Annotated in this window: 54 protein-coding genes and 1 riboswitch (2 of these 55 cut by a window edge); of the genes, 31 read left to right on the top strand and 23 right to left on the bottom strand. The window is 72.4% G+C overall.

The genetic code is table 11. From position 1 onward, the window contains the following. From ACYVK7_RS01020 to ACYVK7_RS01005, 4 genes are all read left to right on the top strand, one after another. Positions 1–1,027: the 3' portion of a tripartite tricarboxylate transporter permease gene (locus tag ACYVK7_RS01020; protein ID WP_460885811.1), read on the top strand. Its footprint begins 476 nt before the window's first position; 1,027 of the gene's 1,503 nt are visible here — the last part of the coding sequence; its start codon lies beyond the left edge, outside the window; it ends in the stop codon at positions 1,025–1,027. A 9-nt stretch (positions 1,028–1,036) separates the two neighbouring features. Next, positions 1,037–1,816 carry an SDR family NAD(P)-dependent oxidoreductase gene (locus ACYVK7_RS01015; RefSeq protein WP_460885810.1) on the top strand — a complete coding sequence of 260 codons (780 nt, stop codon included), beginning with the start codon at positions 1,037–1,039 and terminating at the stop codon, positions 1,814–1,816. 54 nt (positions 1,817–1,870) lie between these two features. Further along, complete coding sequence (pyrE, locus tag ACYVK7_RS01010) at positions 1,871–2,446, top strand: orotate phosphoribosyltransferase (RefSeq protein WP_460885809.1); 576 nt, start codon at positions 1,871–1,873, stop codon at positions 2,444–2,446. A 188-nt stretch (positions 2,447–2,634) separates the two neighbouring features. Next, a complete protein-coding gene (locus ACYVK7_RS01005; RefSeq protein ID WP_460885808.1) occupies positions 2,635–3,291 on the top strand; it encodes a hypothetical protein in 657 nt (218 codons plus the stop codon). A gap of 30 nt (positions 3,292–3,321) precedes the next feature. Here ACYVK7_RS01005 and ACYVK7_RS01000 read toward each other — a convergent pair whose 3' ends face one another. After that, on the bottom strand, positions 3,322–4,098 hold the full coding sequence (locus ACYVK7_RS01000) for an HAD-IIA family hydrolase (protein ID WP_460885807.1): 777 nt from the start codon (positions 4,096–4,098) through the stop codon (positions 3,322–3,324). A 102-nt stretch (positions 4,099–4,200) separates the two neighbouring features. Here ACYVK7_RS01000 and ACYVK7_RS00995 point away from each other — a divergent pair, with 102 nt between their 5' ends. The 7 genes from ACYVK7_RS00995 to fbaA all read left to right on the top strand — a co-directional run bounded on the left by ACYVK7_RS00995 (position 4,201) and on the right by fbaA (position 10,094). Then, the gene (locus ACYVK7_RS00995) at positions 4,201–5,187 is read left to right on the top strand and encodes a DUF368 domain-containing protein (RefSeq protein WP_460885806.1); all 987 of its coding nucleotides are present in this window, start codon (positions 4,201–4,203) and stop codon (positions 5,185–5,187) included. Between the two features lie 5 nt (positions 5,188–5,192). After that, positions 5,193–5,843 (top strand): TrmH family RNA methyltransferase, encoded by a 651-nt coding sequence (locus ACYVK7_RS00990; protein WP_460885805.1) that lies wholly within the window; start codon positions 5,193–5,195, stop codon positions 5,841–5,843. Positions 5,844–5,939: 96 nt separating this feature from the next. Further along, the gene (locus tag ACYVK7_RS00985) at positions 5,940–6,485 is read left to right on the top strand and encodes a hypothetical protein (protein WP_460885804.1); all 546 of its coding nucleotides are present in this window, start codon (positions 5,940–5,942) and stop codon (positions 6,483–6,485) included. Positions 6,486–6,488: 3 nt separating this feature from the next. Then, a complete protein-coding gene (locus ACYVK7_RS00980; protein ID WP_460885803.1) occupies positions 6,489–7,592 on the top strand; it encodes an amidoligase family protein in 1,104 nt (367 codons plus the stop codon). Then, the gene (locus ACYVK7_RS00975) at positions 7,589–8,191 is read left to right on the top strand and encodes a SigE family RNA polymerase sigma factor (protein ID WP_460885802.1); all 603 of its coding nucleotides are present in this window, start codon (positions 7,589–7,591) and stop codon (positions 8,189–8,191) included. Before ACYVK7_RS00980 ends, ACYVK7_RS00975 begins: the two co-directional genes overlap by 4 nt. Then, positions 8,188–8,913, top strand: coding sequence for a hypothetical protein (locus ACYVK7_RS00970; RefSeq protein ID WP_460885801.1), 726 nt, complete (start codon positions 8,188–8,190; stop codon positions 8,911–8,913). The genes ACYVK7_RS00975 and ACYVK7_RS00970 overlap by 4 nt, the downstream gene beginning before the upstream one ends. Positions 8,914–9,074: 161 nt before the next feature. After that, positions 9,075–10,094 carry a class II fructose-bisphosphate aldolase gene (fbaA, locus tag ACYVK7_RS00965; RefSeq protein WP_460885800.1) on the top strand — a complete coding sequence of 340 codons (1,020 nt, stop codon included), beginning with the start codon at positions 9,075–9,077 and terminating at the stop codon, positions 10,092–10,094. Between the two features lie 103 nt (positions 10,095–10,197). Here fbaA and ACYVK7_RS00960 read toward each other — a convergent pair whose 3' ends face one another. Continuing rightward, positions 10,198–10,656 carry an STAS domain-containing protein gene (locus tag ACYVK7_RS00960; protein ID WP_460885799.1) on the bottom strand — a complete coding sequence of 153 codons (459 nt, stop codon included), beginning with the start codon at positions 10,654–10,656 and terminating at the stop codon, positions 10,198–10,200. A 339-nt stretch (positions 10,657–10,995) separates the two neighbouring features. Here ACYVK7_RS00960 and ACYVK7_RS00955 point away from each other — a divergent pair, with 339 nt between their 5' ends. After that, entirely contained in the window at positions 10,996–13,287 is a 2,292-nt protein-coding gene (locus ACYVK7_RS00955; protein ID WP_460885798.1) for an ATP-binding SpoIIE family protein phosphatase, read from the top strand. A gap of 97 nt (positions 13,288–13,384) precedes the next feature. On the opposite strand, the gene ACYVK7_RS00950 is transcribed toward ACYVK7_RS00955, so the two are convergent. After that, the gene (locus tag ACYVK7_RS00950; protein WP_460885797.1) at positions 13,385–13,789 is read right to left on the bottom strand and encodes an STAS domain-containing protein; all 405 of its coding nucleotides are present in this window, start codon (positions 13,787–13,789) and stop codon (positions 13,385–13,387) included. A 131-nt stretch (positions 13,790–13,920) separates the two neighbouring features. Here ACYVK7_RS00950 and ACYVK7_RS00945 point away from each other — a divergent pair, with 131 nt between their 5' ends. The 3 genes from ACYVK7_RS00945 to purD all read left to right on the top strand — a co-directional run bounded on the left by ACYVK7_RS00945 (position 13,921) and on the right by purD (position 17,055). Next, positions 13,921–14,364: a DUF3151 domain-containing protein gene (locus ACYVK7_RS00945; RefSeq protein WP_460885796.1), complete on the top strand. Its 444-nt coding sequence runs from the start codon at positions 13,921–13,923 to the stop codon at positions 14,362–14,364. A 75-nt stretch (positions 14,365–14,439) separates the two neighbouring features. Continuing rightward, complete coding sequence (locus ACYVK7_RS00940) at positions 14,440–15,732, top strand: adenylosuccinate synthase (RefSeq protein ID WP_460885795.1); 1,293 nt, start codon at positions 14,440–14,442, stop codon at positions 15,730–15,732. Between the two features lie 33 nt (positions 15,733–15,765). Further along, on the top strand, positions 15,766–17,055 hold the full coding sequence (gene purD, locus ACYVK7_RS00935) for a phosphoribosylamine--glycine ligase (RefSeq protein WP_460885794.1): 1,290 nt from the start codon (positions 15,766–15,768) through the stop codon (positions 17,053–17,055). A 21-nt stretch (positions 17,056–17,076) separates the two neighbouring features. On the opposite strand, the gene ACYVK7_RS00930 is transcribed toward purD, so the two are convergent. After that, positions 17,077–19,329 (bottom strand): substrate-binding domain-containing protein, encoded by a 2,253-nt coding sequence (locus tag ACYVK7_RS00930; RefSeq protein WP_460885793.1) that lies wholly within the window; start codon positions 19,327–19,329, stop codon positions 17,077–17,079. Here ACYVK7_RS00930 and ACYVK7_RS00925 point away from each other — a divergent pair. From ACYVK7_RS00925 to ACYVK7_RS00915, 3 genes are all read left to right on the top strand, one after another. Beyond that, positions 19,216–20,505, top strand: a complete 1,290-nt coding sequence (locus tag ACYVK7_RS00925; protein ID WP_460885792.1) for a LacI family DNA-binding transcriptional regulator — start codon at positions 19,216–19,218, stop codon at positions 20,503–20,505. The genes ACYVK7_RS00930 and ACYVK7_RS00925 overlap by 114 nt on opposite strands. A gap of 140 nt (positions 20,506–20,645) precedes the next feature. Next, positions 20,646–22,049 (top strand): glycoside hydrolase family 6 protein, encoded by a 1,404-nt coding sequence (locus ACYVK7_RS00920; RefSeq protein WP_460885791.1) that lies wholly within the window; start codon positions 20,646–20,648, stop codon positions 22,047–22,049. A gap of 317 nt (positions 22,050–22,366) precedes the next feature. Then, positions 22,367–23,125 (top strand): alpha/beta hydrolase family protein, encoded by a 759-nt coding sequence (locus ACYVK7_RS00915; protein ID WP_460885790.1) that lies wholly within the window; start codon positions 22,367–22,369, stop codon positions 23,123–23,125. A 23-nt stretch (positions 23,126–23,148) separates the two neighbouring features. Here the strand turns inward: ACYVK7_RS00915 and ACYVK7_RS00910 are convergent, their stop codons facing one another. Beyond that, positions 23,149–23,388, bottom strand: a complete 240-nt coding sequence (locus ACYVK7_RS00910; protein ID WP_460885789.1) for a hypothetical protein — start codon at positions 23,386–23,388, stop codon at positions 23,149–23,151. Then, positions 23,385–23,900: a hypothetical protein gene (locus tag ACYVK7_RS00905; RefSeq protein WP_460885788.1), complete on the bottom strand. Its 516-nt coding sequence runs from the start codon at positions 23,898–23,900 to the stop codon at positions 23,385–23,387. The genes ACYVK7_RS00910 and ACYVK7_RS00905 overlap by 4 nt, the downstream gene beginning before the upstream one ends. Before the next feature lie 163 nt (positions 23,901–24,063). Here ACYVK7_RS00905 and purS point away from each other — a divergent pair, with 163 nt between their 5' ends. From purS to ACYVK7_RS00890, 3 genes are read left to right on the top strand one after another with little or no spacing between them, the layout of a single operon-like run. Then, the gene (purS, locus tag ACYVK7_RS00900) at positions 24,064–24,351 is read left to right on the top strand and encodes a phosphoribosylformylglycinamidine synthase subunit PurS (protein WP_460885787.1); all 288 of its coding nucleotides are present in this window, start codon (positions 24,064–24,066) and stop codon (positions 24,349–24,351) included. Then, on the top strand, positions 24,351–25,100 hold the full coding sequence (gene purQ / locus ACYVK7_RS00895; RefSeq protein ID WP_460885786.1) for a phosphoribosylformylglycinamidine synthase subunit PurQ: 750 nt from the start codon (positions 24,351–24,353) through the stop codon (positions 25,098–25,100). The genes purS and purQ overlap by 1 nt, the downstream gene beginning before the upstream one ends. A gap of 27 nt (positions 25,101–25,127) precedes the next feature. Then, on the top strand, positions 25,128–26,300 hold the full coding sequence (locus ACYVK7_RS00890) for a GNAT family N-acetyltransferase (protein ID WP_460885785.1): 1,173 nt from the start codon (positions 25,128–25,130) through the stop codon (positions 26,298–26,300). Positions 26,301–26,307: 7 nt separating this feature from the next. On the opposite strand, the gene ACYVK7_RS00885 is transcribed toward ACYVK7_RS00890, so the two are convergent. Next, positions 26,308–27,096: an MBL fold metallo-hydrolase gene (locus tag ACYVK7_RS00885; protein WP_460885966.1), complete on the bottom strand. Its 789-nt coding sequence runs from the start codon at positions 27,094–27,096 to the stop codon at positions 26,308–26,310. Between the two features lie 124 nt (positions 27,097–27,220). Between ACYVK7_RS00885 and ACYVK7_RS00880 the strand changes: the two genes are divergently transcribed. Further along, entirely contained in the window at positions 27,221–29,722 is a 2,502-nt protein-coding gene (locus ACYVK7_RS00880) for a glycoside hydrolase family 3 protein (RefSeq protein WP_460885784.1), read from the top strand. A 51-nt stretch (positions 29,723–29,773) separates the two neighbouring features. On the opposite strand, the gene ACYVK7_RS00875 is transcribed toward ACYVK7_RS00880, so the two are convergent. Both ACYVK7_RS00875 and ACYVK7_RS00870 read right to left on the bottom strand, forming a co-directional pair. Then, the gene (locus ACYVK7_RS00875; RefSeq protein WP_460885783.1) at positions 29,774–31,042 is read right to left on the bottom strand and encodes an O-succinylhomoserine sulfhydrylase; all 1,269 of its coding nucleotides are present in this window, start codon (positions 31,040–31,042) and stop codon (positions 29,774–29,776) included. Then, the gene (locus ACYVK7_RS00870; protein WP_460885782.1) at positions 31,039–31,488 is read right to left on the bottom strand and encodes a rhodanese-like domain-containing protein; all 450 of its coding nucleotides are present in this window, start codon (positions 31,486–31,488) and stop codon (positions 31,039–31,041) included. The genes ACYVK7_RS00875 and ACYVK7_RS00870 overlap by 4 nt, the downstream gene beginning before the upstream one ends. A 221-nt stretch (positions 31,489–31,709) precedes the next feature. Here ACYVK7_RS00870 and ACYVK7_RS00865 point away from each other — a divergent pair, with 221 nt between their 5' ends. Then, positions 31,710–32,477: a phosphotransferase enzyme family protein gene (locus ACYVK7_RS00865; RefSeq protein ID WP_460885781.1), complete on the top strand. Its 768-nt coding sequence runs from the start codon at positions 31,710–31,712 to the stop codon at positions 32,475–32,477. A gap of 26 nt (positions 32,478–32,503) precedes the next feature. Here the strand turns inward: ACYVK7_RS00865 and ACYVK7_RS00860 are convergent, their stop codons facing one another. Both ACYVK7_RS00860 and ACYVK7_RS00855 read right to left on the bottom strand, forming a co-directional pair. After that, on the bottom strand, positions 32,504–33,718 hold the full coding sequence (locus tag ACYVK7_RS00860; protein ID WP_460885780.1) for a glycosyltransferase: 1,215 nt from the start codon (positions 33,716–33,718) through the stop codon (positions 32,504–32,506). Continuing rightward, a complete protein-coding gene (locus ACYVK7_RS00855; protein ID WP_460885779.1) occupies positions 33,715–34,161 on the bottom strand; it encodes a GbsR/MarR family transcriptional regulator in 447 nt (148 codons plus the stop codon). Before ACYVK7_RS00855 ends, ACYVK7_RS00860 begins: the two co-directional genes overlap by 4 nt. A 130-nt stretch (positions 34,162–34,291) precedes the next feature. Continuing rightward, positions 34,292–34,404: riboswitch (SAM riboswitch) on the top strand. 30 nt (positions 34,405–34,434) lie between these two features. Between ACYVK7_RS00855 and ACYVK7_RS00850 the strand changes: the two genes are divergently transcribed. Beyond that, positions 34,435–35,856 carry an aminotransferase class V-fold PLP-dependent enzyme gene (locus tag ACYVK7_RS00850; RefSeq protein ID WP_460885778.1) on the top strand — a complete coding sequence of 474 codons (1,422 nt, stop codon included), beginning with the start codon at positions 34,435–34,437 and terminating at the stop codon, positions 35,854–35,856. A 9-nt stretch (positions 35,857–35,865) separates the two neighbouring features. Here the strand turns inward: ACYVK7_RS00850 and ACYVK7_RS00845 are convergent, their stop codons facing one another. Then, positions 35,866–37,371 carry an amidase gene (locus tag ACYVK7_RS00845; protein WP_460885777.1) on the bottom strand — a complete coding sequence of 502 codons (1,506 nt, stop codon included), beginning with the start codon at positions 37,369–37,371 and terminating at the stop codon, positions 35,866–35,868. 178 nt (positions 37,372–37,549) lie between these two features. Between ACYVK7_RS00845 and ACYVK7_RS00840 the strand changes: the two genes are divergently transcribed. Next, on the top strand, positions 37,550–38,452 hold the full coding sequence (locus tag ACYVK7_RS00840; RefSeq protein ID WP_460885776.1) for a membrane protein: 903 nt from the start codon (positions 37,550–37,552) through the stop codon (positions 38,450–38,452). A 119-nt stretch (positions 38,453–38,571) separates the two neighbouring features. Here ACYVK7_RS00840 and ACYVK7_RS00835 read toward each other — a convergent pair whose 3' ends face one another. Both ACYVK7_RS00835 and ACYVK7_RS00830 read right to left on the bottom strand, forming a co-directional pair. Continuing rightward, positions 38,572–39,465 (bottom strand): LLM class flavin-dependent oxidoreductase, encoded by an 894-nt coding sequence (locus ACYVK7_RS00835; RefSeq protein ID WP_460885775.1) that lies wholly within the window; start codon positions 39,463–39,465, stop codon positions 38,572–38,574. 28 nt (positions 39,466–39,493) lie between these two features. After that, positions 39,494–40,495 (bottom strand): helix-turn-helix domain-containing protein, encoded by a 1,002-nt coding sequence (locus ACYVK7_RS00830; protein WP_460885774.1) that lies wholly within the window; start codon positions 40,493–40,495, stop codon positions 39,494–39,496. A gap of 66 nt (positions 40,496–40,561) precedes the next feature. Here ACYVK7_RS00830 and ACYVK7_RS00825 point away from each other — a divergent pair, with 66 nt between their 5' ends. Then, entirely contained in the window at positions 40,562–41,449 is an 888-nt protein-coding gene (locus ACYVK7_RS00825) for an alpha/beta hydrolase family protein (RefSeq protein WP_460885773.1), read from the top strand. Positions 41,450–41,503: 54 nt separating this feature from the next. Here ACYVK7_RS00825 and ACYVK7_RS00820 read toward each other — a convergent pair whose 3' ends face one another. From ACYVK7_RS00820 to ACYVK7_RS00810, 3 genes are all read right to left on the bottom strand, one after another. Then, complete coding sequence (locus ACYVK7_RS00820) at positions 41,504–42,463, bottom strand: MaoC/PaaZ C-terminal domain-containing protein (RefSeq protein ID WP_460885772.1); 960 nt, start codon at positions 42,461–42,463, stop codon at positions 41,504–41,506. Continuing rightward, the gene (locus tag ACYVK7_RS00815; protein WP_460885771.1) at positions 42,460–43,809 is read right to left on the bottom strand and encodes a 3-oxoacyl-ACP reductase; all 1,350 of its coding nucleotides are present in this window, start codon (positions 43,807–43,809) and stop codon (positions 42,460–42,462) included. The genes ACYVK7_RS00820 and ACYVK7_RS00815 overlap by 4 nt, the downstream gene beginning before the upstream one ends. Before the next feature lie 123 nt (positions 43,810–43,932). Further along, positions 43,933–45,255: an acetyl-CoA C-acetyltransferase gene (locus ACYVK7_RS00810; RefSeq protein WP_460885770.1), complete on the bottom strand. Its 1,323-nt coding sequence runs from the start codon at positions 45,253–45,255 to the stop codon at positions 43,933–43,935. Positions 45,256–45,437: 182 nt separating this feature from the next. On the opposite strand from ACYVK7_RS00810, the gene ACYVK7_RS00805 reads away from it, so the two are divergent. Together ACYVK7_RS00805 and ACYVK7_RS00800 are read left to right on the top strand one after the other, a co-directional pair. Next, positions 45,438–46,178, top strand: a complete 741-nt coding sequence (locus tag ACYVK7_RS00805; RefSeq protein ID WP_460885769.1) for a TetR/AcrR family transcriptional regulator — start codon at positions 45,438–45,440, stop codon at positions 46,176–46,178. A 60-nt stretch (positions 46,179–46,238) separates the two neighbouring features. Beyond that, on the top strand, positions 46,239–48,356 hold the full coding sequence (locus tag ACYVK7_RS00800; protein ID WP_460885768.1) for an acyl-CoA dehydrogenase family protein: 2,118 nt from the start codon (positions 46,239–46,241) through the stop codon (positions 48,354–48,356). A 116-nt stretch (positions 48,357–48,472) separates the two neighbouring features. On the opposite strand, the gene ACYVK7_RS00795 is transcribed toward ACYVK7_RS00800, so the two are convergent. Both ACYVK7_RS00795 and ACYVK7_RS00790 read right to left on the bottom strand, forming a co-directional pair. Then, positions 48,473–48,772 carry a hypothetical protein gene (locus ACYVK7_RS00795; RefSeq protein WP_460885767.1) on the bottom strand — a complete coding sequence of 100 codons (300 nt, stop codon included), beginning with the start codon at positions 48,770–48,772 and terminating at the stop codon, positions 48,473–48,475. Between the two features lie 282 nt (positions 48,773–49,054). Next, positions 49,055–49,924 (bottom strand): DUF2599 domain-containing protein, encoded by an 870-nt coding sequence (locus tag ACYVK7_RS00790; protein ID WP_460885766.1) that lies wholly within the window; start codon positions 49,922–49,924, stop codon positions 49,055–49,057. 77 nt (positions 49,925–50,001) lie between these two features. On the opposite strand from ACYVK7_RS00790, the gene ACYVK7_RS00785 reads away from it, so the two are divergent. Continuing rightward, entirely contained in the window at positions 50,002–50,658 is a 657-nt protein-coding gene (locus tag ACYVK7_RS00785) for a hypothetical protein (protein ID WP_460885765.1), read from the top strand. Here the strand turns inward: ACYVK7_RS00785 and ACYVK7_RS00780 are convergent. The 3 genes from ACYVK7_RS00780 to ACYVK7_RS00770 form a co-directional block, all read right to left on the bottom strand. Next, positions 50,624–51,829, bottom strand: coding sequence for a hypothetical protein (locus ACYVK7_RS00780; RefSeq protein ID WP_460885764.1), 1,206 nt, complete (start codon positions 51,827–51,829; stop codon positions 50,624–50,626). The genes ACYVK7_RS00785 and ACYVK7_RS00780 overlap by 35 nt on opposite strands. 83 nt (positions 51,830–51,912) lie before the next feature. Then, positions 51,913–52,563 (bottom strand): response regulator transcription factor, encoded by a 651-nt coding sequence (locus ACYVK7_RS00775; RefSeq protein ID WP_460885763.1) that lies wholly within the window; start codon positions 52,561–52,563, stop codon positions 51,913–51,915. Beyond that, positions 52,560–53,666 (bottom strand): sensor histidine kinase, encoded by a 1,107-nt coding sequence (locus ACYVK7_RS00770; protein WP_460885762.1) that lies wholly within the window; start codon positions 53,664–53,666, stop codon positions 52,560–52,562. Before ACYVK7_RS00770 ends, ACYVK7_RS00775 begins: the two co-directional genes overlap by 4 nt. A gap of 214 nt (positions 53,667–53,880) precedes the next feature. Between ACYVK7_RS00770 and ACYVK7_RS00765 the strand changes: the two genes are divergently transcribed. Continuing rightward, entirely contained in the window at positions 53,881–54,420 is a 540-nt protein-coding gene (locus ACYVK7_RS00765; RefSeq protein WP_460885761.1) for a hypothetical protein, read from the top strand. Next, positions 54,417–54,920, top strand: a complete 504-nt coding sequence (locus ACYVK7_RS00760; protein WP_460885760.1) for a GNAT family N-acetyltransferase — start codon at positions 54,417–54,419, stop codon at positions 54,918–54,920. The genes ACYVK7_RS00765 and ACYVK7_RS00760 overlap by 4 nt, the downstream gene beginning before the upstream one ends. On the opposite strand, the gene ACYVK7_RS00755 is transcribed toward ACYVK7_RS00760, so the two are convergent. After that, positions 54,902–54,958 carry the final stretch of an EamA family transporter gene (locus tag ACYVK7_RS00755; protein WP_460885759.1) on the bottom strand. The gene runs 864 nt beyond the window's last position, so the window shows 57 of its 921 coding nt (coding positions 865–921); the start codon falls outside the window, past its right edge — the gene reads right to left on this strand; it ends in the stop codon at positions 54,902–54,904. The genes ACYVK7_RS00760 and ACYVK7_RS00755 overlap by 19 nt on opposite strands.

Raw genomic sequence — 54,958 nt, 5'->3', positions numbered from 1 at the left:
CGCCCTGCTCGGCAGCTCGGTCCCACGGGGCCTTGCCGCGCTCGCCCTCGGTCTGTTCCTCGGCCTCGTCGGCACGGACACGCTGACCGGCCAGCAGCGCTTCACGTTCGGCGTGCCCAACCTGGCGGACGGGATCGACGTCGTGATCGTCGCCGTCGGGCTGTTCGCGGTGGGCGAGGCCCTGTACGTGGGCTCGCGGATGCGGCACGGGCCCATCAAGATCATCCCGGTCGAGAAGGGCTGGCGCAGCTGGATGAAGCGGGACGACTGGCGGCGGTCCTGGAAGCCGTGGCTGCGTGGTGCGGCCATCGGGTTCCCCGTCGGCACCATCCCGGCCGGCGGCGCCGACGTCGCCACGTTCCTGTCGTACGCGTCCGAGCGGCGGCTCGCCGGCAAGGAGCGGCGCAAGGAGTTTGGCAAGGGGGCCATCGAGGGCGTGGCCGGTCCGGAGGCCGCGAACAACGCCGCGTCGGCCGGCGTGCTGGTGCCGCTGCTCACGCTCGGCCTGCCCACGACCGCGACCGCGGCCATCATCATCGTGGCGTTCCAGTCCTACGGCATCCAGCCCGGACCGCTCCTGCTGCAGAACGAGTCCGCGCTGGTGTGGGCGCTGATCGCGAGCCTGTACCTCGGCAACCTCATGCTGGTGGTGCTGAACCTGCCGCTCGTGGGCATGTGGGTGAAGGTGCTGCGCATCCCGCGGCACTACCTGTACGCCGGCATCCTCCTGTTCGGCGCGCTCGGCTCGTACGCGCTGAACTTCTCGCCCGTCGACGTGCTGCTCCTCGTGCTGATCGGCCTGGCCGGGTTCTTCATGCGGCGGTACGGCTACCCCGTGGCGCCCCTGGTGGTCGGCATGATCCTCGGCCCGATGGCCGAGGACCGGCTGCGCCGCTCTCTCGCCATCAGCCAGGGCGACCTCACCTACCTGGTGACCAGCCCGTTCGCCGCCACCGCCTACACGGCGATCGTGGTGCTGCTGGCGCTGGGCATCTGGCTCAAGCGCCGGGAGCGTGCGGAGGCCTAGGCTCACCGCATGAGCACAGCGTTGATCACCGGCGGGTCCGCGGGACTGGGCCTCGAGTTCGCGCGGCAGCTTGCCGCGGCCAAGCACGACCTCGTGCTGGTGGCGCGCGACGAGGGCCGGCTGGACGAGGTCGCCGAGGAGCTCCGCTCCGCGCACGGTGTGGCGGTCGAGGTGCTCCCGGCGGACCTCTCGGTGCCCGACGACGTCGCGCGTGTCGCCCGGCGGCTCGCCGTGGTCGGCGGCCGTCCCGGTGACGGCGGCCTGCGGCCCGTCGGGCTGCTCGTCAACAACGCGGGCTTCGCCACGAACGCGAGCTTCGCGCAAGGCCGGGTCACCACGGAGCGCCGCGGGATCGACGTCATGGTGCGGGCCGTGGTGGAGCTCACCCATGCCGCCGTCGGGCAGATGCTGGAACGGGACCGTGGCGCGGTCCTCAACGTCGGCTCGGTCGCGGCGCTCACCGCCGGCGGCACGTACGCCGCCGCCAAGGCGTACGTGCGGACCTTCACGGAGTCGCTCGCGGTCGAGCTCCGGGGCACCGGCGTGACGGCCACGCTGCTCTCCCCCGGCTTCACGCACACCGAGTTCCACGCCCGGGCAGGTATCCCCGAGTCGGCGATCGTGCCGGAGTGGGGGTGGCTCGACGCCGAGTACGTGGTCCGGGCCGCCCTGGCGGACGCGCGCCGCGGCGTCGTCCTGTCCACGCCGTCGGTGCGCTACAAGGTGGCCTCCGCCGTGCTCCGGGCGGCGCCGCGCTGGGCCGTCCGCGCCGTCGGCAAGTACCGCTGAGCGGTCTGCCGGCGGTCAGCGGTCACGCTCGGGCGCGCCACGTATTCTTGCCCCGTGAACGCTGACTTCTCCCCGACCCCGCGCGAGCAGCTGGCCGAGCTCATCAAAGAGCTCGCCGTGGTGCACGGCACGGTGACCCTGTCCTCCGGCAAGGAGGCCGACTACTACGTCGACCTGCGCCGCGTCACGCTGCACCACCGGGCTGCCCCGCTGGTCGGGCACGTGCTGCTGGACCACCTCGAGGAGGTCGGGCTCGGCACGGCGGAGATCGACGCCGTGGGCGGCCTCACCCTCGGCGCCGACCCGATCGCGGGGGCGCTGCTGCACGCGGCGGCCTCGCGTGGTCAGGACCTCGACGCGTTCGTGGTGCGCAAGGCGGCGAAGATGCACGGCATGCAGCGCCAGATCGAAGGACCGGACATCGCCGGGCGCAAGGTGGTCGTCGTGGAGGACACGACGACCACCGGAGGGTCGCCGATCGCGGCGGTCGAAGCGGCCCGCGCGGCCGGTGCCGAGGTGCTGGCCGTCGCCACGATCGTGGACCGGGCGACCGGGGCGGGCGAGAAGATCGAGGCCCTCGGGGTGCGGTACCACTACCTCTACGACCTGCGGGACCTCGGCCTCGCCTGAGGCGCCGCGGCGCGGGCGGGCCGTGCCACGGGTGGGCTCCGCAATACCGTAATCTGGGCGTCTCGATATCACTTCCCGTGAAGACTTTTGCCTAGCCCTACTGTATCTTTAGATTCATGGGGCCATTTGTCGCTTTAGTCCTGCTCGTTGCCGGCGTAGTGACCTTCACCGTTGCCGCGGCACGAGTCATGAGACGCGGTCGTTCGCAGGACGTCGCCCAATGGGCCGAGGCGAACGGCTGGGAGTACGTGGACAAGGACCCGACGCTCGCCCAGCGGTGGGACGGCCGGCCGTTCGGCACCGGCCTCGACCGCGTGGCCCGGGACGTGCTCAGGGGCAACGTCGACGGCCACGACATCGTCTCGTTCACCTATACCTGGCGTGCCGGCTCGGCCGAGGGCGAGTCCCGCCGTCGTGGCCTGCGGCGCTCGGCCCACGTCGTCGCTCTCGACGCGCTGCCCGGCGAACCGGTGGTGGACCTGTCGCCCGAGGGCATCCGTGAGAAGTGGCAGAAGCTCTTCGGCGCCCAGGACGTGCAGATCGACAACCCCGCGTTCGACGGGCAGTGGCTCGTGCGGACATCCGACGAGGTGTTCGCCCGCCGCGCCCTCGACGCGCGCCTCGCCAACATCGTGATGCTGCCCGACTTCCACGGGTCCCGGCTGCGCATCGAGGGCCCGTCGGTGCTGCTGTGGCGGCCGGGCCGGACCGACGTCACCACGCTGACCGAGCGCGCGAAGCGGGTGGCCGAGGTCGCACGGATCGTGCTCCCCCTGGAGAAGGGCGGTCCCCGCTTCGAGACCGGCGGCACGATCGACGGCTTCGGGATCCCCGGCCTGAGCTGAGCCGGCGGTGCCCGGCGCCGGACGGGCGGTTCAGACCAGGTCGACGATGTCGGCTATCGACTTCATCACGTGGCTGGGGCGGAACGGGTACTTCTCGACCTCGTCGGCCGACGTCGATCCAGTGAGCACCAGGAACGTCTCCAGGCCGGCCTCCATGCCGCCCAGGATGTCCGTGTCCATGCGGTCGCCCACCATCGCCGTCGACTCCGAGTGCGCGCCGATCAGGTTGAGCGCCGACCGGAACAGCACCGGGTTGGGCTTGCCCACGTAGTACGGCTGGCGGCCGGTGGCGGCCGTGATCATCGCCGCGACCGACCCGGCGGCGGGCAGCAGACCCTCCTGCGACGGCCCGGTCACGTCCGGGTTGGTGCAGATGAACCGGGCGCCACCCACGATCAGGCGGATCGCCTTGGTGATGGCCTCGAACGAGTACGTCCGGGTCTCGCCGAGCACCACGTAGTCCGGGTCGGACTCGGTGAGCGTGAAGCCTGCCTGGTGCAGCGCCGTCGTCAGACCGGCCTCGCCGATCGCGTAGGCGCTGCCGTTCGGGATCTGGTCCGCGACGAACTGGGCGGTGGCCAGTGCCGACGTCCAGATGTTCTGTTCCGGCACCTCGATGCCGCTGTAGGCGAGCCGCGCACGCAGGTCGCGCGGCGTGAAGATCGAGTTGTTCGTCAGCACGAGGAACGGCAGGTCCTTGTCGCGCAGTGCCTTGATGAACTCGGGGCCGCCGGGGAGGGCGGTGCCCTCGTGCACCAGCACGCCGTCCATGTCAGTGAGCCAGGCTTCGGTGGTCCGCTCGGTCATGGGCGTCAGCCTAGCGGTCGGGCCGGCCGGGCCAGCCGGGCCGACCTGGCCGATCGGGTCGTGGCGGGCTCGGCGGCCGGTGGTGGGCCGTAGGCTTCGCGCGTGACTTCTCGTACCCCTGATGACGCGCCGCGCCCCGGGTCGGTTCGCACCCTGGCCTCCTCCCCGCCTGCCAGGACACCCTGGTCGGCCGCACCTGGCAACGCCGTGCGCGGCGGCCTCGTGGGAGCCGCCGAGTCCGTGCCCGGAATCTCCGGCGGCACCATCGCCCTCGTCGTCGGCCTGTACGACGGGCTGCTCGGCGCTGCCAGCCAGCTGGTCCACGCCGCCCGGGAGCTGGTCCAGGGCGTCGCCGGCCGTCGCGGCCTGCGCCCGGCCGCCGCGGCGCTGCGCCAGATCGACTGGCCGTTCCTCGTGCCGGTGCTCGCCGGCATGGTCGTGATCCTGCTGGTCTCGCTGAGCACGATCGCCCCGCTGCTCGAGTCCAACCCCGTGCCGATGCGCGCGCTGTTCTTCGGCATGATCGCCGTGTCGATCAGCGTCCCGCTGCGCATGATGCCGCACCGGACCCGGCTGCTCGACGTCGCACTGCTGGTCGCCGGTGCGGTCGCCGCCTTCTTCCTGACCGGGCTGCCCGCCGCCGAGCTCACCGACCCGCCGCTGTGGCTCGTCTTCGTCGGGGCGGCGATCGCCATCAACGCGCTCGTGCTGCCCGGCGTCTCCGGCTCGTTCGTGCTGCTCGCCCTAGGCCTGTACATCCCCGTGCAGGCGGCCCTGCACGACCGCGACCTCGCGTTCATCGGCGTCTTCATGCTCGGCGCGGCGGTCGGTCTCGGGTCGTTCGTGAAGCTGCTGCACTGGCTGCTGGAGCACCGCCGCCAGGGCACGATGGCGCTGCTCGCCGGCCTCATGCTCGGGTCGCTGCGCGCGCTGTGGCCCTGGCAGAGCGAGGCGGGCGACCTGCTGGCTCCCGGAGACCTCGTCGTACCGGTGCTGCTCGCCCTGGCGGGCGCCGCGGTCGTCACGGTGGCGATCTGGTGGGAGGCGCGGCGCGCATCGCGCCCGGCAGCTCCCGTCGCGGCGGAATGACGGGGATGGCCGGCGAGCCTGACGAGCCGGTGGCCGAGCCCGTCGAGACCCAGGTCGGCGTCGGTCCCTGGCCAGGCCCTCTGCCCGACGACCCGCGCTACGACCCGGAGCTGCTGGCCGACGGTGACCGCCGGAACGTGGCCGACCAGTACCGGTACTGGTCCGTCGAGGCGATCGTCGCCGACCTGGACACGCGCAGGCATCCCTTCCACGTGGCCATCGAGAACTGGGCGCACGACCTCAACATCGGCTCCGTGGTCCGCACCGCCAACGCGTTCAACGCGGCAGGCGTGCACATCGTGGGCCGACGCCGGTGGAACCGCCGCGGCGCGATGGTCACCGACCGGTACCTGCACGTGACGCACCACCCGGACGCGGGAGCGCTGGCCGGGTGGGCAGAACGGGCGGGCCCGGCCGCCGGCCTCCCGATCATCGGCATCGACAACGTGCCCGGCTCCGTGCCGATCGAGGGATACGCGCTCCCGCGCGAGTGCGTCCTGCTGTTCGGCCAGGAGTCCACCGGCCTGACCGCGGAGGCGCAGGCCGCGTGCGACGTCGTCCTGCACATCACGCAGTACGGCTCGACCCGCTCGATCAACGCGGGAGCGGCGGCTGCCATAGCGATGCATACGTGGGCCGTGCAGCACGCGGAGTAGGCAGGCCGTCGAAAGTCGTGGCGGCAGCGACTCCACACCAGGCGGTCGGGAGGCGTCTCAAGAGGGCAAGCACATCCCACGTACCTGGAGGTCCACGTGACCAGCACCACCAGCACCCTCCGCTCCAAGACCTTCCGAATCACCGCGATCGGCGCCGCAGCGACGGGCCTGTGCATCGCCGGCGCGGGGGTGGCCGCCGCGGCCGACCCGACCTCGGCTCTCGGCCAGGTCGTCGGCACCACGGTGCACGCCGTCGGCGTCGACTGGTCCCACATGCCCGAGGGCTACACCCAGGCGCAGTACGAGGCGTTCTGGGGCGCAGGTTTCACCTCGGCGGACCAGGCGGCGCTCGGAGAGCTCTGGTCGCTCGACGCCACCGAGACCAAGTCCCAGGCCGGCCAGATGGTGCTCGACGGTGAGGAGCTCCCGTTCGCGCCCGGTACGCACGCGGAGCCCGAGCTGCCCGCGGACGACTCGGAGGCGATCCTGGCGTTCTTCGACGCCGGCTACACATCCGAGGACGTCGAGGAGCTGAGCGCCCTGTGGAACACCGAGTACGTGGAGACCAAGGTTCGCGCCGGCCAGATGGTGCTCGACGGCGAGGAGCTGCCCCTGGACCCCGCCACCTCGGCCGGTAGCTGACCTGTGCGCCCGGCGCCGCTGACGACTCGCCAGGAGGCGACCATCGACACCCTCACGTCGCGTATCGGCTTCGAGATCGAGCTGCTCGCACCCGCCGGCTCCGACCGGCAGGCGCTCGCGGACGCTGTCGCGGACCGCAGCGACGGCCGGGTGCACCGGTCGTTCCACACCGACAGCGAGCCGTCGGCGGTGCCGGGCGTCGGGGTGTTCCGGCACCTGTCCCCCGCGTTCGACGTGGTGGACGGTGCCGGCGCCCCGGTGGCGCGGTTCGTCGACGACATCACCCTCACCGCCGACCTGGCCGGGACGACGGCCAGGGGCCGACGTGGCTGGTACCGGGTGCTGTGCGACGAACCCCGCCTGCTGCGGCTGATCGAGCGGTGCACGGACCCCTACGCAGCCCTGCCCGACGTCCTGACCCCCGTCGCGGAGCTGTTCGGCAGCCAGGTCGAGCTGCGGGGCGGGGCGGCGCGGGTGAACGACGCCACTGGCGCGACCGTCGCCGTCGCGATGCCGCTGCCCGCGGGCCGGGAACGGCCCTGCGAGGTGGTCACTCCACCGATCGTCGGGGACCACGGTCGGCTGCTCGACGAGCTGCTCGCCCCCGCGCGGGACCTCGGTTTCACGGTTCCCGCGGAAGCCGCTGTCCACCTGCACCTGGACGGCGGGTCCTTCCGGCGGTCAGCGGCGTTCGCCAACCTGGTCCGGCTGTTCGGGCACTGGCGGGAACCGCTGTGGGAGGCGCTGGGTACCAACGCGGCGTGCCGGCGACTCGCGCCGCTGCCCGTCGAGCTGCTCCGGCTCGTGGAGCGTGCCGACCAGTCCTGGGCCGAGCTGAGCACCGCCGCGCGCGGGATCGGCCTGACGAAGTACGCCGACGTGAACCTCACGCAGCTCGTCGCCGCGAGCCCCGTCCGCGACACCGTCGAGGTGCGGATCCTGCCGGGCGCGCTCGACGCTTCCGACATCGTGCGGAGGGCGGCGCTGGTCGAGGGCCTGATGCGGCGCTGCCTCGACGACAGCCCCGTCCCACGGCCCGGCGCAGACGCCGCGCACGACCCGGCAGGGGCGCTCCTGGCCCTGGCGACCGCGGGTGTCGGCCGATGACCGTCCGGCTGCCTGCCACCGACCCGAGCAGCACACCGACACCACGGGTGGGAGCACGGACTCCGGCGCCCGCGCACGAGGCCGACCAGGCCGCCCCGGCCCGGACGCTGGACGAGCTGGTGCGCACGCACCTGCCCGGGCTGATCCGCTACGCGACGGTGCTCGTCGGTGATCAGCACACCGCTGCCGACCTGGTCCAGGAGGTGCTGCTGCGGGCTCACCAGCGGTGGCGCCGGATCGTGCTGACCGATCGTCCCGACCTGTATCTCCGGCGCATGGTCACCAACGAGCACCTGTCGTGGCGCCGTCGCTGGCACGTGCGGATGATCCAACCCGCCGGTGACGAGGTGCTCGCCCGGCACGCGGGCACAGCAGGCGATCTGGCGGAGGGCCACGCGGAGAAGGACGCGATGTGGCAACGCCTCGCAGAGCTGCCTCCGCGGCAGCGCACCGTGCTGGTGCTGCGGTACTACGAAGGGCTGTCGGACATCGAGACGGCGGCAGTGCTCGGCACCTCGGCCGCCACCGTCCGCTCTCATGCCTCGCGAGCCCTCGCCTCTCTCCGACGCACCGACCCGACCAACCTGGAGACGCGATGAACCAGCACCGTCCTGACCGTCCGCCCGTGCCAGGGCACCGGCCGGCGGGCGAGACCGAGCACGACCAGCTCGCCGAGCAGATCGGTGCGGCGTTGCGTGCGCACGAGCCCGACGCCGCTGCCACCGCTGCCACCGCGCAGCGGATCGCTGCCACGATCGCGGCAGCGGCCCCCGCCGACGCAGCGGCAGACGGCCGGAGCGGCGTGGCGACCCCGTTCGTCCGACGCGCGGGCGCCGTCGCGCTCACCGGTGTCCTCGCGTCGGCCCTCGGCGTGGTCGGCGCGGGCGCGGCGGCGGCGGCCAACCCCTACACGGGCTTCGCCGCCGCGGTCGACGGCGTCGCCGAGGCAGTCGGCGTCGGATGGTCCTCGATGCCTCCCGGCTACACACGCGAGCAGTACGAGGCGTTCTGGGGCGCCGAGTACACGGCGAACGATGTCGAAGCCCTCACCGAGCTCTGGCAGGTCGACGGGACGGGCGCCAAGGCGCGTGCCGGCCAGATGATCCTCGACGGCGAGACCGTCCCCGTTGCGCCGGGCTCGCACCCGGACGCCACGGAGGAGAGCACCATGAGCCATGAGGAGCAGGAGGCGTTCTGGGGAGCCGGGTACACCACCGAGGATGCGGAACAGCTGGCCGAGCTGTGGCAGGCCGACGTGCTGGAGGCGAAGGCGCGTGCGGGGCAGATGCTGCTCGACGGCGAGAAGCCCCCGCGGCCCTGAGCCGGCGCAGGGCCGACGAGAACGACAGTGATCCGGCCGTTCGACTGTCGAACGGCCGCACACAGCTGCCCGTGGATCGTGGCAAGATCGAAGGTGCATACCCGGGCGGCCTTGGACACTCCTGCGACCGCCCACCTCACCAGTCGTTTGGAGTTTCGCAGATGCCCATCGCAACCCCTGAGGTCTACGCCGAGATGATCGACCGGGCGAAGGCCGGCAAGTTCGCCTACCCCGCCGTCAACATCACGTCGTCGCAGACCATCACCGCCGCGCTTCAGGGCTTTGCCGAGGCGGAGTCGGACGGGATCATCCAGGTCTCCGTCGGCGGTGCCGAGTACGCGTCGGGCTCGACGGTCAAGGACCGGGTCTCCGGCTCCCTCGCGCTGGCGGCGTACGCCACCGAGGTCGCCAAGGGCTACGGCGTCAACATCGCCATCCACACGGACCACTGCACCGCGGACAAGCTCGACTCCTGGGTCAAGCCGCTGCTCGCGATCGAGGCCGAGCAGGTCAAGAACGGCGGCCTGCCGACGTTCCAGTCGCACATGTTCGACGGCTCCACCGTGCCGATCGAGGAGAACCTCGTGATCGCGGCCGAGATGCTCGAGCTGTCGCAGGCGGCGCGCACGATCCTCGAGATCGAGATCGGCGTCGTCGGTGGCGAGGAGGACGGCCACACCGCCGAGATCAACGACAAGCTGTACACGACGCCCGAGGACGGCCTGGCCACGATCAAGGCGCTCGGCGCCGGCGAGAAGGGCCGCTACCTGACGGCCCTGACCTTCGGCAACGTGCACGGCGTGTACAAGCCCGGTGCCGTGAAGCTCCGCCCGGAGATCCTGCTGGACATCCAGAAGGCCGTCGGCGCGGAGATCGGCAAGGAGATGCCGTTCGACCTCGTCTTCCACGGTGGCTCGGGCTCCACGGCGGAGGAGATCGCCGCGGCGGTCGACAACGGCGTGATCAAGATGAACATCGACACCGACACCCAGTACGCGTTCTCGCGTCCGGTGGCGGGCCACTTCTTCAAGAACTACGACGGTGTGCTCAAGGTGGACGGCGAGGTCGGCAACAAGAAGGCCTACGACCCGCGCGCCTGGGGCAAGACGGCGGAGGCAGGCATGGCCGCCCGCATCGTCGAGGCCTGCGAGCAGCTGCGCTCGGCCGGCCACAAGATGTGACCCCCTCGCCGAGGTAGTCACCTGGCGAGGTAGTCGTGCAGCGAGGTAGTCACCCGGTTCACGCTGGGTGACTACCTCGCCAACTGACTACCTCGCCAGGGGACTACCTCGGCACTACGCCGGCGGGGGTCGGGGCACCGCCCGACGGGCCCTCGTCGTCCAGCTCGAAGCCCGGGTCCTCGTCCACGATGTCGAGAAGGTCACCGATCCGGGTCACCTCGAGCAGAAAGCGCACCGTGGGGGGTGCGCGGAGCACCCGTACACGGTGCGGGCTGCGGCTCGCGAGGCGCGCGAGGAACGCGACGCCTGACGAGTCCATGAAAGTCACATGGTGCGCGTCGATCTCGACCGGGAGACGTGACTCCTCGGCCGCGGCCGTTGCCTCGTGCAGATCTCCGCCGATGTCGGCGTCGATCTCTCCGGAGAGCACGATCCGGGCGCGCGAACGGCCCACGATGACGTGGATGCTCGCGGGATCGCCGATCTCGGGGGTCTGATGGCCGGGGTCCTGGGGGCTCCCGCCCTGCGGACCGCGCGGGGGGTCGTAAGTTCCGTCCTGCACGGTTCTCCTTCCGGGAGCAGTGGTCGTGGCGCTGTGTCGGTCCGATGATAGAGGTTGAGGTTCAGATCTCGGACCGTCCCAATCTACGGTTGAATGTCCTGTCGGAACAGCACCTCGAGCAATAGATACCGTTGGGAGGGCATTTTGACCGATTCGTCCGGTCTGACACCGTCCTCTCCGCCGCCGCGGCACCCCGGCCTCTCCATATTCGGCCTTGGTCCGACCCAGGACGGGACATCGAACGGTAGAACGAACAGGGCCGCGAACGGAACGTCGAACGGTACGTCGAACGGAAACGGATTCGAACCCGGCCCGCCGGCGCACACCGTCGCCGCGAGCGTGCCCCCGAGCATCCCGCCGAGCAGCGGGCCGCGTGGTGCTCACCGCGCGCCCGACGGCCCTGGCCCGCGCCGCCCCGCGCCGGGGTCGGGCATTCCTCGCCCCCTGCCGCCGTCGGTCGGTGACGTGGTCCTCCGTGCCGCCGTGAACGTGGGCATCCCTGTCTTCCTGACCGGACCCACCGAGGACGGCATGCCCATGCTGTGGGCCAACAGCGCGTTCGAGCAGTACGCGGGCGTGCGGTTCACCGACTTCGCCGGGTACACGGTGCGCAGGCTCGGCGAGATGCTGGTGGAGCCGCAGGACCTCGAGCGCATGACGGAGCTGGTGAACGCGGGCCAGGAGGTGCACGCGACCGTGCGGTCCCACCTGCGCCGCGGCACGCACGGCTGGGCCCAGCTCACGCTCACCCCCGCCCGCGCCGGGCACGGCGACCGCATCACCCACTGGGTCGGGTTCAGCGTGGACGTCTCCGAGCACATGGAGCGGCACGCGGCCCAGCTCGCGAGCCTCGAGGTCGAGCGCCAGCAGCGCGAGGACCTCGACCTCATCGCACAGACCACCGAGATCCTGACCGACCTCGAGTACCCGTACGCGCTGCGCGACATCGCGGAACTGCTCCAGTCGATGGTGCGCTGGGCCGGCTTCTACGTGAACGACGACGGGCTCAAGCACGCGGCGGGCATCGACGTCGCGGCGCCGCCGAGCGGTCGCGGGCGCCGTCACGCGCGGTACATCGAGGGCGACAACATCGCGGACAAGTCGCTGCGCCGGCGGCCGCAGACCGACGCGCTCGGTGACTCGGTCACGACCGGTCCCATGCCCATCCTCGAGGTGGTGGACTCGGTGCAGGACGTGCTCGACGGCGTGCTCGACGGCCCCGTGACGCTGGACCTCGACATCCCGCACGCGCCGCACTCGGCGTCGGGCTGGCTGCAGCGGGACCTGACCCTGCGCCTTGCCGACGAGCTGGGCAAGGCACCTGAGTCGGTCGTCGTGCACCCCGTCGCGGGGCGGCGGGACGTGCTCGGGCTTGTCGTGATCGTCCCCGACGAGGACGAGTCGGGCGGCTACGTCGAGTCCGACGAGCCCGACACGCTGCGCACGGTCGTCGAGGTGGTGGCCCGTCGCGCGGGCAGCGCCATCGACAACGCCCGCATGTACGCGCGGGAGCACCGCCTCGCCGAGACCCTGCAGCGTGCCATGCTCCCCGAGCAGGCCGACGTCGCGGGGCTGGACGTCTGGACCTACTACGCGCCGAACGCGGAGCACGCCCAGGTGGGCGGCGACTGGTACGACGTGCTGCAGATCTCGCCCGACCTCGTGGGCCTGGTCATCGGCGACGTCGTCGGCCACGATGTCGAGGCCGCCGCGACCATGGGCCAGCTCCGGTCCGTGGTGCGCTCGTACGCGTTCGAGCTGTCGACGCCGAGCCGGGTGCTCGAGCGCGTGGACCAGCTCGTGGCGGGCATGGGCATCCCGCGCTCCGCGAGCATGGTGTACGCCTCCCTGAAGCGCGAGGAGGAGCCGGACGTCTGGACCATCGGCTACTCCCGTGCGGGCCACCTGCCGCCCCTCCTCCTGCGCGCCGGCGAGGTGATCAAGCTGGACGAGGGCGGCGGTGCGCTCGTCGGCTTCGGGTCGCGGGAGCGGACCACGGGTGAGGCCCGCCTCCGGCCCGGCGACACGCTCCTGTTCTACACGGACGGTCTGATCGAGCGGCGCGACCGGTCGCTGCGGCTGGGCCTGGAGGCGCTGCTGGAGACGGCCTCCGCCATCACGGCGCGCGACGCCGCCGGAGTGGGCGAGGAGCTGCTCTCCCGTCTGGCCGACGCGCCGGAGGACGACGTCGCGATCGTCGTCGTCCGCATCCCCGACCCGACCGGGGACGCCGGGGAGACCGCCCTGTCGCCGCGGTGGCGGCGCTGGATGCTGCCGAGCGAGCCGTCCTCGATCGGCCGGGCGCGGCACGCGGTGCTGCGCACCTGCCAGGCGTGGGGCATCGAGGAGTCCGCGCAGGCGGAGCTCGTCGTGTCCGAGCTGGTGGCCAACGGCGTGCTGCACGGCTGGGGACACATCGCACTGCGCCTGTACGACACGGGCGACGGGCTGCGGATCGAGGTCGAGGACAACAACCCGGCCCCGCCCGTGGCGACCGACGGGCACCCGAACCGCCTCGGCGGGTTCGGCATGCAGATTGTCGACCGGCTGGCCGAGTGGGGCTGGCGCCCGTCGGGCTCCGGAAAGCTGGTCTGGGCCAAGCTCCGCCGCCAACCCACCCCACCCAAGTAGCCCCGCCGAGGTAGTCATCTGGCGAGGTAGTCACCCAGCGGGACCTGGATGACTACCTCGCCAGATGACTACCTCGGCGAAGGGGCTGGATAACGTTTTACGCGGTGGACGCGTCGCGATGGGATAACGGGGAGACGTCATCCTCCCGCGACGACATGACCGCGAACCCCGAGTCGGGTGCCGCGGGCTCGCACGAGTGCTCGTCGTCGACGCGGAAGAGCTCCATCGCGCCGCACACCTCGAGCACGAACAGGTCGCGCTCGTCGGCCCCGCGGATCACCGTGGCGCCCCCGCGCTTGCGGCCGGCGTCGGCCAGCGAGATGAGGAACGCGGCTCCCGTGGAGTCCATGAACGTGACCCGGCACATGTCGATGACGAGCAGCTGCCTGCGCAGGCCGACGACGCGCGCCGCGATCTCCGGGAACTGGTCTCGTTCGGCGAGGTCGAGGTCGCCGGCGATCACGAGCGTCGTCGTCGTGGGAGACGTCGCGATCTCGATCATGTGTCGAGCGTAACGACTGTTGCCCGATCGCACCGGATGAAAGGCAAAATTCACCGCCCCGGTAGTCGTCCGAGGCAATCCGGTGCGTGCTGTTTTGTCCCTTCCCGGCACCAGGGTGTGAGAATTTGCGCATGAGCACCCACGAGAACCTTCTGCAGGGCCCGGCGCCGACCCTGCTCTCCGACGACTACCCGGCGGCCCGTGAGCGTCTGACCAGCGGTGACGATCCGGTCGCCGTGGCGGCTTCGGCGCCGGCGTCGTCCCTCGTCTGGGCGGTCCTCGCGGAGGGCGCGCTCGCGGCGGGCAGCGCCGCGGGCAACGTCGAGGCGTACGCGTACGCGCGCACCGGCTACCACCGCGGCCTGGACGCGCTGCGCCGGTCCGGTTGGCGCGGGCAGGGCCCGATCCCGGCGGACCACGTGCCGAACCAGGGCTTCCTCCGGGCGCTCCTCGCGCTCTCCCGGGCAGCGCACCTCATCGGCGAGGAGGACGAGTCGGAGCGTTGCGCGACGTTCCTGGTGGACTCGGGCACGTCGGTGGACGAGGTACACGCCCTGACGCTCACCACGAAGTAGACTCGGGCGCGGCCCGTCGGCGCCATCGTGCGCACCTGGCGGAGCGAATCAAGCAATCCGAGAAGGTGGAGATCCATGCCAGGCGTCGTGCTCGTCGGGGCCCAGTGGGGCGATGAGGGCAAGGGAAAGGCGACGGACCTCCTGGGCTCCCGCGTCGATTACGTGGTCAAGTTCAACGGGGGGAACAACGCGGGGCACACCGTCGTCATCGACGACGAGAAGTACGCCCTGCACCTCCTGCCGTCAGGGATCCTGTCGCCGGGCGTCGTGCCGGTCATCGCCAACGGCGTGGTGGTCGACATCGAGGTGCTGTTCCAGGAGCTCGACGCCCTGATCGAGCGCGGGGTCGACGTGTCGCGGCTGCTCGTCTCGGGCAGCGCGCACATCATCGCGCCGTACCACCGCACCATCGACAAGGTGACGGAGCGGTTCCTCGGCAAGCGCCGCATCGGCACGACGGGCCGGGGGATCGGCCCGGCGTACGCCGACAAGATCAACCGCGTCGGCATCCGTATGTGGGACCTGTTCGACGAGAAGATCCTGCGCGCCAAGATCGAGGGCTCGCTCGACCAGAAGAACCACCTGCTGGTGAAGGTCTACAACCGGCGCGCCATCACCGTGGACGAGACGCTCGACGAGCTGCTCCAGTACGCCGAGCGCCTGCGGCCGATGGTCACGGACACCGCGGTCGAGCTGGACCGGGCCATCCAGGCGGGCAAGACCGTCCTGTTCGAGGCCGGCCAGGCGACCATGCTCGACATCGACCACGGCACCTACCCGTTCGTCACGTCGTCCAGCGCGACGGCGGGCGGCGCGGTGACCGGCTCCGGCGTGGGGCCCACCCGGATCGACTCCGTGATCGGCGTCATCAAGGCGTACACGACGCGCGTCGGCGAGGGTCCGTTCCCCACGGAGCTGTTCGACGACAAGGGCGAGTTCCTGCGCAAGACGGGCGGCGAGTACGGCGTCACCACCGGTCGCGCACGCCGCACCGGCTGGTACGACGCCGTGATCGCCCGCTACGCGACCCGCGTCAACGGGCTCACCGACATCGTGCTCACCAAGCTCGACGTGCTCACCGGCCTGGAGAAGGTGCCGGTCTGCGTGGCGTACGACGTCGACGGCGTCCGCTACGACGAGATGCCCACCGACCAGACGGCGTTCCACCACGCGAAGCCGATCTACGAGGAGTTCGACGGCTGGTGGGAGGACATCTCCCAGGCCCGGACCTTCGGGGACCTGCCGCCGAACGCCCAGGCCTACGTCAAGGCACTGGAAGAGATGTCGGGCACCCGGATCTCCGCGATCGGCGTGGGTCCCAAGCGCGACGAGATCATCCCCGTCCACGACCTCATCCACCAGCGCTGAGTCCATACCCATCCAAGAGAGCCCTCTGCCACAGTGAAGATCCTTGTCATCGGTACCGGTGCCCGCGAGCACGCCATCATCCACTCCCTCCACCGGGAGACCGAGTCCGGGGCGGCGGCCCACGAGCTCCACGCGGCGCCGGGTAACCCTGGCATCGCCGGGCTGGCCACGCTGCACAAGGTCGACCCCCTGGACGGGACGGCGGTAGCGGCGCTGGCCGAGCAGGTCGGCGCGGAGCTGGTCGTCGTCGGACCAGAGGCACCGCTGGTGGCCGGGGTGGCCGACTCGGTCCGGGCGGCGGGCATACCGGTCTTCGGACCGTCGGGCGAGGCGGCCCAGATCGAGGGCTCCAAGTCGTTCGCCAAGGAGGTCATGGCCGCGGCGGGCGTGCCGACCGCCATGGCGCACGTGTGCACCGACGCGACGGAGCTCGCCGCCGCGCTCGACGCCTTCGGCGCCCCGTACGTGGTCAAGGACGACGGCCTGGCGGCAGGCAAGGGCGTGGTCGTCACGGAGGACCGCGAGGCGGCCCTCGCCCACGGCGAGTCCTGCCTGTCCCACGAGAACGGCCGCGTCGTGGTCGAGGAGTACCTCGACGGCCCGGAGGTCTCGCTCTTCTGCGTGTCCGACGGCGCGACGGTGGTGCCGCTGGTCCCGGCCCAGGACTTCAAGCGCGTCGGCGACGGCGACGAGGGGCCGAACACCGGTGGCATGGGCGCCTACAGCCCGCTGGACTGGGCACCCTCCGGGCTCGTGGACGAGGTGGTGAGCCGTGTCGCCCAGCCCACGGTCGAGGAGATGGCGCGCCGGGGCACGCCGTTCTCCGGGGTCCTGTACGTCGGTCTCGCGCTGACGAGCCGGGGCACCCGCGTGGTGGAGTTCAACGCGCGCTTCGGTGACCCGGAGACGCAGTCGGTGCTCGCCCGGCTCGTCACGCCGCTGTCGGAGGTCATGCTCGCGGCTGCCCGCGGCCGGCTCGCCGAGCTGGAGCCGCTGCGCTGGCGCCCCGACGCCTCCGTGACCGTCGTCGTCGCGTCCGAGGGCTATCCGGAGCTGGCGCGTTCCGGTGACCCGATCACCGGCATCGAGGACGCCGAGGCGCTCCACGGCGTGCACGTGCTGCACGCCGGCACCGGCCGCTCGGACTCCGGTGACCTGGTCAGCGCCGGCGGTCGCGTGCTGTCCGTCGTTGCGCTGGGCGGCGACCTGGCGGACGCGCGGCGTCGGGCCTACGAGGGTGTCGCGAAGATCGCGCTAAAGGGCTCGCAGCACCGCACGGACATCGCGCTGAAGGCGGAGCGCGGCGAGGTCACCGTCCCGTAGCCCCGCCTCACCAGCCTCGCCTCACCGCGCCACGCCCCGGCGTTCCCGCGCCGGCATACCGGTGACGTCCATGAGCACGCCGATCATGCGGGCGCGGATCCCGGCGTCGTCGGTCACGGTGGTGGCGCGGCAGCGCACCCACATCTCGCGTCCGTCGGCGGCCAGCAGGCGGTGCTCCAGGTCGAGCGGCTCGGCGGCCCCGGCGAGCTGGCGGGCGATCGCCGTCTGCACGGTTCGCACGTCCTGCGGGTGGACCCGTTCGGTCCACTCCTCGATGCCGGTGCACGGGGCGTCGTCGGGCAGACCGACCAGGGCCCGCCAGGTGCGCGAGTAGAAGACCTGGCCGGTGGCGATGTCCCAGTCCCAGGTGCCCTCGAGGGCCACGTCCTGGACCAGCGCGCTGCGTTCCACCTCGGTACGCAGGTCGAGCACGAGGGCGCGTTCCCGGTCAGCCGCCTCCGCGAGCGCGGCCTGCTGCCGCTGCAGCGAGGTGAGGCGGTCCTCCCGGTCGAGGGCGACGGCGACCATGGCCGCCCAGTGGTCGTACTTGTCGCGGGAGCTCGTGGCGTGCGTGTCCACGCCGCCGCCGATCGCGAGCATGCCCCAGTCGCTCTGGCCGAACGTCACGGGCACCACGAACACCACACCCTCGCCGGCCAGGGCCGGTGGCGGGAACTTGTTCACCGGCATCTGGGTGCCCACCAGGGCGGTCGCCTTGCGGGACACCGCCGTGGTGCCGACGATCTCGAGCGTCCGGGCTCCGTCCGCCGGCCCCGGCCCGCGTCCGGCCACGGCGCCCGGCACGGGGGTGTCCTCCGTGTCGGTCCACAGGGCGAGCGTGGCGGGGCCGCGGTGCGCGCGGGGGAGCCAGGTGAGCGCGCGGATCGCCCGGCCGTCGCCGTGCAGCAGGTCGAGGTCGAGCTCGTACTGGTCGGTGATGGTGCGTTCGAGCTGTCCGGACCGGGCGAGCAGGGTCTGCGTGCAGCCGGCGCTGAGGGCGACGAGCACGTCGGTGGCCGTGTGGGTGACCGCCCTGGCGCGTGCGGCGCGGCTGGGCGGGTTCGGCCGCTCACCGGGTACCGCCGGCACCTGACCCTTGCGGACCTGTTCCCGGAACTCGTCCTCGACCGCCCGCAGCGCGGGGATGAGGTGTTCCAGCGCCTCCGGGTGGGGCCGCAGCGCCCGCGTGCTCTCGGCGAGGCTGGTGAGCGTGGCCTGGGTGGGCGCCTGGCCGAGCGCCGCCGCGCTCCGGAAGAGCCGCTGCACGCCCCGCAGCCAGGAGTCGAGGTCGGCTCCTGGCCCGAGCCGTGCCTCGGCGCCGTCGAACGTCGCACGGGCCACCTCGCCGAGACGCAGCCACGCCGTCGAGCCCTCCGGCGCCGGCGCGCCGGCGAGGAGGGTGCCGGCGCGTGCGTCGAGGCAGCCGCAGGACTCGCGCGTGACGAGCGTCGAGCGCGACAGGTGCTGCCCCGCCACCCGTTCACCGCGGATGCGGGCGAGCAGCAGGGAGACGGCGAGCTCGCCGACCTGGTCGTGGTGCGGGTCCACCGAGGCGAGCCGCGGGCGCAGCCGGGCGCCCGCCTCCGAGTGGTCGAACCCGACGAGCGCCTGGTCGCCGGGGAGGGAGAGGCCCTGGGCGCGCAGCGCGCGGGAGAACCCGATCGCGTTGCGGTCCGTCGCGGCGACGGTCGCTGTCGTCGGCAGACCGGGGCCGCCGACGAGGGCCTGCGCCACGGTGGCGGCGCTCGCCTCCTGGTTGTCCGCGGTGCGGTAGAGCCATTCGGGACGCGGTGTGATGCCGTGCGCGACGAGCGTGGCGAGGTACGCCTCGTGGCGTTCCACGATGTCCGCCTGCCGCAGGTTGCCGAGGAACCCGATCTCCCGGTGTCCGTGCGCGATGAGGTGCTCGACGGCGGCGCGGGTGCCGCCGGTGTTGTCCGGCGTCACCACGGGGGCGTCGATGCTGGTCGTGCGCTGGCTGACGAGCACCACCGGGGTGCCGTCGTGCTCGATCTGCAGCAGCGTGGCCTCGTTCACCGCCGTGGTGATGACGATGACACCGTCGAGCTGGCCGAGGCTGACGGCCGCCGTGCCCGGTGGGCGGTCCGGGAACTGGTCGCGTTCCAGGTCCGCCGGGTAGGTCTGCACCGCGACCACGCGATGCCCGTCCGGCCGGACGGTGCGCGCGATCCCGGCGAGCACCCGCCCGAAGTAGTAGCCCCCGACCACCGGGGACAGCACCCCGATGACATACCTGCGCTTTCCACTCAGCATGCAAATACACCCGTCTTCGTTGACGCTGTGCAAAATTCACCCGAGGGTGCATGCTACGTGGTTATGGTCCCCACGTCGCGACCGAACGATCCCGAACTGTCCGAATTTCCCGCGCATGCGCGGCGGCCCACGATTGTTGACGTTGCCAGGGCGGCAGGCGTGTCCACCGCGGTGGTCTCGTACACGCTGAACGGCCGCAGGGGAGTCTCCGCGACGACCCGTGAGCGGGTGCTCCGGGTGGCGGACGAGCTGGGCTGGCGACCCGCGACCGCCGCCCGCTCGCTTCGCAGCGGTCCGGCGGCCGCCGCGCTGGTGGTGGTGCACGACCAGCCGTTCGGCACGCGTGCGGCGTTCCCGCTCGACCTCGTGGCCGGCGCCCTGCAGACGCTCGGCCCGGACACGCTCACCCTCGCCGTGCACGTCGCCGGGTCGCCCGCCGACGCGGCGCGGCTCATGGACCGCTGGTGGACCGAACGCCGGTACGCGGCCTTCGTCATCACGGGCGTGCGGGTCGACGACGCGCGTCTCGCGGCGCTGCGGACCGTCCCGGCGCCCACGGTGGTGGTGGGGGCCGCCGTCGACGGCGCCGCGCCCGCGACCTGGCAGCACGTCGTGCTGGACGACGGCGACGCGTTCGCGCAGGTCGGCGCCTTCCTCGCCGGCCTGGGACACCGGCGGATCGCGATGGTCGCCGGCTCGGAGCACCTGGTCGCGCCGGTCCGCCGGGCGGCTGCGCTGGAGGCGGCGCTCGTGCGGTACGGCATCGAGCTGCGTACCGTCGCCGGCGACGGCCCCGAGCGTGCCTCGGCGGCGCTGCGGCCGTTGCTCTCGGCGGCCGACCGCCCCACCGCGATCGTGACCGACGACGACGCGACGGCCGGCCTGGTGCTCGACGTCGCCCGGCGGCTCGGCCTCGGCGTGCCGTGGGACCTCTCGATCGTGGCGGGGACGGACTCGCCGGCCTGCTACCTCACGACGCCTTCGCTCACCGCTGTGCCCTACCCCGTCGAGGAGCTCGGCCGGGCGACCGGACGGGCGCTGCGCTCGGTGCTCGGCACCGCGACGTCCCGCCGCGCGGTGGGAGTGGACCCGACGGAGGGCGCACCGCCGCCTTCGGGCGCCGTGCCCGTGGGGCGGCTCGTGGTGCGCGGGTCGACGGCGCCGCCCGCCGGCTAATCGATTAACAAGGTTCTGCTGGGGCTCAACGGTGGGCAAAGGTGCGACATGCCACGGCGGAACGAGCCGCCGCGGTGCGCATGGCGTGACCGGTCCGACCCGGGAGCGGCACGCGCTCGGCACGACCAACGGAGGTCACCGTGTCCACAGCACAACGCCGCTCACGCGGCACGTCCCCACGCAGGTCACGCGCTCTGGCGGCAGCAGCAGCGGGTGCCCTCCTCGCGGCCCCCGCGCTGGTCGCCACGAGTGCGCCCGCCGCCGCGCTCGAGGACAACCCGTTCGTCGGGGCCGGGCAGTACGTCAACCCCGACTGGTCGGCGTCCGTCGAGGCGGCCGCCGCAGAGGTGAGCGACCCGGACCTCGCCGCGGACATGCTGGCCGTCGCCGACGAGCCGACGTCCGTCTGGATGGACCGCATCGCCGCCATCGAGGGCACCGAACGGCAGCACGGCCTGGAATGGCACCTCGACCAGGCCGTGGCCCAGGCCGGCGGTTCTCCCCTGGTGTTCAACGTGGTCATCTACGACCTGCCGGGCCGCGACTGCCACGCGCTCGCGTCGAACGGCGAGCTCCCGGCCACCCCGGAGGGGATGGAGCGGTACAAGACCGAGTACATCGACCCGATCGCGGCCCTGCTCGACCAGCCCGAGTACGAGAACCTCCGGATCGTCGCCACGATCGAGCCGGACTCCCTGCCCAACCTGGTCACCAACCAGTCCGACGCCGACTGCGTCGCCGCGGCTCCCTACTACCGCGAGGGTGTCCAGTACGCGCTGTCCGAGCTGTACGAGGTCGGCAACGTGTACTCCTACATCGACGCCGCCCACGCGGGCTGGCTCGGCTGGCCCGACAACTCCAGCGGCTCCGCGCGGGAGTTCGCACAGGTCGTCGAGGGCGGCACCTACGGATGGTCCGCCGTGTCCGGCTTCGTCACCAACACGGCGAACACCACGCCGCTGGAGGAGCCGTTCCTGACCAACCCCGACCTCCAGGTCGGCAGCGGCCAGGTGAAGTCGGCCGGCTGGTTCGAGTGGAACCCCGACTTCGACGAGATCGACTGGACGGCGCACCTCTACGACCTGATGGTCGCGCAGGGTGCGCCGTCGAGCATCGGCATGCTCATCGACACGTCGCGCAACGGCTGGGGCGGCCCCGACCGCCCCACGGCGGTGAGCACGTCCACCGACCTGAACACATACGTGAACGAGTCCCGGGTGGACCGCCGCAACCACCGCGGCGCCTGGTGCAACCCCGAGGGCGCAGGCATCGGCGAGCGGCCGACCGTGACGCCGTCGGGACACCCGGAATCGCACCTCGACGCCTACGTGTGGGTCAAGCCGCCGGGCGAGTCGGACGGCTCGTCGGTCGAGATCCCGAACGACGAGGGCAAGCGCCTCGACCGCATGTGCGACCCGACCTACCAGTCCAGCGAGCTGGGCGGGAACTACACGGGGGCGCTCTCGGGCGCACCGCTCTCGGGCCACTGGTTCCAGGCCCAGTTCGAGATGCTCGTGGCGAACGCGCACCCGGCGATCAGCTAGCGGTGGGACGCCGGCCGGGCACCGAACCGCAGGTCTCGGTCGCCCGGCCGCGGTCGAGCCGCAAGTTGTTTGGTAGCTCCGCGCCGAGCCGCAAGACACACGTCGATCGGGCCACTGGTCGGCGTGTGTCTTGCGGTTCGGCCCCCGTGTCGACGTGGAACCTGCGGTTCGGCGGCGGCCGGGTGGCGACCAGCCCTCGGTCCGGGGCGGCTCAGCGGAACCGGCGGCGTGGACGCGCTGTCTCGCCGCGTCTTGCCGTCATCTCCGGGAAACCCGGGTGACGTTAATATCGCCCCCTGTCGACAGGGGGAGTGGTCGTGGCTGAGCGCGTCACGTTCGAGAGCACGTCAGGGCCGCGTCTCGCGGGCATCATCGATCTGCCCGACGGCGAGGCGCGAGGCTGGGGAGTGTTCTCCCACGGGTTCACGCTGGGCAAGGACTCGCCCGCCGCCGCCCGGATCTGCAAGCAGCTCGCTCACGAGGGCATCGGCATGCTCCGCTTCGACAACCTCGGCCTCGGCGACTCCGAGGGCGACTGGGGCGACGGCTCGTTCACGCACAAGGTCGCGGACACCGTGCAGGCCGCACGGTTCATGGCGGACCAGGGGCACCCGGTGCACCTGCTGGTCGGGCACTCGTTCGGGGGCGCGGCCGCGATCGCGGCGGGCGGCGACATCCCGGGCGTGCAGGCCGTCGCGACGATCGGTGCGCCCGTGGAGCCACGCCACGCGGAGCACAACTACGACGCCGTCCTGGACCGGGTGTTCGCCGACGGCCACGCCCAGTGGATGGTGGGCGGGCGTGCGCTGACCCTGAAGCGGCACTTCGTGGAGGACGTCCGCCGGGCGGACCTCCGGTCGAAGATCCGTGAGCTGGACTCACCCCTGCTGGTGATGCACTCGCCGACCGACAGCACCGTGGACATCTCGAACGCCGGGGAGATCTTCCAGGAGGCCAGGCACCCGCGCTCGTTCGTGTCGCTGGAAGGTGCCGACCACCTGCTCACCGCGCCCGGGCAGGCCAAGCGCGCGGCCCGGATCATCAGCGCCTGGGCGGACCAGTACCTGACGGTGTGACGCGCCGGCGCCCCGGGAACGGGTCAGCCGACCCGGGCGGTCGGCCGGCTCGGTGCCTCGTGGCGCCGCTGCGGCCCGCGCCGCGCGCGTCGTCCGCGGCGCTTCAACGTCTCCGGCGACGGCCGGTGGTCGGCGAACGCGAGCCCGTAGAGGAACGTGGCGACGACGGCGAGGAGCAGGAGCTCCCCACCGTCCTCCAGCACGATGAAGATGACGTTCCACGGCTTGACGTTGGGGACGAACGCGTGGAACGCGTCGATCACCACCCGCACAGGACGAGCAGCGCGAGCAGCACGGTCATGACCCGGGAGGCCGCCCGCCACGGAGGCCCGGCGAACCTGTGCCCGACGGCGATCACCGTCAGGAGCACCAGACCGACCCCGCCGAGCCACCCGATCTCGCCGAACGGCTGCCCGTACGGGTGCGGAATTCCGAAGGTCACGAAGATCACCTTGGCCATCCGCTCGTGCAGCATCAGGTAGTCGTCGGCGAGCAGCACCGCGAACACCGCCGACCAGCCGACCATGACGGCCTGGCGCTGCGCGACGGCCAGGTACAGGGCCAGCCCGGCCGCCCACGCCGTGAACACGTAGCCGACGACCTCCGGCACGGCGCGCTCCCTGCCGAACCGGAACTCCAGCCAGTTGGGTACCCCGAGGAACGAGTGCGTCACGTAGAGCAGGACGAGGCCCAGCGTCGTGGTGACGGTCAGGAAGAACACGCCGGCGACCGGCCGGTGGTTCAGCCCCAGGGCGGCGACGGCTCGGGTATACACGGTGCTCCTCGATCATGGACTTATCGGACAGGTCTTACCGTGGCGCAGCGTGATGAGGCGCCGAGGAGAACTCGATGAGAGTGCTCTCATCGGACGGGACAGCGAGGCACCCGCTCGCGCCAGTAGACTCTCCCCGGAATTCCCTCACCTTCAAGGAGCCTTCGTGGGACGCGTCGTCGTCGAGGTCATGCCCAAGCCCGAGATCCTGGACCCCCAGGGTAAGGCTGTCGTCGGAGCGCTGCCGCGCCTCGGCTTCACCCAGTTCTCCGGTGTGCGTCAGGGCAAGCGGTTCGAGCTGGAGGTGGACGGTGAGGTGACGCCGGAGATCCTCGCCGCCGCGCAAGAAGCAGCAGCCACCCTGCTGTCCAACCCGGTGATCGAGGACGTCGTGTCCGTCGCCGAGGCCGTCGAGACCGCCGGTGAGGCGAGCGGCGCACCGGTGGGTGCCTGATGTCGGCGACCGAGCCGACGCCGGCCACCACGCCGGTGCCGGGGATCGACGGCGCCCGCATCGGCGTCATCACCTTTCCCGGCACGCTCGACGACCGTGACGCCGTGCGGGCCGTGCGCCTGGCCGGTGCCGAGGCGGTGTCGCTGTGGCACGCGGACGCGTCGCTCCAGGACGTCGACGCCGTGGTGCTGCCCGGCGGGTTCTCCTACGGCGACTACCTGCGCGCGGGCGCGATCAGCCGGTTCGCGCCGGCGATGACCGCGGTGGTCGACGCCGCGAAGGGCGGCATGCCGGTGCTCGGCATCTGCAACGGCTTCCAGGTGCTGACCGAGGCCCACCTGCTGCCCGGCTCGATGGTCAAGAACGAGCACCTGCACTTCGTGTGCCGGGAGCAGTCGATGATCGTCGAGAACGCGCACACCGCCTGGACCAACGAGTTCCGCCGTGGCCAGCAGATCAAGATCCCGCTGAAGAACCAGGACGGCCAGTTCGTCGCCGACGAGCGCACGCTGGACGAGCTCGAGGGCGAGGGCCGCGTGGTCTTCCGTTACGACGGGTGGAACCCGAACGGTTCGCGCCGTGACATCGCGGGGATCACCAACGACCGGGGCAACGTGGTGGGGCTCATGCCGCACCCCGAGCACGCGGTCGAGCCCGGTTTCGGCCCAGCGTCCGCCGAGGGGCCGCGCGCCGGCACCGACGGGCTCACGTTCTTCACGTCCGTGCTGGCCTCGCTGGTCCACGCGTGACCGCTGGTCGGTCCAGGGCAGGTACGTATGACCGCTGAGGTGCTCGCGGGGATCACCATCGAGACCGTCGGCTGGGACCACGGTGACGCCGTCCGCCTGCGTGGCGAGCAGCAGAACGAGATCGATCAGCGCTACGGCATGCCGGGCCGGTCCACGGCGACCGGACCGGAGAGCGCGCACGTCCCCGACGCGCGCGACCAGGTCGACCCGTCCAACGTGTTCGCGACCCTGCTGCTCCGGGTCGACGGCGAGCCTGCCGGGCACGCCGCGCTGCGCGACCTGTCGGGCCGCGACGACTACCAGGGCGGCCTGCACCCCGACGGCACGGCCGAGGTCAAGCGCGTGTACGTGGCGCCGGGCTTCCGCGGCCGCGGGCTGTCCCGCACCCTCATGAACGCGGTCGAGGACGTCGCCACCTCGGCGGGCGTACGGCACCTGGTCCTGGAGACCGGCCTCATGCAGCCCGAGTCCCTCGGCCTGTACCTGCGGATGGGGTACGACCCGGTCGCCTCGTTCGGCGTGTTCTCCGACGAGCCCGGGTCGCGGTGCTTCGGCAAGTGGTTGGTGCCTGAGCCGGCTGCGCCGTCGTCCGGCGAGCCCGTGTCGCCTGCGGCGGCCGGAGCCGCTGGGCCCGAGATCCGCGAGGTGCCCTGGGACGACCCCGACGCGGCGGCCCTGCGGCGCGCCATGTGGGCGTTCCACCAGGAGCGCTATCCCGAGCTGGCGCGCGACGTCGAGGCACGGGGTGGCCACGACGTCGTCGACGCCGAGCGCGGGCGTACCGCCCTGACGACCTTCGTCGCGACCCTCGACGGCCGGCCGGCGGGTTGCGCGACGCTCGCGCCCGCGCTCGTGGGCCCGGAACATCTCGCCGCCGACCCGTTGCGTGGCGTCGGCGGCCTCGCCGCCGTCGCACGGACCGAGGCAGGGGAGGAGCCCACCTTCTCGCGCGGCCTCGAGATGCGCACCGTGTTCGTGGACCCGGCCGCGCGACGCGCGGGCGTCGCGACGGAGCTGGCACGGCAGGTCGAGGCCGAGGCCCGAAGCAGGGGCGCGCTCGCCCTCTACCTCGGCACCGGCATCCGCCAACCGGAGGCGCTGCGCCTGTACGTGAAGCTCGGCTACCGTCCGGTGCTGCCGTACCCGCCGCACGACAATGCCGACGACCCGCTCCTGATCTTCCTGGGCAAGCCGCTCTGACGGCGCCCTACCGCCCCCGCAGGTACTCCAGCTGCGCGCGTACCGAGGAACGAGCCGCAAGCAGCACGGACGGGTCCACGTCGGTGTAGACCGCGCTGGTCACCGTGTCCAGGAGAGCGTCCGGGAGCGGCACGTCGGCGTCGGGCAGCGTCGAGCCGAGGGCACCGACAGCCGCGCGCACCTGGTCCAGGCGCTCCTGGCGATGCTCCCGGTAGGCGCGTACCGCCGCGCCGAGGTCGGGGATGACCGGCCCGTGCCCGGGCAGGCCCGGCAGCCGACCGGACCGTGTCAGCGCGCTCAGCCGGTCCAGCGAGGCCAGGTAGTCCCGCAGCGAGCCGTCCGGCTCGGCGAGCACGGTGGACCCGCGTCCCAGCACCGTGTCGCCGGTCAGCACCACCCCGCCCGCCGTCGCCCCCGACACGGCGAAACACGCCGAGTCGGCGGTATGCCCCGGCGTGGCCAGCACCTCGATGCGCAGGCCGGCGACGTCCAGCACCTCGCCGTCGGCCAGCGGCCGGCCCCGCGCGCCGTCCCCGCCGACGCTGAACTCCGGCAGCACACCGCGCGACGGTGCCCCGGTCAGCTCGCGGAACCTGGCGAGCCCGCCGGTGTGGTCCGCGTGCCGGTGGGTCACGAGCACCAGATCGACCGGGCCGTCCGCCGCCAGCGCCGTGAGATGCGCCTCGAGCTGCGGCCCGGGGTCCACGACCACGCGACCGGCCGCTCCAGGGCCGCGGAGCACGTACGACCGGGTCCCGTCGAGCGTCATCGGGCCGGGGTTGTCGGCGCGCAGCATCTTCGCAAAGGGGGCAACGGGGTCCACGTCATCACCCTATCCAGTGGTCAACAGGGCTTGTGCCGGGGCGTGCTCCGGTGTGTGATCGGTAAATCACCTCCCAAGGTCGAGAGGAACCCCCAGGATGCCCGCGATCCCAGGTCCGGTGCAGCACCCCCGCGTACGCAGATTTCCCGCAGTTCTCGCCGCAGCGGCACTCGCCGTGACCCCCCTGCTTCTTTCCGCCCCGGCCACCCGGGCCGCGGCCGCCGACCCGCACGGCGACCCGAACGCCGAGGTCGCCGTCAGCGCCGATCCGGTCGTCCTCGTGGAGGACGGCGACACCGCAACCGTCACCGTCACCGTCCGGACGGCGGAGGGCGCTCCCCTCATGGCGCCGGTCAGCGTCGACTGGCACACCGGCTCGGGTTCCGCCACCGTCGACGCCGACTACGCCGCCGGTTCCGGCACGCTCACGTTCGCCGCGGGAACGCCGTCGGGCACCGAACGCACCATCGCCGTGCGGACCCGGCACTCCGAAGCCGGTGAGACCGCCGAGACCGTTCCGGTGACCCTCAGGCCCCACGGAGCGGAGATCTCGACCCAGCCGATCGTCGTCGTGCGGGCGCACGACCTGCCGTACCTGGACGAGAAGCTGCCCGTCGACGAGCGCGTGGCCGACCTCGTGAGCCGGATGACGCTCAAGGAGAAGGTCGGGCAGATGACGCAGGCGGAGCGCGCCAACGTCACGGGCGATCCGGCGATCATCACCGAGCTGGGACTGGGCTCGGTCCTCAGCGGCGGCGGCTCCACGCCGGCCGACAACACCCCGGAAGGCTGGGCCGACGCCGTCGACGGCTTCCAGATCCGGGCGCTCGCGACCCGGCTGCAGATCCCGCTGCTCTACGGCGTGGACTCCGTGCACGGCCACGGCAACCTGGCGGGCGCCACGATCCTGCCGCACAACATCGGCCTCGGTGCGACCCGTGACCCGGCGCTCGTGGCCAGGGCAGGGCGCATGGTCGCCACCGAGACCCGCGCGACCGGCATCCCCTGGACGTTCGCGCCGTGCCTGTGCGTGGTACGCGACGACCGGTGGGGCCGCACCTACGAGTCCTTCGGGGAGCACCCGGCGCTCGCCGGCGTCCTCGGCGCCGCCGCGGTGCGCGGGTTCCAGGGCAAGCACCTGGACAGCACTCGCTCCGTGCTGGCGACGGCCAAGCACTTCGTGGCCGACGGCGACACGGCCTACGGGACCGGTGAGGGTGAGTACACCCTGGACCAGGGCATCACCGAGCAGAGCCGCGCCCACGTCGAGGCGGTGGACCTGCCGCCGTACGCGGCGGCGCTCGCGGCCGGCGTCGGCTCGGTCATGCCGAGCTACTCCAGCGTGGACTGGACCGACGACGGCCTGGGCAATCCCGTGAAGATGCATGCCCACGACGAGCTGATCAACGGGTGGCTCAAGGAGGAGCGCGGGTTCGACGGCTTCGTCATCAGCGACTACCAGGGCATCCACCAGGTCCCGCCGCCGGCGTCCGACTCGCCCACCACCGAGCAGATCGTCACCAGCGTGAACGCGGGCATCGACATGTTCATGGAGCCGTCCCAGTTCGAGCGGTTCCACACGCGGCTGGTCGCGGCGGTGCACGACGGCGCGGTGACCGAGGAGCGGGTCGACGACGCCGTGTCCCGGATCCTGGCCGCCAAGTTCGAGCTGGGGCTCTTCGAGGAGCCCTTCGCGGACCGGCGCCACGCCGGCACGATCGGCTCGGACCAGCACCGCGCGATCGCGCGGAAGGCGGTGGCCGAGTCCCAGGTGCTGCTGAAGAACGACGGCGACGCGCTGCCGCTCGATCCCGGTGCCGACGTCTACGTGGCCGGCCGCAACGCCGACGACGTGGGTAACCAGGCGGGCGGCTGGACCGGTACCTGGCAGGGCTGGTCAGGTGACGTCACGGAGGGCACGACGATCCTGGAGGGCATCCAGGCCGTCGCGGACGACGTGACGTTCAGTGAGGACGCGTCCGCGCCGACCGACGGGGCCGACGTCGGCGTCGTCGTCGTGGGCGAGACCCCGTACGCCGAGGGGTACGGCGACGTCGGCGGGCCCGAATGGGCCTGGGATCCCGCCGACGGCGGCGTGCCCCGCGAGGAGAAGTCGATGGCGCTGCAGCCCGGCGACGTGGAGGTCGTGGAGCAGGTCTGCGCCGAGATCGACACCTGCGTGGTCCTCGTCGTGTCCGGACGGCCGCAGGTGGTCACCGAGCAGCTCGGGTCGATCGACGCGCTCGTCGCGTCCTGGCTGCCGGGCACCGAGGGCGCGGGCGTGGCGGACGTGCTGTTCGGGGAGCGCCGGTTCACGGGACGGCTGCCGGTCTCGTGGCCGCGGTCGGCCGAGGACCCGGTGGTGAACGTCGGTGACGCGGACTACGACCCGCTGTTCCCGTTCGGCTGGGGCCTGTCGACGGGCGGCCGTGCGTCGTCGCTGGACGAGCACCGGTTGGAGCTCCAGGACGAGGCGCTCGACCCGGTCCACGGCGTCCCGCCGGCGGCGTCGGAGGCGATCGCGACGTCGGACGTGGCACGGCTGAAGGGACAGGAGCACCGAGCCCACACCATCCTGTCCGCCGCCCTGGCTCGCTGAGTGCTGGGTATTCGCCCTTTCTGGACCGTTCGAGGGGCGAATATCCAGCACTCAGCGCCGGGTCTGGGCGAGGGCCTGCTCCAGGTCCTCGATCAGGTCTCGCGTGTCCTCCAGGCCCACCGAGAGGCGCACCGTCGTCTCCGTGATGCCGACGGCGGCGCGGCCCGCCGCGCCGAGCTTGCGGTGGGTGGTCGTCGCGGGGTGGGTGATGAGCGACTTCGAGTCCCCGAGGTTGTTCGAGATGTCGATGATCTCGAGCGCGTCCAGGAACGCGAAGGTGTGCTTCTTCGCCGTCTCGGCGTCGGAGCCCGGCGGCACCGCGAGGTCGAACGTCACCACGGTGCCGCCGCCGCTCATCTGGGCGCGGGCGAGCTCGGCCTGCGGGTGCGAGTCGAGGAACGGGTACCGCACGGCACCCACGCCGGGCAGCTCCTCCAGGGCCTCGGCCACCGTGAGCGCACCGGCGCCCTGAGCCGCGATGCGCACGGGCAGCGTCTCAAGACCCTTGAGCAGGGTCCAGGCGTTGAACGGCGACAGCGACGGCCCGGTGTTGCGGATGAACGTCTGCACCGGCCCGGTCACGTACTCCGCGGAGCCGAGGATGGCGCCGCCCAGCACGCGTCCCTGTCCGTCGATGTGCTTGGTCGCGGAGTAGACGACGACGTCTGCGCCCAGCTCCAGCGGCTTCTGCAGCAGCGGGGTGGCGAACACGTTGTCCAGCACCACGGTCGCCCCGGCGGCGTGCGCGAGCTCGACGACGCCGCGCACGTCCACGATGTCCTGCATCGGGTTGGACGGTGTCTCGAAGAACACGACGTCCGCGGGGGTCGCGAGCGCCTCCTCCCACTGGGACAGCACGTGCCCGTCCACGTAGTCGGTGTGCACGCCCCACTTGGCGAGGATGTCCTGGAAGATCACCATGCTGGACCCGAACAGGGCCCGGGCCGCCACGATGCGTGACCCCGACCGCACGAGGGCGGCCAGCGCGGTGAACACCGCGGACATCCCGGTCGCCGTCGCGTAGCAGGCCTCCGCGCCTTCCAGCAGGCGGATCCGCTCCTCGAACGTGTGGACGGTCGGGTTGCCGTAGCGCGAGTAGACGAACCGGTCGATGTCGCCGGTGAACGAGGCCTCGGCCTCTGCCGCCGTGTCGTAGACGTAGCCCTGGGTCAGGAACAGGGCCTCGCTCGTCTCCTGGAAGTCGCTGCGCTGGTGCCCGCCGCGCACGGCCAGGGTGGCGGCGCGCACGCCACGGGGGAGCGGCTTGCGGCCGGACCCGCCGGGGGACGCGTCGGGCGGGAACGCTCCGGTGACCGTCACTTGGCGTCCTCCGCCCATGGCAGGCCTGCGACCTTCCAGCCCTGCTGGTCGCGCACGCCGTCGACACCGGGCGCCCCCTCGAAGCCCTCCAGCACGTTGTACGACGGCGCGATGCCCGCCGCGGTGGCGAGCCGGGCGGCGCCGATCGAGCGTTGGCCGGAGCGACAGAGAAAGATGACGGGGCCCGCCGTCACACCTGCCGCCCTGAGCTCCTCCAGGAACCGGGTGTTGGGACGGCCGCCTGCCTGCACCCACTCGCTGAACACGGGCACCTTGCCGAGGGACGCCGGGTCGGGAACGCCGGTCGTGCGCCACTCGGCCTCGGTGCGGACGTCGACGAGCGTGGCGCCCGGGTCCGCGGCGAGCAGGTCCCAGGCCTGCTGGGGCGTGATGTCGCCGGCATAACCCTCTGCGGCGCGGGCTTCGATGTGCGCGGGGACGCTCATGTGCTCCTCCATCGGTCGTGGCGGTAGCACCCTTGTCCGTCCTCGCCGGGGGCGGGAACGCTGGGTTGCTGCGGCTTCGTCGTGCCACGTCACTCGGCCGCTCGGGATGGTCGCTCGTGATCGTACGACATGGCGTCCGCTAGGTGGGATGCCGTCTCGCCGGCTGGTCGGGCTCGGGTCTTGGGATGGACATGCCTGTGGACAACCCTGTGGATAAAGCTGTGGACAAGGTTGTGGACGAGCAGGTGCTGACGGGCGGCAACACCACCCGTGTGGTGCGGGTCGGGAACACGGTGCACCGCGAGGCGGGCTCATGGACACCGACCGTCCAGCGTCTGCTCGCCCACGTCCGGGCACGCGGCCTGACCGAGGTCCCCGAGCCTCTCGGCCTCGACGAGCAGGGCCGGGAGATCCTCTCGTATCTCCCGGGAGACGTGCCCGGCTGGCCCGCCCCGGACTGGCTCTGGTCCGCGGACGTCCTAGAGGAGGCAGGGCGCTTGCTGCGACGGTTCCACGACGCCACCTCGGGGTTCGCCACGTCGGGCGCCCGGTGGCGCCTGCCCGCGACCGAGCCGGCCGAGGTGATCTGCCACAACGACGCGGCGCCCTACAACATGGTCTTCCGCGCGGGCAGGCTCACGGGCCTCATCGACCTCGACACCGCCGCACCGGGTCCACGTGTGCGGGACCTGGCCTACCTCGCCTACCGGATCGCGCCGCTGTCGGGGGACGCGTTCGCGGGGGTCGGCTACGCCGTCGGGCACCTTGATCCGATGGCGAGGCTGGATGCGCTGACTTCCGCGTACGGGTTCGCGTACTCGCGTGCCGAGGTGCTGGGGGCGATGGTCGGCAGGCTGCACGACCTGGCGGCGTGGACCGAGGCGCGGGCCGACGACGGAGGTCCGGCCGAGCTGCGCGAGCACGTCGCCCTGTACCGTGCGGACGCGCAGCGGATCGCCGCACTCGTCGGGGCCGCCGAGCGGGACTGACCAGGCGTCGAGCCCGGACCGACCGGTCAGGCGACGGCGACCCGTTCGACCCGCGCGACCGCGGCGGCGGCGCCGTCCTCCGCGTTCACCCGGGCCGCCAGCCCTCGTGCCGTGTCCGCCCGGGCCGCCGCGTCGTCGATCGCCGCGGCGAGCCGTTCGGCGGTGAGCCTGCCGGTCAGCGGGGGTGCGGCGATCCCCAGCTCGTGCCCGCGGCGCGCCCAGAACGGCTGGTCACCCAGGAACGGCCTGATCACCTGCGGCACGCCGGCCCGCATGGCGGCCGCCACGGTGCCGACGCCGCCGTGGTGCACCGCGACGGCGGTGCGTGGCAGCACGAGGCCGTGCGGCGCCTGGTCGATCACGTGGACGCCGTCCGGCACGTGCGTCGGCCGGAGCGCACCCCAGCCCGTCGCCAGGACCGCGCGCCGTCCCGAGCCGTGCAGACCGTCGAGCACGGCCCGGGTGAAGGAGTCCGGGTCCTTGGCGAGCATGCTGCCGAACCCCACGTACACCGGCGGCTCACCGGCGTCGAGGAACCGGTCCAGTGCGGCGGGCAGCGTCCGGCCCTCGTCGGGCGCCAGGGTCAGGAAGCCTGTCGGCGCGAGGTCCGCCGACCAGTCGTCCGGCGCGGGCAACAGGTGCGGGCTCCACGCGTGCACCACGCCGTCGCGCGCCACGCGCTCGGCAAGCCCCGGCGTCGGGCCGGTCAGGCCGAGCGTCTCGGACCGCCAGGAACGGACCATGCGCCGGTACGGGGCCTCGACCGCGGCGGCCAGCCGCCAGCTCGCCCGGTTGAGGAACCGCGGCGGCCGGACCGGGCTGAGCGGCGACGGGAACCTTGCCGTGGGGCTGAACAGCGGGACGGGCAGCAGGGCGATCGACGGCACGCCGAGCAGGTCGGCGAGGTGGGGTGCGCCCAGTGCCTTGGGCGCGTGGACGACGACGTCGGCTCCGGCGTCCCGCAGGGTCGCCAGGTCGTCGAGCCAGCGGCGCAGCAGCGGCAGGGCCGACCGGGCCGCCGTGATCGACGCCCGCGCACCCTTCCCCGCGACCTCCTCCTGCAGGGCGAACATGCTGTCGTCGAGCGGCGCGACGGGGATCCCGCGGGCCGCCGCGTCCTCGGTCAGGCGCCGTGGCGCGGCCAGCAGCGGCTCGTGGCCCGCCCGGGCGAGCGCGGCGGCGAGGGCCGCGAACGGCTCGACGTCGCCCCGGCTGCCCATGGTGACCAGGAGAACCCTCATCGCGAGGCCTCCCACTCGTCCAGGAGGGCGGGGAAGCGGTCCGCCATGAACGCGTACATGTCGCGCATGTTCTCCAGGTGCTTGCGGCGGTGCGGGTCGTCGCCGACCGCCGCGAGGCCGTGCGCGGCGAGCCGCTGGAAGGCGTCGAGCTCCGCCAGCTTGGCGCGGAACGCCCTGCCGAAGACGTCCTCGGTGAGCCGGTACCGGTCCCGGCGCTCGCCCCGGCGCCGGAACCGCTCGACCATGCCCGCCTGGTCGAGCTGGCGCAGCGCCACGCTCATGCTGCTCTTGGCGACGGCCAGCCGTTCGCACAGCTCGGGCGCGTCGGCGCCGTCGTCGTCCGACACGAGCAGGTGCCCGATGACGCGGCCGGCGGTGCGGCTCAGGCCGAGCCGCTCGTAGAACAGCCCAGCCTCTTCGGTGAAGTCCTCGACGGCGCTCATGAAGCCACCGTATCGTATTGTTCGGTTCGGTCCGAACACTCAGAACATCGGTGGACTGTCGACCGGATGGTGAGACCAGTATTTGAGACGTGCGTTGACAGGCCATTTCCCGCAGCACAGGATGACGCCAGGTCATGAGCGCCAGCGCGAAGCCCCGGCTCGCTGGCCGGCAACCCTCCTCCGCGGCGGGGTGCCCCGGGTGACGACCTGGCCACGCGCAGCCGTGCGTGGCAAGCGCGGGGGCTTCCCCCCAGGACCGTGCTGGAGGGCACCATGTCTGCAACCACCATCCTCGCCGACGACGTCACGGTGGCCGACGTCGCCCCGCTGCGCCCCGTGGTGGGCGGCGGGACGGCCGTGCCGCTCGTCGACGGGACGCGGGTCCCGTACGCCAACCTCGACGTCGCCGCGTCGGCCCCCGCGCTGCAGGCCGTCGCCGACCGAGTCACCCAGGTGCTTCCCCTGTACGCGAGCGTCCACCGCGGCGCCGGCTACCTCTCGCAGGTCAGCACCGCGCTCTACGAGACGGCCCGCCGTGCCATCGGCGCGTTCGTCGGCGCCCGCGACGACGACCTGACGATCGTCACGCGCAACACCACCGACTCCCTCAACCTGCTCGCCGGATGCGTCCCCGCCCAGCCCGACGGCGAGCCCGGCCGGGTGCTCGTGCTCGACGTCGAGCACCACGCCAACCTCCTGCCGTGGCAGCGCGGCACGGACGCGACCGTGCTGACCGGCGGCGCCACCGTGGCCGAGACGCTCGCCCAGATCCGCGAGGAGCTGGCGGCCGCCGCAGCGCACCGACAGTTCGCGCTCCTGGCCCTCACCGGCGCCTCCAACGTGACGGGGGAGTCGCTCCCCGTCGACCAGATCGTCGCCGTCGCCCACGAGTTCGGCGTGCGCGTGGTGCTCGACGGTGCCCAGCTCGTGCCGCACCGGCGCATCTCCCTCGAGTCGACGGGCGTCGACTACCTCGCCTTCTCGGGGCACAAGACGTACGCGCCGTTCGGCTCGGGCGTGCTGGTGGGCCGCCGGGACTGGCTCGACGCCGGCACGCCGTACCTCGCGGGCGGCGGCGCCGTGCGCCGCGTGCGCGTCGCGGGCACGGACTGGCACGAGGGGCCCGCCAGGCACGAGGCCGGATCGCCCAACGTGATCGGTGCGGTGGCGCTCGCCGCCGCATGCGAGGAGCTCGCGGCGCTCGACGCAGCGGATGTCGTGGCGCACGAGAACGCGCTGCGCCGCCGGCTCGTGTCCGGGCTCGAGGCGATCGACCGCGTCGAGGTGGTCCGGGTCTGGGCCGACGCCGTCGACCCCGTCGGTGTCGTGACGTTCACCGTGACCGGCTACGACCCCGGCCTGGTCGCCGCGTACCTGTCCGCCGAGCACGGCATCGGTGTGCGTGACGGGCGGTTCTGCGCCCACCCGCTGCTCGGCCGCCTCGGGTTCGACGCCGGGGCGGTGCGGGCCTCGGTCGGCGTCGGCACGGCGGGCGAAGAGGTGGAGCGCCTGATCGCCGCCGTCGGCAGCCTGGTGACGGACGGTCCCCAGGCCGGCTACGACGTCGTCGACGGGCTGTGGGTCGTGACCGACGACCCCCGCCCCGTCCCGGAAGGGTCCGGCCTCGCGGGCCTCCTGGCGACGGCGGCCCTGGGCTTCGACGAGGCGTTCGGCTGCCTCCCTGCCCCCGAATGAACCAACGGGTCAGAGCGGGAAGCCGGGCCGCTGCGGCAGGGCCGCCTCGAGCTGCGCCGCCAGCGCCAGGAGGGTGAGCTCGCCGCCCGGCCTGCCGATGATCTGCACGCCCATCGGTAGTCCGGCCGGCGCCTCGGCGGTCGCCGCGGTCCAGTGCGTCGGCACGGTGATCGCGGGCAGACCCGCGACGTTGAGCATCGAGGTGTACGGCGTGTACTGGCACTGCTGCTCGAAGTTCCGCTCGGGGTCGTCTGCGTCGTACCAGCCCACCGGCCGTGGCGTGAGCGCGAGCGCGGGCGTCATGACGGCGTCGTACATGCTGATCTGGGTGACCAGCGAGCGTTCGTAGCCGTTGAGCGTGCGCAGCGCCTCGGCGAGCTGTCGTGCGGGCACCTCGCGGCCCGACCGGATCAGCCACCGTGTCAGCGGCTCCAGCTTGTCCAGCGTCCCGGGGTCGTCGATCGGCACGGCCGACGCGCCGCCCATCCACAGGGTCCGGAACGCGGGCGCGTACTCGGGTGCCTCGGCGAGGACCATCTCGTCCATCGCGTGCCCCAGCCCCGCCAGTGCGCCGACGCCCGCGTCCAGTGCGGCCGTGGCCTCCGGGGACACGGTGATGGCGTAGAAGCCGTCCCATGCGGACGTGGTGGTCACCCCGATCCGCGCGGTCCCGCCGTCCGGACCGGTGTGCCCGGTCAGCGGGTCCGGCAGCACGGCGCGCCGCGCCGCCGCGAGGTAGGCGCCCGCCTCGTACGACGGCGCGCGCAAGGAGAACGGGTGTGCCACGCCGCCGTCGGCGCGTCGCGGGAGCATCGCCTCGAGCAGGAGGGCCGCGTCGGCGACGTTCCGCGCGATCGGCCCGTTCACGACCAGCCCGCCCAGCGAGTCGATCCCGCTGCCGGCGGGCAGGAGACCGCGCGTCGGCTTGAGGCCGACCACGCCGCAGGCCGCCGCGGGGATGCGGACCGAGCCGCCGCCGTCGGACCCGGGGGCGAACGGCAGCATGCCCGCTGCGACCGCCGCGGCCGCGCCTCCGCTGGAACCCCCCGCGCCGCGGGTCAGGTCCCACGGTGTGCGGGCCGGCGGCGCGTCGACCGGCTCGGTGTAGGCAGGAAACCCGAGCTCGGGTGCCGCCGTCTTGCCCAGGCTGACGACGCCGGCGGCATCGAGGACCCGGACCAGCTCGTCGCTCTCCGCGGCGGGCGGCAGGCCGGCGAAGGCGCGGGAACCGAACCCGGTCGGGACGCCCGCGCGGTTCCACAGGTCCTTGTCCCCCGTCGGCAGGCCCCAGAGACTGCCGGGCGCCGGGGCGTCCACGGCCGGGCCACCCGCCCGCCCGAGGGCCGCCGCGCGCTCCCTGGCGAGCTCCGGTGTGACGGTCGCGAAGGCGCCGACCGCGCCGTCGAGCCGCTCCACCCGGTCGAGAAAGTAGTCGGTGACCTCGGCGGGAGTGAGCTCTCCCGCGGCGAGGAGGTCGCGGAGCTCAAGAGCCGTCTTCTCGTGCAGGGGTTCCATCCGGCCAGGCTATGCGCTCACCGGCCGGTGCGCGGAAATGCCGCTTATGTCTCACCCGCTCTACAGCGGACCTGGGCAGATTCATCAATCAGACAGACCGTGCGCGGCCGTCTGACCTGCACATATGCGCTTTCTCTGCCTAATGGTGCGCTGAGGAAGCAATGCCACGCCGCGCAGAATGCGCTTCTCCGGCATATGTTCGTGGAGTGCTGGCACCTTTGTGCTGCGCCACCGTGGCGTAGCGGAGGTGACGAGAAAAGTCTCGAAGGGGGAGAGAACTATGCCATTCCTCAATGCAGGTCTTGTCGTACCGATCCAGGTCGACTGGCTGGCGCCGCTCACGAACGCCCTTGGCGCGATCGCGAGCTTCATCCCGAAGCTCCTCGTGTTCCTGATCGTTTTCCTCATCGGGTACTTCATCGCCAAGGCGATCGCCCGGTTCGTGGGGATGATCCTGACGCGTATCGGCTTCAACAAGGTGCTCGAGAAGGCGGGCGCCAACCGGATGCTCTCCGGGTCGGGTATCGAGCCGATCGCGCTGCTCACGAAGATCATCTACTACTTCATCCTGCTCATCGCGCTCCAGCTCGCGCTGAGTGCGTTCGGTCCCACCAACCCGGTGAGCGCGATCGTCAACGACATCGTCGCCTGGCTTCCCAAGCTGGTCGTCGCGATCGTCATCGTGGTGATCGCGGGCGCCATCGCGAATGCGGTGAAGGACCTTCTCCTGAACTCCATGGGCCGGGTTTCCTACGGCCCCCTGGTCGCGAAGTCGGTGTCCTTCTTCATCATCGCGCTGGGTATTATCGCCGCCGTGAACCAGATCGGCATCGGCACCACGGTGACAATGCCTGTCCTCGTGGCATTCCTGGCCACTCTGGCCGGAATTCTGATCGTCGGCGTCGGCGGTGCGCTGATCGGTCCCATGCGGCCGCGCGTCGAGGGCTTCCTCGGCAACCTGTCGTCGGGCGGTGCCGCCGCTGCCACGCCCGCCGCGGAGCCCGGCACGGCCCACGGGACCGTGCCCCGCACCGACCCGGGCACCTCGGGGTCGTTCGCGCCTCCGCCGCGCGACATCTGATCGTCTGATCGGACCCGCGCGACGACGACGCCGGGATCGCACCGCCGCGAGGCGGTGCGACCCCGGCGTCGCGTCGTGCGTCCTGCGTGCGGGCCAGCGGGATCCCCCGAAGGGATCGGCTACTCCGACCCGAGCAGCGCCTGCGCCTCGCCCAGCACGTCGATGAGCCGCTCCAGGTCCGGGTCGTCCTCCGTCGGCTGGAGCGCCACGGTGTCCACGCCCGCCTCGCCGTACCGGCGGACACCGTCGGCCAGCGCCTGGGCGTCACCCCACAGGGCGTAGCCCGCGAGGGCCGTGTCGTCGGCCACGTCGCTGCCCCAGGCGGTCAGCTCCGCCCGCAGGCGTGCGACCGCGCTGGGCCCCGTGCCCCCGGAGACGAACTGGATCACGGGAAAGCTCGCGTCGCCCCGGCCGGCCGCCGCCCTGCCCTCGGCGACCTGCTCGAGCGCGGCGGGCAGGCCGGGCAGGCCGACCGAACCCTCGAGCACCACGCCGTCGCCGACCTCGCCCGCCAGGCGCAGCGACTTCGGCCCCGTGGCGGCGACCGGCACCGGCACGGGCCGGGCGGGCGGCCAGTCGAGCGCGACGTCGTCAAGGGACACGTACCGGCCCGACGCCGTCACCCGCTCACCGGCGAGCAGGGCGCGCAGCGCGGCCGAGTACTCGCGCATGAGGGTCAGCGGCGAGGCGGCCTTGGCGCCCACCTGCGCCATCCACGGCTGTACGCCGTGGCCGATCCCCGGGATCAGCCGCCCGGGGAACATCCCGTCGACGGTCGCGACCTCCATGGCGGTGAGCGCGACGTTCCGCAGGGGCGTGGGCAGCACCCCGATCCCCACCCGCACGTGCTCCGTGGCGGACAGGATCGCGCTCGCGGTCGAGATGCCGCCGGTCTGGAAGCAGTCCTCCCAGAGCCAGATCTCGTCGACCCCCGCTGCCTCGACGGCGCGGGCGAGCGGGATGATGCGTGACGGCGGTGTCGAGGGGCGGAGGATGCACGCCAGGCTGGTCATGGCGACCACGCTGCCACGGAGCGGGCCCTCAGATCCAGCCCTTACGCGCGGCGTGCCAGCCGAGCTGGATGCGCGTCGAGACGCCGGCGACGCCCATCAGCACCTTGACGCGCCGCTGCACGGTGCGCAGCGAGAGCCCGAGCTGGTTCGCCACGGACTGGTCCGTGAGGCCGGCCAGCATGAGCGCGAGGATGCGGCTGTCCTCCTGGTCGAGGTCGGCCGTGGCGGACCGTTCACCGGGCGGGGCGAACGGTGTGGCGTCTCGCCACACGCTCTCGAACAGGGCGATGAGGGCGTCCAGCAGGCCCGACGGATGGATGATCAGCGCGCCCACCAGGTCGGGCGCCAGGTCGGACCCCTCGGTGCCCGCCTCGACGACGGTCTGGATCGGCACGAAGGCCAGCCGGTGGTCGATGATGAACAGCTTGATCGGCACACGTTCGGAGAACCGTACGTCCTCGCCGTTCTCGAGGGCCTGGGCGACGTCGTCGACCCGCAGCACGCCGGTGTCGAGGAAGACACGGTCGATCACGACGCGGTAGCGCACGCCGCGGGCCACCGCCTGGTCCTCCGCGGTGTTCTCGTCGGCGGGCATGACGAACACCGGCGGCTTGGTGAACGACTCGACGGTCTCTCGCGCGCCGAGCTGGAGCTGGATGATGCGGTGCTTCACGGCGTCGGCCCCGCGTACCACGTCGACGACGTCGGTGGCCGGCCGTAGGGCGGACGAACGCCGGAACTCCTCCTCGAGCTCGATCAGCTCGACCTGTGCCGCGCGGATCTCGTCCTTGCGGCGGGCGAGCAGCGCGCCGAGCGCTATCTCGGGGGGAGCGGCCTGGAAGCGGGAGTCGTCGGCGCTCTGCCGTGCGGCGAGGCCGTGGCTCTCCAGCGCGCGGAGCACGTCGAGGGCGTCACCGGGGTCGCACCCGAGCCGCCGGCCGAGCTCCGCCGCGTCGAGCGACGGGGAGGCCACCAGGTCGCGATAGGCGAGGGACTGCGTCTTCGTCAGGCCGAGCACGTCACCGAGCATGGGTACCCTCCCACCGGATGAAGTTCGCCGCCGTCGTGAGGATACGGGATTGATAGCCTCCGGCACGTGACCACCGAGGACGTGAGCTTTCCCGCCGAGGACGGCGTGCGGGTGGCCGGACGCTGGTTCCTGCCCGACGGCGACCCGGTGGGCATCGTGGCGATCGCGCCGGCGATGGCCATGCCCATGCGGTTCTACCGGCACACGGCGAGCTGGCTCGCGGACCGGGGCTTCGCTGTCCTCACGTTCTCGTACCGCGGTTCGGAGCCCGAGCTCTACGGCCCGATGCGGGACTCGTCGGCGACAGCCCTGGACTGGTACCACGACGCCGAGCTCGCGGCCGGGCACGCCCGCGCGCGGGCCGACGCCGCCGGCGTCCCGCTCACCTGGGTGGGCCACTCGTTCGGCGGCCAGAGCCTGGGCTTCCTGTCCGACGTCGGCGTGGACGCCTGCGTCATGGTGGCCTCGGGGACCGGCTGGCGGGGCAAGGCCGCGCCGATGATCAAGCGTTGGTCGCCGCTCCTGTGGCGGGCCATCGCGCCCGTGGCGATCGCCGCGGTCGGCTACTACCCGGGCCGCCGGCTCCGGATCCTGGACGACCTGCCCGGCGGCGTCATGCGGCAGTGGGGCCGCTGGTGCCTGCACCCGGACTACCTGTTCAGCGAGCACCCCGAGCTGCGGGACCGCTTCGCGAAGGTGCGGACGCCGGTCACGGCCCTCTGGACCGACGACGACGAGCTGATCTCCCCGGAGTCCATCTGGTACTGGAGCCGTGAGTTCCCGAACGCCGACATCGAGCTGGTCGAGATGCGCGCCGCAGACCATGGCCTGGCCCGCATCGGGCACTCGGGCTTCTTCCGTCCGAAGCGGGCGGTCCTCTGGGAGGAGTTGCTCCTCCCCCGGCTGGCTGTCCGGCAGGCCGAAAGTCCGCCTCCACCATGCGATCAGGCTTGAGGCTTCAGGGTCTCCCCAGCCTGATCGCATGATGGAGGCGGACTTCTCGCGTGGTCAGAGCGGAGTGACCGTGCCCCGGAAGTGGCGGGTGTTCCGGCCCGAGCGCCAGCCCTCGTACACGAAGGCGTCGGCGCCCGCAGTGCCCGCGGCGCCCGCAGTGCCCGCGTCCGCCGGGCGGCGGATCGCCACGTCCACCGTGCTCGGCAGCAGCACCGGCTTGAAGAACTCGACGGTCCACTCGTACCGCTCGCCGCGGTGGACGGGACCGACCTCGGCCAGGGCCCGCGCCGCGGTGTACATGCCGTGCGCGATCGCGCGGGGAAACCCGAACGCCTTGGCGCCGAGGCTCGACGTGTGGATCGGGTTCTGGTCGCCGGACACCGCGCCATAGGCCCGTCCCGTCCCGCCGCTCAGCCTCCATCGTGCGGTCGGCAGGGGCGCCGTCCACTCCTCGCGGGGAGCCTCGGCAGCGGGCTCCGCGCCGCCTGGAGCCGTGAAGCCCTTGGCGAGGTACGTCGACACCCCCTGGTAGGCGAGCTTCCCGCCCACCAGCACCTCGGCGACGAGGTCCACCTGGACGCCCCGGCGGTGCGGCCTGGCGTCCTGCGCCCAGGCCCGCACCCGCAGGGTCTCGCCCAGCCGCACGGGCCGGTGCACCCGCACCGAGTTCCTCAGGTGCACCATGCCCAGCAGCGGCAGCGGAAAGTCCCCACGCACCATCACGGCCGTGGCCAGCGGGAACGCCAGCACGTGCAGGAACCCGGCCGGCAGCACCTCCGACGACGGCTCGCCCACCAGATCCTGGTACGCCGCCAGATGCCCGGCCTCTGCCGACGTGTCGACGTCCGCCACCTGGTAGGCGACCTCGGGCAGCCGCACGGCGCCCTGCGGCCGCTTGCCGACGGAGCCGGCGACGCCCTTGCCGAACAGTCCGCCGAGCGCGGGCAGCCGGGCCAGCTCCGTCACGCCGTACGACGCCGGAGCGCCCGCCCTGACCAGTGCGCTTCCGCTCACTTGCCCACCATCGACTGCCCGCAGACGCGCAGCACCTGCCCGTTCACGCCCTTCGCCACCGGCGACGAGAGGAACGCGATCGCCTCGGCGACATCCAGGGGCAGCCCGCCCTGCTGGAGCGACGGGATGACGCGCCGCGCCACCTCACGGGTGGCGAACGGGATCGACCTGGTCATCTCCGTCTCGATGAAGCCCGGTGCCACCGCGTTCGCGGTGCCGCCCAGCTCGGCGACGAGCGGCGCGGTGGCGGCCGTGTGGCCGATCACGCCCGACTTCGAGTACGCGTAGTTGGTCTGGCCCTTGTTGCCCGCGATGCCCGACGTCGACGCCAGCGACACGATGCGCAGACCTTCCACACCGGCGGCCAGCAGCTGTTCGTTGATGCGCAGCTGGGAGGCGAGGTTCACCGCGATGACGGCGTCCCACTGGGCGGGCTTCATGTTCGCGAGCAGCTTGTCCCGCAGGATGCCCGCGTTGTGCACCACGATGTCGACCCCGCCGAGGTGCCGGGTGGCCTCCAGGATCTTGGTCCCGGCGTCCGCGGCGGTCACGTCGAGCTGCACCGCGGTGCCCTTGAGCTCGTTCGCGACGGCGGCCAGCGACTCGCCCGCCGCGGGTACGTCCACGACCACGAGCCGTGCGCCGTCCCGGGCCAGGGTGCGCGCGATGGCCGCGCCGATCCCGCGCGCCGCACCGGTCACGACGGCGACCTGGCCGGCCAGCGGCTGCCGCCAGTCGACGTCGCCCAGCGGCTCCGACGGGCCGACGGGCAGTACCTGGCCGTCGACGTACGCCGACTTGGCGGACAGGAAGAAGCGCAGCGTGCCCAGCGCGGAGGCCGAGTCGACGGCGGCGCCACCGGTCAGCTGCACGCCGTTCGCCGTGGCGCCGCCCCGCAGCTCCTTGCCGACCGAGCGGGTGAAGCCCTCGAAGCCGGCCCGAGTCGCGGCGAGTGCGGGCGAGTCGCCGGCCTCGGGCGCACGGGACACGACGACGACGCGGCCGTTGCCCGCGAGCCTGCGCAGCGTGCCGCCCAGGGCGAGCACCGCCTCCGACACGGCCTCCGGGGCCTCCGCCGCGGTGCCGACGAGCACCACGCCACCCCAGCGGACGTCGGCGGCGCCCTCCGCGGATCGGCGCACGTCGACGTCCCAGGCGAGCAGGGCCTTGGCGAGCGCGTCCGCGTCGCCGGCCGAGGCGTCGTCGGACACGACGAGCACCGGGCCCACCGTCAGAGGCGCGTCGGGGGCATAGCGGCGCAGCACGGCCGGGCGGGGGAGGTTCAGCTGCTTCGCGAGTTTCTTGCCGAGCTCGCCGTTCACGAACCGGGTGTAGTTGTCAGCCACGAATTTCCTTCCGATCTGGGGGAGGTGCTCGGTCGCCGGCTCAGGCGCCAACTTCTGCCGCCTGAGCCCGGCGCCGCACTGCGGGCGAGTGCCTCGGCCCTCACCCTCCGTTGCGCTCTGGGCTCAGGCGGACTCGACGACGGCGACGGCGCCCAGGCCCCCGGCGGCGCAGACCGAGATCAGCGCCCGTGCCGGACGGCCGGTCTCGGCGGCCTTCTGGGCCACCAGCTTCGCCGCAGTGGCGATGATGCGCCCGCCGGTCGCGGCGAACGGGTGGCCCGCGGCGAGCGACGAACCGTTCACGTTCAGCTTGCTGCGGTCGATCTTGCCGAACGCGCCGTCCAGGCCGAGCTCGGTGCGGCAGTACTCCTCGTCCTCCCACGCCGCGAGCGTGGTCAGCACGGTGGAGGCGAACGCCTCGTGGATCTCGAAGAAGTCGATGTCCTCAAGGGTGAGGCCGTTGCGGGCCAGCAGCCGCGGCACGGCGGCGGCCGGGGCCATGAGGAGCCCCTCGTGCCCGTGCACGAAGTCGACGGCCGCCGTCTCGGCGTCCACGAACTTCGCCAGGACCGGCAGGTCGCGCTCCTCGGCCCACTCGCGCGAGGAGAACAGGACGGCGGAGGCGCCGTCGGTCAGCGGCGTGGAGTTGCCCGCCGTCATCGTGGCCGCCTGGCCGAGCTCGGCGCCGAAGACCGGCTTGAGCTTGGCGAGCTTCTCGAGCGACGTGTCGGGGCGCAGGTTGTCGTCGCGGGTCAGGCCCTTGAACGGGGTGACCAGGTCGTCGAAGAAGCCCGACTCCCAGGCGCGGGCGAGGTTCTGGTGCGAGTTGTACGCGATCTCGTCCTGGGCCTCGCGGGAGATGCCCCACTTGGCGGTCGTGACAGCTTGGTGCTCACCCATCGACAGGTGCGTGCGCGGCTCACCGGTGCTCGGGGTGGCGGGGGCCAGGTCCTTGGGGCGGATCTGGAGCAGGGCCTTGATCTTCGCGCCGGTCGTCCTGGCGTGGTTCGCGTCCAGCAGGGCTGCCCTGAGGCGGTCGCTGACGACGATCGGCGCGTCCGACACGGTGTCCGTACCACCCGCGATCGCGGACTCGATCTGCCCCAGCTTGATCTTGTTGGTCACCGCGATGGCGGCCTCGAGGCCGGTCGCGCAGGCCTGCTGCACGTCGTAGGCAGGCGTGGTGGGTGCGAGGGAGGAGCCCAGCACCGACTCGCGGATCAGGTTGAAGTTCTTGCTGTGCTTGAGCACGGCGCCACCGGCGACCTCGCCCAGGCGCTCGCCCTGCAGGCCGAACCGGGCGACGAGGCCCTCCAGCGCAGTGGTGAACATGTCCTGGTTGCTGGTCCGGACGTACTTCTTGCCGGCGCGGGAGAACGGGATGCGGTTGCCGCCGATGATCACGGCCTCGCGCGTGGACGGGACGGGGGAGGGGGTAGTGGACACGTCGCTGTTCCTTCTCACTTCGTCGTCGGGCAGGTGGCTTCGTGGGTCGAGCCTCTCAGGCGGACACGGGCGGTGGCCCGGATCGTCCCCGGGTGGTGCCCAGGACTCACAGTACCTGATACTCTCAGTCTCGTGAGACGAATCACAAGACCTCTAGCGAGTCAGGGTGGGGAGGCGGAGCGATGAGCATCGGAGTCGACGGTCGTTCGACCCGCTGGGACGACCACCGCACGGCGCGTCGGGCAGAGCTCGTCCGTGCCGCGCGCAAGGCGGTGCACCGGCTCGGGCCCGCGGTCTCGATGGACGAGATCGCCGCGGCGGCCGGTACGTCGAAGTCCATCGTCTACCGGTACTTCGACGACAAGGCGGGTCTGCGGCTCGCTGTCGCGGAGACCGTGGTGATGCAGATGCACGACGCGCTGCGTGCCGCCGCGCAACGCGCGGCCAACCCCGAGATGGCGTTGCGCGAGATGGTGCGGGTCTACCTCGAGATGATCGAGAGCTCGCCCAACGTGTACTGGTTCGTCACCCGGACCGCTATCGGCGGCAACGAGCCCGCCCCGGTCGAGAGCGGTCGGCGCGGACGCCGCGCTCCGGCCGCGGAGGAGACCACCGACGCCACCGTCCCGACCACGCCCGTCGACCTGCACCCGCTCGGCGCGTACCTCGACTCCGTGATCGAGCTCGTGGCCGAGCCGTTCGCGCGGGCCACCGACGTCCCGCAGGCCGACGCGGCGGCCTGGGCCTCCGGCGCCGTCGGCTTCGTGCGCGGCTCCGGCGAGTGGTGGCTCGGGCACCGCAACATCGAGTCCAGCCCGCTGACCCGTGAGGAGCTGACCGAGCGCGTGACGCTCTGGCTCTGGACCGGGCCGGTGGGCGTGCTGCACCACGACCGCCCCGGCACCGCGTCCGTGACCACCTGACCTGACCCACCCTCCCGAGACCCAGCACCTGGCCCGTCGGCCGTACACCGAGGAGAACCGATGACGACCACCTCCGAACCCGTGACCACCCCCACGGACACCGAGGCCGCCGTGCCCGCGCCGGCGCTCCCTCGTCCGGCGTCGGGCAGCCGTGTGGACGTGCCCGCCCTGCAGCGGATGCTGCTCGGCCGCTGGCCGGAGGAGCGTGCCGAGGCGCGCCGCATGGTGGCGGAGCACCCCGAGCTCTGGAAGCGGGAGGGGATCACCAAGGAGGAGCACCGGACCATCACGCTCGAGCAGATGCGGCAGATGGTGCCCTACGGGCAGGTCCTGCGGGCCTTCCCGGAGCGCCTCGGTGGTCGCGGGCAGGCGGGCGCCAACCTGGTTGGTTTCGAGGAGCTCGTCGCCGCCGACCCCTCGCTGCAGATCAAGGCCGGCGTGCAGTGGGGGCTCTTCGCCTCCGCGATCAACCACCTCGGCACCGAGGAGCAGCAGGACCGGCTGCTGCCCGGAGCGATGGACCTGTCCGTCCCCGGCGCGTTCGCGATGACCGAGACGGGCCACGGCTCCGACGTGGCCTCGATCGGCACCACCGCGACGTACGACGTGGAGACCGAGGAGTTCGTCATCAACACCCCGTTCCGCGGGGCGTGGAAGCAGTACCTCGGCAACGCGGCCAAGGACGGCGTGGCGGCGACCGTGTTCGCGCAGCTCATCACGGGCGGCGTCGACCACGGCGTGCACTGCTTCTACGTGCCGATCCGTGACCCGCAGACCATGGAGTTCCTGCCGGGCGTCGGCGGTGAGGACGACGGTCAGAAGGGTGGCCTCAACGGCATCGACAACGGCAAGCTGCACTTCACGAACGTGCGCGTGCCGCGCAGGGACCTGCTCGCCCGCTACGGCCAGGTGGCCGCGGACGGCACCTACACCTCCTCGATCGACAGCCCCGGCCGCCGCTTCTTCACCATGCTGGGTGCCCTGGTGCAGGGGCGTGTCTCCCTCGACGGCGCGGCGATCACCGCGGCGAAGATCGGCCTCGCGATCGCCACGAAGTACGCCGAGCAGCGCCGCCAGTTCTCGCCCGCGGCCGGTGCCGACGAGCTGACGCTGCTCGACTACGCGACGCACCGCCGCCGCCTCTTCCCACGCATCGCGGAGGCGTTCGCGATGCACTTCGCGCACGACGAGCTGCTCGACCTGTTCGACGCGGTGTTCTCCGGCCGTGAGGACACCCCGGCCATGCGCGAGGACCTCGAGACCACGGCCGCCGCCCTCAAGGCGACCTCTACCTGGTATGCGCTCGACACCCTGCAGGAGTGCCGCGAGGCATGCGGCGGCGCCGGCTTCCTCTCGGAGAACCGCTTCACGGGCCTGCGCGCGGACCTCGACGTCTACGCCACCTTCGAGGGCGACAACCACGTGCTGCTGCAGCTCGCCGCCAAGCGGCTCGTGGGTGACTACGGCAAGAGGATGGCCCGGGCGGCCAAGTCCCCCGCGGGCATGGCGGGCATCGTGGCAGGGCAGGCCAAGGACGCCCTGCTGCACAAGGTGCCGCTCAAGCGGCTCGGCCAGACGGTGGCCGACGGCGGCGGCGCCCGCGCGGCGGGCCGCCTGCTGGACGCCGACGTGCAGCGCGAGCTCATCGCCGCCCGCTACGAGGGTATGGTCGCCGCCACGGCGATGGGCATGCGCCCGGCGCTCAAGGCCGACTCGGTCCGCGCGCAGGAGATCTTCGACGACAACCAGGTACGGCTCATCGGGTCCGCCGCGGCGTGGGCCGAGCTGGTGCGCTGGGACGCGTTCACGAAGGCCATCGGCAAGGTGTCCCATGCGGGCACGCGCAAGGTGCTCACCCTGCTCCGCGACATCTACGGCCTGACCACCATCGAGCGCCACCTCGACTGGCACCTGAGCAACGGCCGGCTCTCGGCGGGCCGCGCCAAGGCCGTGACGTCGACCGTCGACCGGCTGCTGAAGGAGCTGCGCCCGGACGTGCTCGACGTCATCGACGGCTGGGGCTTCACGCAGGAGCACCTGCGTGCCCCGATCGCCGACGGCTCCGAGAAGGTCCGTCAGGACGAGGCCCGCGCCTACTACCGCGAGCTGCGTGCGAGCGGTACGGCACCGATCAGCGAGAAGGAGCTGCGCAAGCAGCAGGCGAGCGCGCCGCGGTAGTGCCGCGGCGAGGTGACGGCATCGCGACGTAGCACGGTGGCGGCGGTCTTCCCGGATTCCCGGGAGAGGCCGTCGCCACTGCTCCGTCCCGCCGCCGTCCTACGTCGGCCTCGGCGTCAGGCGGCGTCGGGCACGGCTGCGACGGTGGGGACCGGAAGCTGCTGCACGGGAGCCGGGAGGGGCTCGTCGACGGGCTCGTCGTCCTCGACGGGGCGTGCCAGCGGTCCGCCGAGGGTCACGGGCGCACCTGGCTCCGCCGTCGGCTCGGGGATCGCGCGGACGACAAGAAGAGTGCCCGCCAGCCCGAGGAGGGCGGCGAGCACAGCGAGCGGTGTGAGCTGGTATGCGACCGTGAATCCGAGCAGTGCGCCGCAGACGACGGCGATGATCGATCCAAGGATAAGTACACGGGTCATCAGGAGCCTCCCTGCCAAGGTATCTCCGAGGAGCAATGCCTGACCCCAGGGGGGATCCCGTGGAACGCTGGGCGCCAGCCGATGGCGGTCGCGCGTCTGGGCTCGCACGAAGCCATGAACTGAGGTCCGGCTGAGCTGGGGCTCATCAGTTTGTGTGGCGAGCCTGCCTCGCCGTCGCTTCCAGGAAACCCCAGGCGGCGCGAGCCCGCACCTTGAATCGCACCGCTGACGGTCACGACTGGGTCACGACTCGGGTTGTGTCGGCCCTGGGCCCCGCTGGTCCTAGACCGGGTTGCAGTGCGCCGTGGCGGTGAGTATCAGCCCGACGTCGGGTCGCCAGGGTTCCAGGTTCCAGGTGCTCTTGTCGGGCGCGCCCACCGCGTGGCACACGAGCTGGTGCTCCATGGTGCGGCTCCCCGCGTCCGGTTCGGCGGCCACGAGCTGGGCACGGATCAGGTCGAGGCCCGCCTCGCCCGCGTGCCGCACCCAGTCCCGCGGGTCCACGGCGAGCGAGCGGCCGCCCTCGTTCTCGCCCCAGGTCGCGCTCTCGATCGCGTCGGTGCCGATCTCGAACGTGACCGTCAGCGGCCCCGTCCTGGCGGGCGTGTCGGTGGTCCCGGACCCCCGCGCAGGCCGGTCGTCCACCTCCACGCGGGCGCGTGTGGCGTCGGCGTCGGTGACCTCGATGCGCGGCGCGCCGTCCTCGGTGCCCGACGGCGGCGCGGGCGGGCCGATCGCCGCGACCGGGGTGCCGTCGCCGTCGAGCACCGTGATGCTGCCGTCGCTGTCGACGTCGAGCTCGCCCGGCGACGTCAGGATCAGGTCCGCCGTGCCGCCGGGGGTGAGCTCGAGGGTGACCGTCTGCAGCCCGGGGACGCCGCCGTCGGCCTGGACCACGGCTGCCTTGCGGGAGTCGACGCGCAGGACGGCTCCGTCGAGGGTGACCGTGCTGGTGTGCGGCTCCGGCCGGTCGTCGCCCGAGGTCCCGGGCTGCTCCGGGGAGGCCGGCGACCGCTCGGCGGTGGCGGTGGGCTGGTCCGGGTCGTCCGCCCGCGCCGAGCGTTCGACCAGGTCGCAGCCGCTCACGGTGAGGAGTACCGCCAGCGCGGCGCACGCGGCGAGGGTGGTCCGCGGGGCTCGTCGGATCGGCACACGTCCATTGTGCGGGGTGCCGGCGAGGGGTGGCGTGTTGGGTGGCGCGTGTCGACGACACCCTCTATGTTTAGAACATGCGTTCGAACAAGGAGCTGGTGACACAGGGTCCCGCCAACGTGCCGGGCCAGTCCGCGCGTGGTGCAGCCGCACCGCGCGAGTCCGGGTTCGCGAGCGGTTTCGCGAACCTCACGGAGGCGGTAGACGCCGTTGCTGCGGTCGACGCGCTCCTTGCCTCGCTCGCGGCCTCACGCGCCGTCCTCATGGAGTCCGTCCGCGAGTGGGTGGCCGAGCAGCCCGAGCTGTTCGAGGCTCCTGAGGTCGAGGCGGACGATCTCGCCGGGCTGGCACCCGAGCTCGTCGAGCGGCTGGCCGAGGCGCTGCGGGTGCCGGAGGGCGCGGCGGTCGCGCTCGTCGAGGAGTCGCGGGCGCTGGTGCACGAGCATCCGCGGACGCTCGCGGCGTTGCGCGGCGGGCACATCACCCACGCGCACGCCCAGACGATCCTCGGGTACACCGACGGGTTGCGGCGGGCCAACCGGGTGGCGCTCGAGACCCGGCTGCTCAAGCGGGCACGCACGACCACCCCGGGCGAGCTGAGCCTGGTCGCGCGCGCGGAGCGCGAGCGCAGGCTCCGTCCGGAACGGCCGACGGGGGCTCCTGTCGTGCGGCAGGCGGCGTCCGCGAGGCGTCAGCGGCTCAGCGCTTCCCCCACAGGTCGTCCCACGCGGTGAACGGGTCGTCGGCGCGCGGGGCTGCCTGCTGCGGGCTGCCGCCCGCGGCGACCGCGGGCGGCTGACCACCCCAGGGGCTGCCCCATGACGGGGTGCCCCACGCCGCGCTGCTCGGTGTGGAGGTACCCCAGGCCGGGTCGTCCCACGTCGATCCGGTCCGGCTCTGCTCGTCCGGGCCGTCCGCGCTGCCGTACGGGAGCCAGTCCTGCTCGAGGTACGACGTTCCGAGGTGGTCGACCGGTCCGGCGTCGTTCTGCTCGGGGGGTACGGCGTAGTGCGGGCCGAACGACGTGTCGTACGTCTCGGGTGGCAGCGCCTGGTGGGGTTCCTGCCCCGCCGGCTGCCACGGCCGCGTCGACCCCGTCCCCGCGTCGTCGGTCTGTCCGTCGGCCTGCCCGGCCCAGGGCGAGGTGGTCTGGTCCTGGCCGGGCCACGGCGGTGCGGTCGGCTCCGGACCGGCGGCCGCGTGGCTCGAGACGCCGTGCCTCGGGGTGCGGTAGCTCCGCGCGGCGTGGGCCGCGTGGTCCTGCTCGTGCTGGTCACCGAGGGGCGGTGCGAGCGGCGAGTGGCCGTGGCCGTCGTACTGCTTCGGGGTGGAGACGGCCGCGAACGTCGTGGTCGCCAGGTACTGCTCGAACGGTACGTCGAAGGTCTCGTCGTTCGACCACGCGGCGTCCCAGTCGGCGGTGACCTGGCGGGCCGGGGACCGGCGACCGTCGTCGGGCATCGGGGGCAGGCGGATCTCGCCCGGGCTGTGGAGCACCTGGTCGTGCATCTGACCGACCCAGTTGACCGCGAGCTCGAAGCGCATGGTGCCGATGCCGTTCACACCCAGCTCGCCACCGAGGGCAGGGTGCGGGGTGAACGTGTAGACGTCCTCCGCGTCGAGGTGGATGCCGCGGCTGCGGGCGTCGCGGACCAGGTCGTCCATGAGGTAGGTGGCGCGTCCCTCTGCCGATTCCAGCTCCGTGTACATGGTGACCGCAGAGGTCCAGCGCAGCTCGAGCGTGCCTTCGACCGTGTCCAGGAACCACCATCCGTCCAGCGACTCGAGGAAGATGTCGCCGAAACAGGTGGCGAAGCGCGGAGTCTGCTCGCTGAGCCCCAGCCACTGCCATGAGGCGAGCCCGAACTCGAAGGAAACCTTCGGAAAAGTTCGAAGCAGCTTCATGTCCGAATGAAACCACTGTCGGGTAAAACCGGGAAGCCCTGGTGACACCTTTGTTATGCGATGCCTCAGTAAGAGGCGTGCCCTCAGGCCAGGCCGGACTGGTACGCGAACACCACCAGCTGGGCACGGTCGCGGGCGGCGAGCTTGATCATCGCGCGGGAGACATGCGTCCGGGCGGTGGCGGGGCTCAGCACGAGGTGCTCGGCGATCTCGTGGTTGCTCATGCCCTGCGCCACGAGACAGACGACCTCGTGCTCGCGGTCCGTGAGATCGCCGATCCGCGGGTGCGGCCGCAGCGAGCGTGGTGCCGCGGCGGTGAACTCGCGGATCAGGGTGCGGGTGGCGGACGGCGCCAGCAGGGCGCCGCCGTCGTGCACGGTGCGTATCGCGGCGACGAGGTCCGCCGGCGGCGTGTTCTTCAGGAGGAACCCGCTGGCGCCGGCGCGCAGACCGTCCACGACGTACTGGTCGTGCTCGAAGGTCGTGAGCACCACGACGCGGGTGGCCGTGAGCTCAGGGTCCTCCGCGATGCGACGGGTCGCCTCGATGCCGTCGATGCCCGGCATCCGGATGTCCATGAGCACCACGTCGGGCCGCAGGCGGCGGGTCTCCGCGACGGCGGCGATACCGTCCGCGGCCTCTCCGGCGACCTCGGTGTCCTGCTCCCCGGAGAGCAGGGCACGCAGGCCCATCCGGACCAGGTCCTGGTCGTCCACGAGCAGCACCGAGATCATGCGACACCTCCAGCGGGCAGGACCGCCCGCACCTCGAAGGACTCGTCGCCGGGACCGGCGTCGAGCTGCCCGCCCAGGGACTCGACCCGCCGCCGCATCCCGGCGATGCCGAAACCGGCGACGAACCCGCCGGCCGCGTCGCGCGGGTTGCGGACGCACAGCCGGACCGCGTCGCGCTCGTAGGTCACCTCGACGTGCGCTGCGGAGCCGGACCCGTGCTTGACCACGTTGGTCAGGGACTCCTGGAGCACACGGTAGGCCGCAAGGTCCACGGCGTCGGACAGCGGCAGGGGCGTGCCGCTGACCCAGAGGTCGACGGCGACCCCCGCCGAACGCACCCGCTGCGCCAGTACCTCCAGGTTGGCGAGCCCTGCCGTCGGGGCGCGCTCGGAGACGCCGGCAGGGTCCGTGTCGGGCCGGATCTGCGCGAGCGTGGTGCGCAGCTCGGTCAGGGCCTCGTTCGCGGCCTTCGAGATGGCTTCCAGCGCCGTGGCGGCGTCGTCCGGTCCGGCCAGGTGGAGCGCGATGTCGGCCTGCATCTGGATGGCGGCCAGCCCGTGCCCGACGACGTCGTGCACCTCGTGCGCGAGCCGCAGCCGCTCGTCGTCGCGCGCCCGCTGCTCCGCCGCCCGGCGCTCCGCGGCCCGGGCCTCGTGCCACGTCCGCCGGGCGACACCGATGCTGAACGGCACTGCCACGATCGCACTCGCCGGCACCAGCCCGACCGGCATGCCGAGCGCCGCCGGATGTGTGAAGACATGGATCAGGAGCAGGGCCAACGTCGCCGCGGCGTACAGCAGGGCAGGGCGCAGCGGACGGTTGCGGGCCAGGGAGTAGACCGCCACGACCAGGCACACCATCACAGGGCCGTACGGGTAAGCGAGCAGCAGATAGGTGATGGTGGCGGCGGTGACCACACCGAGCGCGGCGACCGGCCAGCGGGTGCGGAAGAGGGTCCCGAACGCTGCCGTGATCGCGAGCGCGTACGCGAGGGCGTCGACCGGGCGGACCCCGGACGAGCCGTCGAGGAACGGCAGCGCGACCAGCGTGAGCGCCGTGAGCACCGCGGTCACGCCCACGTCGACGAGACGCAGCTTCCCCATGTCTCCACCTCCAGCCCCACTGTGGCTGACGGCGGCCCCGCCGTCACCCCCTGCGCGCCGTAGCCCCGGGTACGTCGTGGGGCGTAGGCCGGACCGCCTGCCACCGTCCGGCGACGCAGCGCAGGTGCCGCCTCGTGGCAGATCTCGCGCCGGACCAGGCCGGGGAGGCTGGGACACGTGGGCGCCGACCGGGGCCCGAGGAGGGGACTGGACCATGAACCTGGCACCGCGCGCACGCAAGGCCGTGCTGACCCTCCACATCGTCTCGGCCGGCGCGTGGATCGGCATCGACGTGCTGGTTGCCGTGCTCGTCGGGGTGGGGCTCTCGGGCGCCCCCGATGCCGACCGGGGCCTGGCCCTGCGCGCCCTCGCGGAATATGTGGTGACCCCGATGCTGACCTCGGGCCTGGTCTGCCTCGGTACCGGTCTGCTGCTCGGCCTCGCGACCAAGTGGGGACTGGTGCGCTACTGGTGGGTGGCGGTCAAGCTCGTCATGAACGTCCTGCTGTGCGTCCTGATCCTCGTGGCGCTCCGGCCGGGCATGCCGGAGGTCGGCGCTGCCGGTGTCGCGGTCGAGGCCGGACAGATGCCCGCCACGGACATCTCGTTCCTCGTGTACCCGCCGGCGGTGTCGCTCACCGTGCTCGGTGCCGCCACCGTGCTGTCCGTGTACAAGCCGTGGGGACGGGTGCGCCCGAGCCGGCGGAGGCCGTCCGGAAGGGTGTCGGAGGCACGTCCTACGGTGGTCGCATGACGATCGAGGGACGGGCCATCGAGGTGCGCGATGCGGTGCCGGCCGAGTACGAGACGGTCGGCGAGATCGTCGCCGCGGCGTTCTACGCGGACGGGCAGCTCGACGCCCCGGACTCGGGGTTCTACGCCGACGTCCTGCGCGATGTCGAGAGCCGCGCCGCCGCGGCGGAGATCATCGTCGCACTGGACGCCGGTGCGCTGGTCGGCGGCGTGACGTTCGTGCCCCGCGGCGGCCCGATGGCCGACATCGCCAAGGACGGTGAGGCGGAGATCCGCATGCTCGGCGTCGCGCCGGACGCTCAGGGCAGGGGAGCGGGGACGGCCCTGATGCGTGAGTGCGTCGAGCGCGCCGCCGGGGCGCGGCGGGTCGTCCTCTCCACCCAGACCGTCGCGACCGGTTCGCACCGCCTCTACGAGCGGCTCGGGTTCGTCCGTGACCCCGGCAGGGACTGGTCGCCGGTGCCCGGTGTGAACCTGCTCTGCTACGTGCTCGAGCGGTAGCGAGGCCTGCCCGGCCACCGCAGCAGGCCCGACGTGAC

This window comes from Promicromonospora xylanilytica, from assembly GCF_054782895.1.
The sequence above is the reverse complement of the archived record's forward strand: the minus strand, read 5'-3'. Positions and strand labels throughout refer to the sequence as shown.

Bases quoted from the DNA above. Each gene is read 5' to 3' on its own strand.
- ACYVK7_RS00770 (WP_460885762.1), bottom strand. From the start codon at position 53,666: ATGGGGAAGCTGCGTCTCGTCGACGTGGGCGTGACCGCGGTGCTCACG.
- ACYVK7_RS00990 (WP_460885805.1), top strand. From the start codon at position 5,193: ATGGCCGGCGAGCCTGACGAGCCGGTGGCCGAGCCCGTCGAGACCCAG.
- ACYVK7_RS00765 (WP_460885761.1), top strand. From the start codon at position 53,881: ATGAACCTGGCACCGCGCGCACGCAAGGCCGTGCTGACCCTCCACATC.
- ACYVK7_RS00830 (WP_460885774.1), bottom strand. From the start codon at position 40,495: ATGCTCGGTGACGTGCTCGGCCTGACGAAGACGCAGTCCCTCGCCTAT.
- ACYVK7_RS00835 (WP_460885775.1), bottom strand. From the start codon at position 39,465: ATGACCAGCCTGGCGTGCATCCTCCGCCCCTCGACACCGCCGTCACGC.
- ACYVK7_RS00795 (WP_460885767.1), bottom strand. From the start codon at position 48,772: ATGACCCGTGTACTTATCCTTGGATCGATCATCGCCGTCGTCTGCGGC.
- ACYVK7_RS00780 (WP_460885764.1), bottom strand. From the start codon at position 51,829: ATGAAGCTGCTTCGAACTTTTCCGAAGGTTTCCTTCGAGTTCGGGCTC.
- ACYVK7_RS00805 (WP_460885769.1), top strand. From the start codon at position 45,438: ATGAGCATCGGAGTCGACGGTCGTTCGACCCGCTGGGACGACCACCGC.
- ACYVK7_RS00845 (WP_460885777.1), bottom strand. From the start codon at position 37,371: ATGGAACCCCTGCACGAGAAGACGGCTCTTGAGCTCCGCGACCTCCTC.
- ACYVK7_RS00775 (WP_460885763.1), bottom strand. From the start codon at position 52,563: ATGATCTCGGTGCTGCTCGTGGACGACCAGGACCTGGTCCGGATGGGC.
- ACYVK7_RS00940 (WP_460885795.1), top strand. From the start codon at position 14,440: ATGCCAGGCGTCGTGCTCGTCGGGGCCCAGTGGGGCGATGAGGGCAAG.
- ACYVK7_RS00840 (WP_460885776.1), top strand. From the start codon at position 37,550: ATGCGCTTCTCCGGCATATGTTCGTGGAGTGCTGGCACCTTTGTGCTG.
- purQ (WP_460885786.1), top strand. From the start codon at position 24,351: ATGTCGGCGACCGAGCCGACGCCGGCCACCACGCCGGTGCCGGGGATC.
- ACYVK7_RS00925 (WP_460885792.1), top strand. From the start codon at position 19,216: ATGCCCGTCCGGCCGGACGGTGCGCGCGATCCCGGCGAGCACCCGCCC.
- ACYVK7_RS00945 (WP_460885796.1), top strand. From the start codon at position 13,921: ATGAGCACCCACGAGAACCTTCTGCAGGGCCCGGCGCCGACCCTGCTC.
- ACYVK7_RS00860 (WP_460885780.1), bottom strand. From the start codon at position 33,718: ATGAGGGTTCTCCTGGTCACCATGGGCAGCCGGGGCGACGTCGAGCCG.
- ACYVK7_RS00950 (WP_460885797.1), bottom strand. From the start codon at position 13,789: ATGATCGAGATCGCGACGTCTCCCACGACGACGACGCTCGTGATCGCC.
- ACYVK7_RS00785 (WP_460885765.1), top strand. From the start codon at position 50,002: ATGCGTTCGAACAAGGAGCTGGTGACACAGGGTCCCGCCAACGTGCCG.
- ACYVK7_RS01015 (WP_460885810.1), top strand. From the start codon at position 1,037: ATGAGCACAGCGTTGATCACCGGCGGGTCCGCGGGACTGGGCCTCGAG.
- ACYVK7_RS00850 (WP_460885778.1), top strand. From the start codon at position 34,435: ATGTCTGCAACCACCATCCTCGCCGACGACGTCACGGTGGCCGACGTC.
- ACYVK7_RS00760 (WP_460885760.1), top strand. From the start codon at position 54,417: ATGACGATCGAGGGACGGGCCATCGAGGTGCGCGATGCGGTGCCGGCC.
- ACYVK7_RS00855 (WP_460885779.1), bottom strand. From the start codon at position 34,161: ATGAGCGCCGTCGAGGACTTCACCGAAGAGGCTGGGCTGTTCTACGAG.
- ACYVK7_RS00890 (WP_460885785.1), top strand. From the start codon at position 25,128: ATGACCGCTGAGGTGCTCGCGGGGATCACCATCGAGACCGTCGGCTGG.
- ACYVK7_RS01005 (WP_460885808.1), top strand. From the start codon at position 2,635: ATGAGACGCGGTCGTTCGCAGGACGTCGCCCAATGGGCCGAGGCGAAC.
- ACYVK7_RS00870 (WP_460885782.1), bottom strand. From the start codon at position 31,488: ATGAGCGTCCCCGCGCACATCGAAGCCCGCGCCGCAGAGGGTTATGCC.
- ACYVK7_RS00975 (WP_460885802.1), top strand. From the start codon at position 7,589: ATGACCGTCCGGCTGCCTGCCACCGACCCGAGCAGCACACCGACACCA.
- ACYVK7_RS00880 (WP_460885784.1), top strand. From the start codon at position 27,221: ATGCCCGCGATCCCAGGTCCGGTGCAGCACCCCCGCGTACGCAGATTT.
- fbaA (WP_460885800.1), top strand. From the start codon at position 9,075: ATGCCCATCGCAACCCCTGAGGTCTACGCCGAGATGATCGACCGGGCG.
- ACYVK7_RS00930 (WP_460885793.1), bottom strand. From the start codon at position 19,329: ATGCTGAGTGGAAAGCGCAGGTATGTCATCGGGGTGCTGTCCCCGGTG.
- ACYVK7_RS00885 (WP_460885966.1), bottom strand. From the start codon at position 27,096: ATGCTGCGCGCCGACAACCCCGGCCCGATGACGCTCGACGGGACCCGG.
- ACYVK7_RS00800 (WP_460885768.1), top strand. From the start codon at position 46,239: ATGACGACCACCTCCGAACCCGTGACCACCCCCACGGACACCGAGGCC.
- ACYVK7_RS00970 (WP_460885801.1), top strand. From the start codon at position 8,188: ATGAACCAGCACCGTCCTGACCGTCCGCCCGTGCCAGGGCACCGGCCG.
- ACYVK7_RS01000 (WP_460885807.1), bottom strand. From the start codon at position 4,098: ATGACCGAGCGGACCACCGAAGCCTGGCTCACTGACATGGACGGCGTG.